This is a genomic window from Mesorhizobium sp. M0778 (genome assembly GCF_040320105.1).
Classification (GTDB): Bacteria; Pseudomonadota; Alphaproteobacteria; order Rhizobiales; family Rhizobiaceae; genus Mesorhizobium.
On record NZ_JAMYPA010000034.1, the window covers coordinates 1 to 48576 of the forward strand.

The following is a 48576-nucleotide window of genomic DNA, read 5'->3' on the forward strand; positions in this document are numbered from 1 at the left end:
AAAATAATGCTGAGCAAATCCCATCCGCGAAAGCTGGATCCCGCGGATTTCAAGCAGTGCAGCCGCGTTCCTTCACATTATGGGCTGCTGCGGATAACTAAAGGTGCTGCGCGAGGACAACCGCGCGATCTTCCGTGCCGCCAGCCTTGCCTCAAAAGCCGCCGATTTCCTGCTTGGCTTTAAGGACGATGCCAAAAGCGAGGCGCAGGAAGGGATTGCGGCATGACGATGCTCGATCCGCAACTGACCGCGACCGAGCCGACGCCGCAAGGCGAGCAGATGCTCATTCCCGGCGTCCGGCCGATCACCACGCGCGATCGGCTCACCCTCCTGATGGACGCGCCGATGTGTCCGCGCGCGGCGCAAAAGCCGCTCGATATCGGCCTCTTCGATGAAGCCAGCAGAAATCAACTCGACCTGTTCTGACAAGGAGTCTTTCCATGATCCTGATCACCGATCCACTGCGCGCACGACTGCTCGCCAATGGCGCCGCCGACGCCGACATCGACCATTTTCCCGTTGTGAAACTGTTTAATCCGACAGGTGCCGCAACGTGGCTTTTGAGCGAACTCAACGCCGATGGCGACACGCTGTTCGGCCTTTGCGATCTCGGCTTCGGCTTCCCCGAACTCGGCAGCGTCAGCCTGGCCGAGCTTGCATCCGTAAAAGGTCCGCTTGGCCTCGGCATCGAGCGCGACCTGCATTTCCAGGCGCGCTTTACGCTCTCCGTCTATGCCGAAGCCGCCCGCATTTGCGGCCACATCACCGAGGCCGAGCGACTTCTGCGGCAGGCAGCAGACGCCCTGTCAAAGCCCCATTCCGAGCTTCTGCCCGACACGGCGGAACAGCAGCGCCGATAGGCGCAAAAACCGTCCCGCCGCGCCGGCCTTCGGCCTCTGCGGCGGGACAACCTCAACCAAAGCGAAGGAGAGTAACCATGCAGCTTGCCCACATCCCCTTGGCAGATCAATATTTCCGCGCTCAACATGCTCTATGGAAAACGCGCGCCCGACATATCCGACATCCTGCCGTCAGTGCGTGCGCGCGGCCTGCTGGTGCCTCTCCTTGTGCGGCCCAAACGGCCAGCCGGAAACCTTCGAGATCGTCGCCGGCAGGCGGCGCTATTTCGCCGCCAAATCGCTTGCCGACGAGCGCGGCGAAGGCGATCCCTTGCCCTGCGCCATCATGGAGGACGGTGATGACGCCGATGCGCTGGAAGCCTCGCTGATCGAAAACCTCGCCCGCCTTGATCCTGACGAAGTATCGCAATGGGAGACGTTTTCGCGGCTCGTCAGGCAAGGCCGCACCGTTCCAGACATGGCTGCGACCTTCGGCATCACTGACCTGAAGGTCAAACGCATTCTGGCGCTTGGCGACCTCTTGCCCAAAATCCGCGAAGCCTATCGCCGCGAGGAGATCGACGCCGAGACGGTGCGCCATCTCACCATGGCGTCCAAGGCGCAGCAGAAGGACTGGCTGGCACTCTGTGCCGATCCAGATCAATACGCGCCGCGTGGCTTTCAATTGAAGCAATGGCTGTTCGGCGGCCAGTCGATTCCCACCAAGGTGGCGCTGTTTGCCATCGAGGAGTATCCCGGCCTGATCACCTCGGACCTGTTCGGCGAGGACAGCTATTTCGCCGATGCCGACCTGTTCTGGCAAAAGCAGAACGAAACGATTGCCGCCAGACGCGACACCTATCTTAACGACGGCTGGAGCGAGGTGGTGCTGCTGGAGCCGGGCCAATATTTCCACGCATGGGACCACAAGAAGACCCCGAAGAAGAAGGGCGGCAAGGTCGTCATCACTGTCTCGCATCGCGGCGAGGTCGAGTGTCACGAGGGCTGGCTGTCACGCAAGGAAGCGCGCCGCGCCCGCGAGGGCGGCGACCAAGAAGAAACAGCCGCCAAGCCGCCGCGCCCCGAACTCACCGGCCCGATGCAGAACTATGTCGATCTGCATCGCCATGCTGCCGTGCGCGCGGCCATGCTCGACCATCCCGCCGTGGCGCTGCGACTCGTGGTGGCGCACGCCATCACCGGTTCCGGCTTGTGGCTGGTGCGCCGTGAGCCACAGCGCGCGGCCAACGAGACGGTGACTGCCAGCCTTGCCGGCTGCAAGGCTGAAGCTGCATTCGGCAAAAAACGGCGCGAAGTGTTGGCCCTGCTCGGATCACCGGATGAGGATGGCGTGGTCGCCGGCGGCGATGGCGACGCCTTTGCTATCGCCGGCGTGTTCGCGCGCCTCTTGGCGCTCTGCGACGACGATGTCATGCGCGTTCTCACCCTTGTCATGGCCGAGACGCTTGCAGCCGGCAGCGCCGTCATCGAGGCGCTCGGCAACCATCTGAACGTCGATATGGGCACATGGTGGCAACCGGACCATGCCTTCTTCGACCTCTTGCGCGATAAGGAAATCGCCAATTCGATGCTGGCCGACGTCGGCGGCAAGCTGGTCGCGGATGGCAATGTCGCCGAGAAGGTCCAGACGCAAAAGAAGATCATCCGCGACTTCCTGGCGGGCGAGAATGGCCGCCAGAAGGTCGAGACCTGGCTGCCGCGCTGGATGGAATTCCCGGCCGAAAGCTACACCAGCCGCGGCGGCTTCCGCACCGCCGATCAGTGGGCACAAATGCAGCCGCTGTTCGTGCGCGAATGAACCGATCAGCCTCAAGCGGCGGTTCTTTCGAGTGCCGCCGCTCAGGTCGCGCGCGCCGCTCCGGGCCGCACCGGTTGCCGATTGGTCGTCTTGTCGAGCCAGTGCCGCGCGCGAGAAATCCCGACGCCAACTCGCGCCGATCTCGGCAGCCCTGCACCACGCCGGGTTTGCTTGCCGAGGCGCCAGGCGCATGGGGCCAATTGTCCGATCCGGTTCCCGAGAGAGCCCGCGCAGCCAGCCCCCTGCATTGCCGCACGCTCTTGTGCCACCGATCGCGCCACCTGTCTCCATGTGTCTCAGGGACCATTCCCCTGCGGCTGGCTTGACGACCTATGGGCGGATCCGGCCCGCCCGAAACCCTCGCCAGCAGCTTTTTTCCCCGCCGCCTGCGGCGGCTTCCTCGCGCCGCTTCGCTTCAAAAAAGCTGCCCGCTCGGGTCCTCCGCTATCGCTGCGGCCGTCCCGGTTCCGGCGGTCCGGACGCGCCCATCACGGTTCGCCATCGCAGGGGAATGGTCCCCGGCGAGCACCAAAAGGAGACTGAAAATGACCGCGATCGGATACGTCACCAAACAGGAAAACGGCGGCTACAAGGGCCAGCTCAAGACGCTCAGCGTGCGCGCCGACATCGACATCGTGCCCAATCAGGCAAAGAGCGCCGACACCCATCCCGACTTCCGGGTGCTGACGCAAGGGGTCGAAGTAGGGGCCGGCTGGATCCGCACCGGCGAGACCTCCGGCAAGGACTATGTGAGCCTGTCGATTGCCGCCCCGGAGTTCGGCCCGCGCAAGCTCTACGCCAATCTCGGCCGCGCCGCCGGCCAGGATGACGACGACACATACGCCATCATCTGGAACCCCGTCGACTGAACCGCCAGCCTCGAGCCCCGCGCCGCAACCGGCGCGGGGCTCTTCTCAAAAAGGGGCGGCGAAAACTCGCCCCCCACTCTTCGCCCGTCCCCAAAACGATCTCGCTCGCCGATCCTCGCCTTCGCTTCTCCGTAGCGAAACGAGGATCATCATGGACGACGAAAACGAACGCGCGGCCCGTGCCAAGAAGGGCAGTCCGTTTCTCAACACCGCGCAGGCCGCCTTCTATATCGGGCTGTCCCAGCGCACGCTGGAGAAGATGCGGCTCAAAGGCGGTGGCCCGCAATTCCGCAAGCACGGCCGCTATGTTCGGTATCACATCGACGAGCTCGACGACTGGTCGAAAGGGCGCGCGCAGGAGACCAGGCCCGAGGATGGCGGCCACGATTCCGGCTCGGCCGGTGCGGGAGGCCGCTCATGAGCCGGCCTCCCACTATCCGTCTGATCGGCAGCCATCTGCGGCGCATTCGGGCGCGCAAGACGATCGCCCTGGCCACAATAGGCCTCGGCCTGATCGGCTTCGCCGCTTTCGACAACCCATCGCCCTGGCTGGTCTGGAACGCCTCGGCCAGTGCGCCGGTCGGCCTCTATCGCGTCGCGTCCGGATCACCGGCTCGTGGCGATCTGGTGCTCGTCCGCCCGCCAAAACCGGTCGCCGATCTCGCCGCCGAACGCTTCTATCTGCCCAGCAACGTGCCGCTGGTCAAGCGCCTTGCCGCGCTGCCTGGCGAGCATGTCTGCGCCTTCGGCGGCGCCATCATCATCGGCGGCGAGATCGTCGCGCGCCGGCTGGCAACCGACACGCAGCACCGTCCGCTGCCTTGGTGGAATGCCTGCCGCAAGCTCGCCGCCGACGAGGTTTTCCTGCTCGGCAACGATAGAAACCACTCCTTCGACAGCCGCTATTTCGGGCCGGTGCCGGCCGAAAATATTGTCGGGGGGCTGGTGCCGCTATGGACCGAGTAACCCTCCTGATGCTGGGCATGGTCGCCATAGCGCCATGCGCCTGTTCCGCCGCGACCGACGCTCAGCCGGCCGCCATCTCCCCTGGTCCGCAGCTGGCAAGATGGCAGCCCTTCGTAGCCGAAGCAAGCCGGCGTTTCAGCATTCCACAGCCCTGGATTTATGCCGTCATGGATGCCGAAAGCCGAGGGCAGACAATGCTGGACGGACGGCCGATCGCCTCACACGCCGGCGCCGTTGGCCTCATGCAGGTGATGCCCGGCACCTACGAGGAGATGCGCGCAGAGCTTGGCCTGGGGGCCGCTCCGCACGATCCTCGCGACAATATTCTGGCAGGCACAGCCTATCTGCGCGCCATGTATGACCGCTTCGGCTTTCCCGGCCTGTTTGCCGCCTATAACGCTGGGCCGGAGCGCTACGAACAGCATTTGCAGCGTGGGCGACCGCTGCCCAGCGAGACGGTTTCGTATCTGGAAGAGCTCAAGGCGGCGGGGATTTCGGCCGCCGACATGGACGCGTTCACCGGCAAATCCCGTTCCGGAAAAGCGCCGGAAATCCCGTCCGGGCAGTCGCTGTTTTTCCTGCGAAACGGTGTTTCCGCGACCGATCCGAATGGCCAAATCGTGGTGCCGCTCGGATCGGAGCGAGCAAGGTCAGGCCGGCCGGATCGCAGGTGAGGGCAGGGGTACCGTGGGTCGGGCGGGGCAGGGAGGCATGGAGGCAGGTCCGCGGAAGGCAAGATAAAGGCATCGCCTCCTGGAGGCGGCGAAGTCTTTGTCTGCACATCGTTTTTCACGGAGGCTGCCTTCAGCGTCAGGAGAGCTGCTGCCGACAAGCCTCTGATTTTGCTTAAGATTACTAGGAGGCTCAATGCAGGATGAAGAGTTCAAGCCGAGCCTGGGCAAAATCGGATCGCGCGGCTCGAAGGCAGGCAAGCGTTTCGCCGGCCAGATCCGCGCCGCGATCAACCGAGCCGGCGGCGGCAGCGGTCGCCTTGGCCGCTTCATCGGAAGCCGGGCGGGGCGCGGCGGGGCTGCTGCCGCCGTTCTCAGAGCGCGCGACCCCCACGCGGCGTTTCGGCAGCGGCGCGCCGTCGTCAAGGCGCGTATCGTCAAGCTGGCCGGCAAGGGTGTTGACGGGGCAAGTGCACACCTTCGCTACCTCCAGCGCGACGGCGTGACCCGCGAAGGCGAGCCTGGCGAGCTCTATAGCGCCGACAGCGACCGCGTCGATGGCAAGGCCTTCATCGATCGTGCCTATGGCGACCGGCATCAGTTCCGCTTCATCGTCGCACCTGAAGACGGCATCGAGTATGATGACCTGAAGCCGCTCACGCGGCGCCTCATGGCGCAGATGGAAGAAGACCTCGGCACCAGGCTCGACTGGGTGGCCGTCGATCATTTCAACACTGGTCATCCGCATATCCATATTATCGTCCGCGGCAGGGACGACCGCGGCGAAAACCTCGTCATCGCGCGGGACTACATCTCGTCTGGAATCCGTGAACGGGCGGCCGAGCTGGCCAGCCTCGACCTTGGCCCGAGAACGGACCGCGAGATCGAGCAACGCCTGCGCCAGGAAATGGAGCGGGAACGCTTCACCAGCATCGATCGGCAGCTGCTCCGCATGCGCGACCATGAGGGGCATGTCTCACCGGCCAGCCGAGACACGTTTCGCCAGACGCTGCACCAGGGCCGCCTGCGCAAGCTCGAGCGGATGGGTCTGGCTGAGGAAGTCGGCTCGGGCCGCTGGCGCCTTGATGGCGAGCTTGAAGCGACGCTGCGCCGCATCGGCGAGCGGGGCGACATCATCAAGACCATGCACCGCGAACTGACCGGCAAGGGGCTCGCCCGCAGTGCCGCCGACTATGTTGTCCATGATCGGTCTGCAGAGCAGCTGCAGCCTGTCGTCGGCCGCATCGTTGCGCGCGGCCTGGCCGACGAAATCACTGACCGCCATTACCTCGTCGTCGACGGCGTGGACGGCAAAAGCCACTATGTTGATATCGGCAAAGGCGAGGCCACCGAACCAACGCCAGAGGGCTGCATAGTGCGGGTCACGCCGAGAGACACCGGGCCAAGGCAAGTCGACCGCACAATTGCCGAGGTCGCCACGGCCCATGACGGGCGCTACAGCATCGATATCCATCTCAAGCATGACCCGTCGGCCACCGAACGCTTTGCCGAAACGCACGTGCGGCGACTGGAGGCGATCCGCCGGGCGACCGGTCGTGTCGAGCGCGAGCCGGACGGTACATGGACTATCGCGCCGGACCATCTCGACCGCGTCGCGGGCTACGAGCGTCAGCGAGCGAGGGCCGAGCCTGTTGTCGTCGACAAGCTCTCATCAATGCTGCTGGAGAGCCAAGTCAGCTTCGACGGCGCCACCTGGATCGACCAGGAGCTCGTATCAGCTCATCCTGAGCCCTTGCGCGACTCTGGCTTCGGTCGCGAAGTACGTCAGGTCCAGGCCCGTCGACAGCAGTGGCTGATCGCGCAAGGTCTCGCGCATGAAGCGCAGGATCGGGTCGTCTATCGCGCGAACATGCTTTCGATTCTGCGCCAACGCGAGTTGAACCGCGTGGCCGGTCAACTGTCTGACGAACTCGGTCTGCCCTATTCTGAAGCCCAGAGTGGAGATCGAATAGAAGGCACGCTCCGCCGCTCCGTCGAGCTCGCCGGCGGAAAATACGCTGTCATCGAGAAATCGCGCGAGTTCACGCTGGTACCATGGAGGCCAGTGCTTGATCGGCATATTGGCAAGGAGGTGTCTGGTGTCATAGGTGGGGAGGGGATTTCATGGACCATCGGCCGGCAGAGAAGCGGGCCAAGCATTTCGTGACATGGCTACACAACTTCTTTTGCCCGCGTTGAACGGGTACTCAGTCCGGACGGAGTTCGCCTGCTAATTGCCCGCGGCATTGATTTGGCGAGGGATAAATGGCTGGTCGTGCAAGACTTATCGTTCGCTCTACAACAAGCGCCGCGATCGTTCATCGTCTTCCATGATTCTGAGCCAAAACCCTCCTGCGCCACCACGGTACTCTTCCCGATGCCACGGAAGCCGCGCCGACGACGGCGGTGCCGGCCTGGTTGCGCAGGGCTGCCCCCGACCCAAACAGTTGCGGCGCATTGAGGACATTGCAATCACTGCCGGTGCGGCCACCGGCGCGCTCGATGAGATGGTCCCCAGCTAGAGAGGTGGGCTGGCGCCTGGTGACAGCGCCTACGGCTTTCGGCGGCCGCGGTACGGCGAAGCAGGCTCGCGGCGTCGAGGATGAAGCCGCACTTCGCGATGTTCTTTGCTCACACGACCGGGAGACAAGGTCGGCCCCGCGGGCCGGATGCTGTTGGCCGGGCGTGAACTGGCAGCCCATCCCGCTGAGGATCTTCTAACGGGAGAAACCTCGCTGCGGTGGGGAAGATTTCGGTCGTCGCCCGCGACGACGAGGCGGTCAGCGACCTGGCCAGACGAGCTTCGGCAGCTTTCGGCTGCGGCATGTTGACGTGCGCGATCATGGCCGCCGAATGAGATCGCTTCGAACGCACCGTCGGATGCTGGCTCGCCGACGCTTTACTGGCGCAGCGCCTGGGTGGGGCCATGCGGTGCCGCTACTGGGCACCGAGGCAGCTTTGGGCATGAGACCCGATCAATCGCGCCGGGCCGCGACGGTCATTGCGGCATCTGGAGTCGAGGCCGGGTCAGACCGGGGGAAAAAACTGCTCGTCGCGTAGGAGCCCCCGCGTTGCGCGCCGTCGATCTTTCCGCCCAACTCGGCGCCGCGCGGACCGGGGCTTGCCATTGCCCCGAAACTGAGGCCAAGGCGACGGACCCGCCCTGCGTATACCGACGCCCGCCGCGCCGCCGTCGGCGGAAACGAGCGAGCCGTGGGCCTCACACAATCTGAGGTGCTGGTGACGATGTGCATCGCCTACTTCCATCCGCACTCCTACCCACGAGCTCACCCGTGCGCCCGCGGTGCTGCGAACCCGCCGACGAATATTTGGCAGAAGCCGGAGTGGGCGCTCAGCCGCGACGATTTTTTTGGCCTTGACCGGGCCGGGCGGCGCGACCCGAGCGTCGGGACAAAAAGCCGGGAAGGGGAGGGCACCAGCCCGGTTGAAGCCAAGGGCATGATGATGTGAGGACGATCTGCTGGCAAGAATTTGCGGAGATCGATGCTGTCCTGGCGCGCTCGTCGAAGATTCTGAGCGGCGCCGACGTGGCTGCTCGAGGGAGAACAGTTCACTGCGTGACCGGCCGGACCTGATTGCGATCTCGATTGGAATAAAGAAGACGACGGGCCGAATGGCAGGATTGATCGCCAAGATGCGCGATCTGCCGGCTGTCCTGCGCGCGTGCGGGAGTCGCCACCATGAACTTTACGACAAAATTGCCGGCACAGGCCGATTTCAAGAAGGTGTTGCTCGATGCCATCAGGAGGCGATCGCACGCAGCGGATGCTGGCCAAGCTGACCGGCGCGTCGTGAGATGTTGCCCGTCGGATGGTGACGCTTTAGATCAGGCGGATCTCCACCCAGTCGCCGCGCAGGTCGAACCCAGCGATTTTGTGGCACGCGCTCGAAAGGTGCTGCGCCGCGGGAATTGCCGCCTCATCCATGCACTGCAAGAGTCGCGAAAGGACGGTGACCCCCGAAGCAAAGTCCTATCCGTGGGCAGTCACGTGCCTGATGCGCATGTATTCATCGTGCGCATGCTTTCCATAAACACAATCGATTTTACCGACCAAAGAGAATAGCGGATACCATCCGTTTTCTTGAGGAAGGCTTATTGACCGACCGGCGCCGCTTGACCATTCGAAACCAATCGAAGTTGGCCGGCGCGAGCCTGAGTTCCGGTTGATCCACATTCCAGGCGGCGGCACTGCCGCTATTTAGGCGATGAGGACGAAGTTCAATGGAAATATTGCGGCCTTCTAGCCCAGAACAGGCCTGTTCCGCTTGTGTCGTGCTGCGGCCCTCCATCCTCTCCATTACCGGCTGGATTGGGATGCGACAATCCAGAATGGGATCCGAAGATGCCCTGCGTGAACCACTCTAGAAGCAAAGTGGGAGCAGTAACGGCAGGATATCGGCTGGAGGTCTGATGCTTAATCACAAAACAGTCGGTTCGAAGGGGCGAGACTCGCGCCCAGAAGCGGCAAAGGCCCGAGACCTAAGCTTCGATTTCGCCAAAGGCGTACTCATTATCTTGGTGATAGTTGGGCATCTATTGCAATATGTTGTCTATCGAGGCACTGACGCCTTTTGGCTGTCGCCATATTTTAAGTCAATCTACATGTTTCATATGCCTCTCTTTATGGCGATAAGTGGATATCTTTCTTCGGGAGCGATTCTGCGCAAATCGTTCCATCAAGGCGTCAGTGATCGAGCAATGCAACTAGTATTGCCCATGCTTTTTCGGTGTGCGTTGATTTGGATATCGAAGGCCGCCGTAATGTCTTCGGCGAACAGTTTAACCAGTGGAATGTTGGATTTTTTTAGGGAGTTCATTGGCACATACTGGTTCATCTGGGCAGCTTTCGCGTCCTTCGTCCTTATTAAGTTGCTCACGACATTCAATGGCTCGTCGGTGTGGATCATAGGCGCATCTGCAATTGCGATCGCATTCGCGTCCGTCCCGTGGTCAATAACCCCGTTGGTACGATACACATACCCATTCTTTTGTTTGGGGTTCTTGTTTGCGCAGCCGATCGGATGGCAGCAGCTAGCATCAGGCGCTACAAGGCTATTTTTGTGGTGTTACTTTCTATGGCTGTGTTCATGTGCTTTCTTGCTTGGGGAAAGGAGACGTACGTCTACAACAATCTCGTTTTGATCTGCGATGCACAGTCGGCAAAACAAGTGTTGCTGATGTTCGCTGGCTCGGTAGCAACTTCTGCAGTGGCGATGCAGCTTATATTCCTATGCTGGAGAGTTGGCTATTCAACTCGCGTAGCTCGCTTTGTCGCGGTGGAGCTTGGTCAGAGCACACTGCTGCTTTACCTGCTTCAGGGTGCCGTGTTTCGCTTCATGGATCTAATACCGTTCGGAGAGCTTTGGGATCTCACGAGCAGAATCGAGTTCGCCACTTTGCTTGGTGCGGCGATTGTTGTCACAGCGATGACAATTCGCAGGATTGTGCGCCACCACCTTGGATATGTGTCGCGGAGCTATGCATAATTTATGATGTGACTGCCGACAGTTGGCATTGAAATCATTGGCGAGCCATGCCGGCGTGGCGTTCCCCTCACGGATCACTTGATCCGCCGCCCGAAGTAAGGCGTGCCTGTAGGCCGGGATCGGTCCCGAATGCTCGTAGGACGGCAATTCGCTCGGGAGCCCGATCAGATTTGAAGCTCCGCGACCGTCTGGCGCCGAGCGCAGCCAATAGAAGCGCTTCTGACCAATCGTCGCGTTCATCTCCAGGAAGCCCGCCTAGCAGGTTGTGACCACTGCTGTGGCAATGCAGCAGTCCTGGATGTTGCATCAAATAAGTCCAAGATGCCCCGGGTGCGCTTCCACCGCACCACCGGGACCTTCGCTGCAGCTAAACGCAGAAAATTCAGGCGCGTGCTGAAGCATCGTGAAAAATTCATGGATTATGTCAGCTGATAAAATGACCCGATCCAATTTCAGTCGATCAATCAGCGCCCTTCGTCGGGGCTGTCGGTCCGCATCGCGCCTGACGGCGGCGCTATGCTGGTGCCCCTACGGCCGCCCTGTTGAACCGCTTTCTCCAGCACCGAACCGCTCGCCGCGATGCAGGGGGACAGGCGACCTGAACCCCTGCCCAAGCCGATCTGATGGCAGAGGCGGTGGGGCTGGACATGGGCCCGTGGTGGACATACGTGCCACACAAATCCTCATGCTCGCCTAACCGGCCGCAACGTATGGCGATCCGGGCAGACCCGACGAAAGAAGGAGTAGGTCTCGGCCATTCCCGTGTCCGAACCCGAACCCAGAAAAGTTACTGGTTTCCTTACGGGCGCGATACAAAGGGGACAGGCTGGACTTGGCTGCCGGGGGCGGGGCTTGTCGACCGCTCGATCGAAAGTGAGAGACGAGGAGGAGAATCACCGACCTGCAGAGCGGCAAGGCGCTCGCCTACCTCCCTGTCAGTCACCGTTAGCCGATGGTTTAGACGAAGATAGTCCGTCCATGTCGGCGTGCGGAATGTCTCGGTCCAAAGAGTCGAGTTCTGAAGATCGCGCTGGAGGGTCCAGTCCCGCGCACCGGCACGGCTCTGTACGCGCCGCCTTTCGCGCATGCAGCTCAGAAATTCCTCGATATTCTCCTCGGGTATCGAGTACTCCACCTTGATCACGATCGGGCCGCTCCTGGGCTTCAAATCGAGGGCCAGTTCTGGTGGCCTGAAGTCGAAGGCCCCTTGATCCGATTCCTCCCATAGCCGTACCGGCAATAGCTTTCCCACAGCTGCAACCAGCAACAGCGCCGCTGCAGCACCTTCCAAAGCCCACGTCAGGGAATAGTACTGCGCGACAGCACCCCAGATCCAGCTGCCCGCTGCCATGCCGCCGTAGGTCAGGGCGTAATAGATCGACAGGGTGCGACCAACGACCCACCTTGGGCTTGCCAACTGCACACACACGTCGGTTCCGGTCCAGGTGACAACCCAGCCTGCGCCAGCGATTGCAAGCGCGATCGCTGCTACAGCCACCGATGATGTGAGAGCCAGTAAAAGGCAACACGTTGCGCAAGCAACGGACGCGAGCGTGATCAATCGATTTTGGGACGTGATGCGTCTCAAGTAGCTATTGCCAATGCCCGCGATGAAGGCGCCTGTGCCGAAGCCGGCCAACAGGACGCCGTAAACAATTGGCCCCCCCGCCAGTTGGTCGCGAACTAGGAGGGGGAGCAGAGCAAGGATCGAGATGCTTGACAGCCCGAACAGGGTTGCACGCACGATCGCCACTCTGATCTCCGAGGAGATTGCCGTGAAGCGCATGCCATCATGAATGGCCGTCGTCATCCGCTCGCGCGGAAGAGGCGAAGAGCGAACTTGCCACTTGGAGCGCAGCACAGCGCTCAACGGGACCAGGTCGGTCAGCGCAGCGAAGGCGAAAGCCGTAAGGGGGCCCAGCAAAGCCAAAATTACACCGCCCAGCGCCGGTCCTATGCTCCGAACCACGTTGTACCCCACCGACATCAGCGTCACTGCAGCGGGTATGTCGCGCTTTTCCAGGATGTCGCCGACCGAGGCGTGCCAGGCTGGATCATTCAAGGCAAAGCCGCATCCCGCCAAGAAACTCAGTCCCAAGATCAGCCATGGACTGACAAAGCCCAGTCCAACAGAGAGAGCCAGCGCCGTGGATGCCAGTGCGATCAGGCAATGTCCGGCAAGCATCACGCCGCGGCGGCTGAAGCTGTCTGCAATCGCTCCAGCAAGGATCGACAAGAAGAAGGCGGGCAGTGTCGATGCAGCCTGCACGAGCGCAACCATCAGATCGGAGGCTGAAATCGTTGCCATAAGCCAGCTTATAGCCACGCTCTGCACCAGCCAGCCAAGGCTGGATATCTGCGTGGCTGTCCAGATCGAACGAAAGACCGGATTCTGAAGAGGAATCAGTGTGTTTGCTGCAAAGGGCGGGGAATCTTGACGCCGCATGACTTCTCACCTCCACCACGTAGTTCTTTCGCTCACTCACTTGCTGACAGCGGTGCGCTTACGCACAGCTGCGTCACAACCAAGTTCCGATATCGCGCTCGCAACAAAGTAAACAAAGTAGATGTCGCATCCACGGTGCTGATGCGCGATGAGTGTGCCAGTTGGGCGTCAGCTGGTCTGGGTCGCGCAGCCCGATGGGGTGCGGTCTGCCCTGCGACTCTTGGCCTTGTACGGTGCTACCGCCCCGATGGCCGGGTTGTCAAACTGCCACGGTGCTAGCAGCGCCCATCCCATCCTGACAGGCATGAGCATACGACGCAGCGCATCGCTGGTATCGGAGGCGGGTGCAAGATCAAAGGTGGCATCGTCTTGACAAGCACGAGCTGGTGGACGCCTTTGCCCGACCTATCTCATCGGCGATTTATGGGGCCCTCGTTGGTCTATGCACAAAAAAACATAATACGCTTGAAAAGACGTTTCGGGCCGGTGCCGGGGCCGAGGAAGGGGCTGAAGCCTTCACCATCGTCATCCCGCCGCCGAACGTCACCGGCTCGCTGCATATGGGCCACGCGCTCAACAACACGCTGCAGGACATTCTGGTGCGCTTCGAGCGCATGCGCGGCAAGAACGTTCTTTGGCAACCAGGCATGGACCATGCCGGCATCGCCACGCAGATGGTGGTCGAGCGCCAGCTTATAGAAAAGCAGATTCACCGCCGCGACCTGACGCGCGATGAGTTCATCGACAACGTGTGGGAATGGAAGGCAGAATCCGGCGGCGCCATCCTCAACCAGCTGAAGCGGCTCGGGGCCTCGGCCGACTGGAGCGGAGAACGTTTCACCATGGACGAGGGCCTATCTAAGGCGGTGCTCGAAGTGTTCGTGACGCTCTACAAGGAAGGCCTGATCTACAAGGACAAGCGCTGTCAACTGGGACCCGAAGCTCTTGACCGCGATTTCCGACCTGGAGGTCGAACAGCAGGAGGTCAACGGCAACCTCTGGCATTTCCGCTACCCCGTCGAGGGCGAGGTTTTCGATCCGGAAAATCCTAAAACCTTCATCACCATGGCGACGACACGCCCCGAGACGATGCTGGGCGATACGGCGGTGGCGGTGCATCCCGACGACGAGCGTTTTCGGCATCTGGTCGGCAAGAACCTCATCCTGCCGATCGTCGGCCGCAAGATCCCGGTGGTGGCGGACGAGTATTCCGATCCCGAAAAAGGCAGCGGTGCGGTCAAGATCACGCCGGCGCATGACTTCAACGATTTCGAGGTCGGCAAGCGCCACCGGCTGCCGGCGGTCAACATCCTCACCGTCAATGCGGCGGTGAGCCTCAAGGACAATGAGGACTTTCTGGCCGGACTGGAGGTGACGCCGTAGCGCCATGCGGTCCGGGACGAGCTCGACGGTCTCGACCGTTTCGTCGCGCGCAAGAAGATCGCCGAGCTGATGCAGACCGGCGGTTTCCTCGAAAAGGTCGAGCCGCATCGCCAGACCTGAAGCGGCGGTTACGGCGATCCTGAACAAGGTGCGGTCTCTCCGCGCCAACGCATCCGACACGGAGATTTTCGATCGAAATCTAAGCATGGTCGAAGATGCTTTGCCTGATCTAGGCGCCCAACCGTAGCAGGCCGCATTGCTGCGCCAGCCGCCACGTAAAGCGCTGCCAGAGTTCTTGCACCCGCGTCATTCGGCTGCCGCTTTGAAGGTTCCGCCTAGGGCCTGCATCAGATCATCGACAATGTCCTGAGGATGCTCAAGTCCCACTGACATTCGCAGTAATCCGCCTGGCGCCTTGGACTTGGCACCCTCGACGGATGCGCGATGCTCAATCAGAGAGTGCGTCCCGCCAAGGCTTGTCGCCCGGGCAACAACCTCGAGGCGGCCGGCCACGGCCATCGCAGCATCGGCTCCGCCTTTGACGATAAAGGATAGCATCGCTCCGTAATGGCTCATTTGCCGCTTAGCGAGATCGTGTCCCGGATCATTTTGCAGGCCCGGAAAAAGTACTTTTTCGACACGCGGATGAGACGCCAAAGCCTCAGCAACCTTCTGCGCGCCTTCGCAATGCGCGCGCATGCGTACCGACAATGTCTGCAGGCCCCGCAATGCCAGCCAACAGTCGAATGGCGCTGCGACGCTGCCCTTGTGTCTCTGGACCATCCGCAGTGGGCGACCGAGGGGTGACGAGTGCGGGACAATGACGACGCCCGCCATCAAGTCCGAGTGGCCGCCGATGTACTTTGTCGCCGAGTGCATGACCGCGTCCGCCCCAACTTCGAGGGGCCGTTGAAGCACTGGAGTTGCCCACGTGTTGTCCACTACTGCCAAGGCGCCAGCCTCGTGCGCGATTTTGCAGATGGCCGAAATGTCGACAACGCGGATCATCGGGTTTGACGGCGTCTCAACCCAGACGAGGCCAGTCCGCTTCGATGTGACCGCGGCGCGCACGGCATCCAGATCGCGCATGTCGACGGCCGCAAAGTCGAAGCGAGACCCAATGTCGGTCTCGTCAATCAGCGAACGAATGCCGAAATACATGTCATCCGGCAGAACGATCCGACCCGTCGACGGATGGCTCTCAAAGACTGCAGCGATTGCAGCCATGCCCGACGCGAAGGCAATGCCATCTTCTCCGCCCTCGAGCGCGGCCATGGCCATTTCGAACGCGTTGCGTGTCGGATTTCCATCCCGGGTGTATTCGAATCCGGAAGGAAACGAGCCGTCGACGCTACGTTGGAACGTCGTGCTGGTGTTCAGCGGCAGGGACACCGCCCCCGTGGAAGCGTCGACAGCTCGGCCGCAATGGATCGCCTTTGTTTCAAAACGCATCGGTCATTTCCTCGCTAACGGGGCAGTTGCACAATTTCAGGCCGGTCATTATATTGACCGTAATAAGTGAGCCGAGGCACTAAGTCAATATAATGACCGATGTTACGACAGCGTTAGACCCCGAGCGGGTGCTTGGCCAAGCGATAGCGGTTCGGATCCGACAATTGAGGCGCGACCAAAACCTGACCCTGGATCGACTGGCAAAACTGAGCGGCTTATCCAAGGGAACCGTCGTCACGCTGGAGCAAGGCAAGGCGAACCCCAGCATCGGCATACTTTGCCGACTGGGGGCGGCGTTTTCGCTTTCGGTGGCCGATTTGTTGAATGACCATCCTTCCACAGTTCGCCTTCCTATTGAGCGGACAGAGACGAGGACGCTTTGGACAAGCGCTAAAGGAAGCTTTGCACAACTTCATTCATCGATCTCGGGACGAACGATGTTCGAACTGTGGAGCTGGGCCATTATGCCGGGCGACGTGTTTTCCGCAGATGCTCATAGTCCGGATACGCGCGAGCTGATCTCGGTGACTCAGGGGTCCCTAAGTGTCGTGGTGGGTACCCACGCAGTAATTTTGAGCCAAGGCGAGAGTGTGCGGCTTGTCACTGACCAACCGCACTCATACGCGGCGGCATCTGATCTGCCTGCCCACTTCTCGATGGCAGTCCTTGAGCGTGGTGGACAGCGAGATCCGGGGCCCTCTTCGCCGGCAACGAAGATGCCCGGGCCCGTTCCGCAAGACACCGCCGCTCGCTAACGACCGCCCATTCGCGACAGGAGATCCACCATTGTACGTTCCGCCCCATTTTGCCGTCCCCGATCGCAACACCCTGCTTGACCTAATCGAGAGACATCCGCTCGGTATCCTGGTCACCCACAGCAAAGGCACACTCGACGCGAACCACATTCCCTTCGAGCTTGACCGCTCGAAGGGAGACAAAGGCGTCCTCAATTGCCATGTTGCACGCAAAAATCGAGTCTGGGAGGAAGTTGCCAATGGCGATGAAGTCCTCGTTATCTTCCGTGCGGCCGACGCTTACATCTCGCCGAACTGGTATCCAAGCAAGCATGAATTCCATAAGCAGGTGCCGACATGGAACTATCTCGTCGTCCACGCCCACGGACGCATCACTGTCCGGGATGATGAGCGCCATGTGCGCCGCAACGTGGCGAAGCTCACTCACATGCATGAAGCCTCGCAGCCTGGCCCCGTGGAAGATGGGCGACGCGCCGAAGGACTTCATTGACACGATGGTTAAACGCGATCGTCGCCCTGGAAATCGAGATCACCGGCCTGGTTGGTAAATCAAAACTCAGCCAGAACAAAGAGGTGCGCGACATTCAGAACGCTGGTGAAATGCTGAATGCCCGAGGCGTCAATGGGATGGGAGAAGCGATGCTCGTGGCTGCGGCGGCCAAATCCCAATAGCATCTATCTTGTCCCGACAAGCCGCTGGTGCTGGATTTCCAAGGGGTGACCTTGAGAGACAAATGCTTCGGCTCGCCGGAAACGCGACCAGCACCTGACCACCCGCTATGCGGGCAGATGGACAAGAACTCAGGCCGCCATCGCCAGCCAGATCCGCAATGCCGCCGGATCAATGGAAGCTGCTTACCCCGCCAGCCTTTCCGGTCACGTCGCCTGCGTCGTCAATACCTCGAACAGCAGCCTGGCGCTTAAACCGAGTTGCGTGTTCGGTATGGCGGCATAGCGGTTTCGAGATCGGAGCCGACTGGCAGCGAACGCCACGCCCCACGGTGGCGATGCCTCGCAGCCAGGTTGGATGACCAAGCAGCCGGGATGTTCAGCAGGCTTGCACCCGCTTCAGATGCGAGACGGGTCCAGACGATCATCCTGCACAACGTCACGCGGCGGTGGGCCGGTTCCGAAAAGGGCCGGCCCCGGCCGTTCATACAAGTGGAGTTGGGGGCGCGGGGCCGGGTCAAGCCTATCGGGTCGGACCCGCCGGGACAGCGCGTACATCATCCTGGCAACGCCAGGCGCTCGTCCGGCGTCATGCGGGCTTCGGCTTGGCGCGCCGAATGTCTGGACCGGCATCGCGGAGCATGGCGCACCCCATGCTGCCCCTGGCCAGATCGCAAATGACGCACGGCTTGTTCGTAACCGTTCGGCCAAGGCCGCGGTGGCTATGATTTCGGGCGATGGTTTCTGCGGTAGGTTTGGGCGGTGCGTGGCCCGCAGCCCTGCGCTCGTCGACGATATGCCGAAGGTTGTTGATGCCGTCTTCGGTGAAGACGACGGTAGGTTCGCTTAATTCGGATGCGGGATAGTCGTCGTAGCGGCCTGGTGACGTCTCGTGGACGGATGGCCTCAGGACTTCTCGCGCATCGGTACTTCTCGGCTTCTCGCCCGCAATCGCCATTGCCGCAATCCAGAGCAAGGTGGCTTTGGTCAGCTCCGGCGGATCAATACGGCTTAGGACGCGCATGTGTTTTTTAGCGGCCGGATGAGCGGCTCCAGAAGCGAAGTCGCTGCCATGACTGTCGCCGGAAGCCCCGGCTATGCCGAACCCTGATGAACATCTGACGCGATGGCGACTTTCGAGCCGTCACGCCACAAAGGAGGAACGGCTATGGAGGCTGGGCGGCGGCACTTTCATTCTCAGGCGCCGCTCTATGCCACCTGCCGGCCAAGCGCAGTTTGCACAAATCTTGAACCTCTCTTTGCGCGGCGGCAGGAGCTGCAATCGCACGTTCGGCCTCACGCAATGAAAGACCGGTCACGATTGCCATGATGCACAGGCTTGCCATGCGCTTCCGCTGCATTTTGCGGGGCCGTGAATTGGACAAGCTCGACCACCTGGATCGACGATGCCGTCAACGCCGGGCTCGTCGCCATCACGCGTTTCGCTCGGGTCCTACGCCGTGACATTGACGCCGTTCGCAATGCCATTGAATTTCCGTGGAGCAACGGCCAGGCGGAAAGGCAGATCAACCGCCTGAAGACGATCAACGATCACCACACAAAGTGAGGAAGAACCTCGTTAAGTGCAAAGCGACATTGCCTCGACAGCGGGTCCCGGAAGGTTTATGCTGCCCAGTGTTACCGCAATCCGGAATGGCGATGAGTACCTTCACGAGTGAAGGGATTCCCGCGGTCTTAGAGATGAGTTGTCGAATGGCGCGAAGTCGCACAGAATCGTGTGTTTGATATCGATCAGGATCGCGAGCTATTTCAGGCGCAGAGAGGTCTTGCGCCCGATGCACAAGTTGCTCCCGGTCCAACGGAAGTGAATGGGGTGGAACTGCTTTGTCGGCCAAATTGTTGACGGAACGTCCGGCGCCCATTGTTGCTACATGTCTGGATTCTTGGGGCAATTTGGATGATGCAATCCACCATCTCACTCCAAAGGGGAGTGGAATCTGGAACAATGTCGCTTTTGTACGCACGACATCCTTCGCGCCCGATTGGCATATTGTCTTTAACTCTGCTTCTCTTTTTGGGCTCCCTGTTGATATCGAGGCGAGCCCAAACAGGATAATTTTTGCAATCGGCGAACCGCCGACGAAAGCTCATCGCGCATTTCATGAAGGGCAGGGGAAAAATACTATCATCCTGACGTCTGACGCAGAGCTGGCTGCTCGGCAGAATGCAGGGCGCCGATTCGTATTGTCTCCACCTATCACTCGGTCTTGGTCTGTAAACAAGACATATGACCAACTTCTGGTCAGCGAAGTCGTGGACAAGCCGCTTCGGCTCTCATGGATTACCAGTAACATCGCCCTGCTTAAAGGGCATCGATATCGGCTGGCGTTTCTGGAACGGCTGAGAGAGGAGCTCGATTTTGACCTGTTCGGCCGAGGTTTTCGGCTGATTGGAGATAAATGGAACGCACTCGCACCTTACCGTTACAGTATAGCTTTCGAGAATACTCGTGCTGATTACTATTTTACAGAGAAGCTTATGGACTGCTTCGTTGCTGAAACAATGCCGATCTATTACGGCAGCCCGGCAATCACGAGGTTCTTCCCTTCGGACTCAATGGTTCTGATTGACCCAGAGGACAAGAACGTAATCCAAAAAATTCAAGGAATCATCAACTCGGACCTGTGGAAGGAGCGTCGCGGCGCAATACTAGAGGCGAAGCGGTTGGTTCTCGAGAAATACAATACGTTTGCTTATCTCGCGGGCTTCATCGAAAGCGTTCAGGATAAACCGTTACCGCCGGAAGTTATACACATCGGTTCGCCTGCGGTCGATTTTGGGAGAGACGCATGAAGTACTCCAACGCTCGCTTCGCGTGCCCGGCGGTTGGTGGTCTGGCGAGATCGGTACGGAACGCTCGGCGGAGAATGCCTACCTGCGCAGACGGGCCGGCAGGGCGCACGAGGTCATGCGCCCCCGGCCGCCGCTGATCAGACGAACTGGGGAAGGCCAGGAACGGAATTGAGGACCTCGTCCACGAGTTCGTCGCCGGCATGTTCCTTGGCGAAGGCGATCGTCTCGTTGGCGAGGGCGGCGATGTTTAGAATGCTGAGACCCTCACTCATCAATTGCTGGCCGAGCCCAATGAGGCCGCCTCCGTCGTCTGGGTCGTCGCCATGATACTTCGCCACTAATTCCGAAGCTCCGGGAATGGCCTCGATCATGCGCGCAACGGGACCGTCGGCCGCGTGGCGTTGCAGGAAACCCAGCATTAACCCAACGGCCTTCTCTGCGAGAGCCGGGCCGATGCCGGCACCAGTGGCGATGCGCGATAAGAATTCTTCCATGGCAGGGTTCCTCTCTCTTTAATGAGGTTTACACGGGGCCGGTCCGGCGCCCAAAGCGCCGAGCTTGGATAGCGGCATCGCTATCACGCTGAGAGCCCGTTATGCTGGTCCAGCGTTTGATCGCAGTCTTGATCCATGCGAGCAGCTTGTGAGGGATGCAACCGAACGAGGCGCTGCTCCCACAGTCGTCGCAGGCCCTCCATCAAAGCGTCACGCTTAGCCTGATCCGGCGCAATTGTATTGAGGAGATCTCCCAACATGGCTTCGCCCTCAATCCGCATCAGCAGATTAAACAAGTCGTGTGAAATTCGCACACTGTCACTGCTGAAGTGGGTCGTGCTGATCTCGCAGTGAGTCTCCCGACGATCTGGCGCTTTGTAAGCGCGGGTTTGATGGAGGGACACATAGGGCGGCAACGAAACAGCAAGCGCAGTCCAATCCTGCAGCGTTGCAGCCCGCTTTTTTACCAGGAAGGGCCCGACCACAAGTCCATCCAGCTCTGTCGTCAGAAAGGTGGCAATCGCGTCTGCAACCGAATCCACGATCGGTTCGGCATTGTTGTTAAAGGAGGTATTGAGCAGAATTGGAGTGCCTGTGCGCTTCTTGAACGCATTGATGACCTCCCAGTACGCGGGATTGGCGTTGCGCGATACTGTTTGCAGGCGAGCGGTACCGTCGACGTGCGTGATGGCACCGAGCAAGGCGCGCTTTGAGTCACGCACGCGAACGACGAAATTCATGAATGGAAATTCGTGCCTACCGTCCGGGAGGTCGAAAAATTCGCTCGCATCCTCCTCCAGCACAGATGGCGCGAAGGGCCGATAGCCTTCGCGCTTCTTGACCATCGCATTGATCCGGTCCTTGTTTGCGGCGGGCCGAGGGTCGGCAAGAATGCTGCGGTTGCCCAGCGCACGTGGCCCAAACTCCGAACGACCCTGCACCCAGCCGATCACGGCGCCGTTGGCGATCCAGTCGGCTGCACTGCTTGCCACGTCATCAGAGCGTTCAACCTCGAGATGTCCGGCCCATGCATTCAGTTCCTGTTGCACGGCGCGCTCGCTCCCGAGATCAGGACCCCAATAGACCTCCTGCAGTCGCTCACACGGCGCGGGGCGGCCCATCTCGTTAGAGACTATCAGCGCAGCTCCCAATGCGCAGCCAGCGTCGTGAGACGCGGGTTGCACGAAGATGTCTTCGAAAAGCCCTGAATACAGCAGCTTACCGTTCATCGTGCAGTTGTGGGCCACCCCCCCCGCCAGGCACAACCGCTTCATGCCGGTGGCCTCACGGTGATGCCGGAGAATGTGGAACACGATCCGCTCAAGCGCTTCCTGCAGTGACGCACTCACATCTCGATGCTGCTGGGTGAAGGGCATTCCCTTTCGCCTGACCTCGATATTGCGGAGCAACGCCGGACCGATGCGGTCGAGGTGAACACGGTAGCCACCGCCGTTGGCGGAGAGCTCGTAGAACTGCTCGAAGAGCTCGCGATAGGGAGCGGGGTCGCCGTAGGGCGCGAGTCCCATTACCTTATACTCGTCGAACAAGCCGTAGCCGAGATAGCGGATCGTCTCGAGATAAAACAGCCCAAGAGAATTGTTCTCGGGAAAAGCCTCGAGTTGCGTAATTTCTGTGCCAGACCCTACCGCCACGAGGCCCGATAGGAAATCACCAGAGCCATCAATCGCTAGAATGAGACTTTGTTCGAAGCCCGACATTGCAAAGGCGCTCACGGCGTGCGCCTGATGATGACTTACGAATGAAATACGCGAACTGTCCAACTTAGTGCCGAACTCACGCGTTAACAGATCCTGCACCAACGTTTTAGCACCCAACGGAATGGAGAGAATGTCCGGGTGGGATGCGGACATACCTTCAAGCATGGCGTTGGCATAGGGCTCGCTGGCGTAGAGCGCGACACGATCAATGTCGTTGAGCTGAACCCCCGCCGCTGACAGACAGTATTGAATCGAACGAATTGGGAGCTTGTTGGAGTGTTTCATCCGATTGAGGCGTTCCTCTTCGACGGCTGCTATCACCCGTCCGTCTCGGACGAGCACCGCGGCGCCATCGTGCATAAAGGCGTTCCGAAGCTCGAATCGGTTTTCATGGACTTGGTCAAGTCCGCCGCTAATTCCTAGACACAGCATTTCTTTCTCCACATAGTGACGGGCAAGCCAAATTGGCCTGCCTCCGTTTCCAACTAAATAGGCCGCATTGTCGCTTGCAGCTGCAACCGCCTGTCAGGCATCACCGGCATCAAAGAACGCCTCATAAGGGGTCCGCCTGAATCAACATGAGATGCTTCGATCGTGGCGCCTGCCGTTCCATGACGCCGAGAGTTTGGCTGGATCCGAATCTTGAGCGGCTGCTGACTTGCATGCCGGCGATGCCGTTTTCATCTGCAGCACGAACGTGTGACGCGGAGTGCCTGTATCCTGCGAAGGGGGGCTGTTGACGAATAATACCGCGCCGTGAACTGGCCCGATTTCATTCCCCGAAAGACCGTCGCACAGGCGAGTGACACGTGCTGCACTGTCCGCCTGCTTCCCGGTCGCACATCCGATAACGCCTTCGCTTGTGCAGGAGGCCGCATCGCGTCATGCGTCGGCCAAACATGGCACCGACTGGAAGCACGGCAATACCGCGTAGATGTAAAGTGCGCTGATGTTGTATGGTAGCGCTGCCGGCCGGGTCTCCAATCCGCTGCCCAGACGAGCCGACCATCTGCCTGCGGCAATAAGCCTGTCACAAGCAGAAACGCGCTGGGCAGCTGGCTCCCTGCAAGACTTCGCAGCTCAGGAACATTGAGGGACGACTAGCGTCGAACCGCCGACATGGTCGGCCAGTTGCAACTCATTTCTCGGCACGACCTCCACTGCACGTCAGGGCGCATGGAAGATTTTCTCCTTTGGATGGGTGATCGGTGCGGGATGTGCTTCTGTCCATGCAAGATTTCCGAAGAGTTATGAAATCGTTTGTTTCGATCAAAGTCATCCACGCTATGAATAGCTGCCGGACATGCGCTTCGAAGGGCTTCAGGCTTCCCGGATGGCTACTCCGATTTGAAGCGCGTGGCATTCCATGCGCTCTGTCACAACATTTTTCAGCAAAGGGGTATGAGAGCAAACCCACACTTCTTGTTCGAAAGTCGCTTCGCGCATTCGGGATGTGGTGCTGGGCGATTCACGCATCCACGAATCGAAGAGCTCTATTCCGAAGCCTTCGAAATCCTTCGGATTACGCGTTACCAGAGTGAGCCCTGGGCAATGGCTGTGGCTGCGATCAATCCGTCCATTGACGTCAGCACGCGGCCGCGGCGCTTCGCAAGACCAATCAGATCGCGCAGGCCAGGGCAACCGGCTCGTCGACGGGGAGGACTCTCTGCTCTAAAACGCTAAGGCAGGTCTCGGGCAAGCCATTCGGCCAGCGCCTCACGCTTCCGACCTCGCCCATGAGAGCAACGCCGCGCCGGATTTCGGCGATCGAGACCACGCTGATGAACGAGCGATCCTCGTCGAGCTTGTCCAGCCATTCCAGAACGCGTGCGTCCGGCGCCGGCCTTGTCACCTCGGACAGGATATTCGTGTCCAGCAGTAGCCTCACAGCGGCAGATCACGCGGTTCATCGCGTTGAGGCTCAAGGTCGAGTTCCGCGCCGCGTAGTGGCGACTCCAGCAGAAACTCCTCAAGCGTACCCTTGCGCACCGTCTTGCGTTGCCATTCCTCGGCGGAGACGACAACGAGGCTTGGCCTACCGTTGCGCGTAATCGTTTGCGGCGCCGCCTGCGCACGCTCGATGACTTCCCACAGCCGCGCCTTGGCCCGAGCGACGGTCCAGTTGGCATCCTCTTTTGGAGCAGACTGCATTCTGGCCTCCGTGACCATTGTGACTATCGTGACTACATAAAAATGACTTAGTGACCGTGACAGGGGAGGGGGGACTTTTTTCTAGAGCCCGGACGCCTTAGTGAGATTGACGCGAAAGCGATCGCGCCGACGCTGGTATTTACGCGTCATTTCCGCTGAGGCATGGCCGAGCTGCTTTTGCACATAGCGCTCATCGACTTCGGCTGAGGAGGCCAGGCCTGCGCGCAACGAATGGCCCGCGAACTTTTGCTGTCGTTCGCCTTCCGACAAGTCGCCGCGGACGCCGGTGGCCAGCGCGGCACGCTTGACCAAGCGGGCCACCTCCTGATCGTTCAATCGCTCCGCGCCGACTGCTTTGCCCTGTCCTGTGACACGCCGAAACAGCGGCCCGTGGGCAATGCGGGCCAGCTTGAGCCAGGTCTGCAGCGCAACCACGGGGCAGGTGGCGTCGGCGGAGCCGCGGCCGATTTCGACCTCGCGCCAGCCCGTCTTGCCACGTAAGGTTACCAGAGCGCCTTTGTCGAGAATCTCGACCCAGCCACGGCCGTCATCCGTCTGATCCCTGCCGACGTCGAGGCCGACAATTTCGGAGCGACGCAGGCCGCCCGCAAAGCCGAGAAGCAGCATGGCGCGGTCGCGCAAGCCGCGCAGGGTGCCCCGGTCGAGCGTCTGCAGCATGGCGATCAGGTCTTCGGGAAGTATGGCCTCCTTCTGCACAGACGGTTTTGCGTGGCTCTTACGGATGCCGGCGAGCACGGTGGCGATATGGCGGTCCTTTCGATCGAGCGGCTCGCCACGCTGCGTATAATTCCAGGCCAGGGAGGAGAGACGGCGCTCGATCGTCGCCACAGAGTTTGGTTTCTTGTCTCCTGTGACCTTTCCGGATGCACAGGCGGTGATGTAGAGGCCGACGGTCTGCGGATCAGGTGGCAACACCTCGAGATGCTGCCGGCGCGCCCAGGCGCAAAAATGCTTCCAGTCGGATGCGTAGGCGCGCCGCGTGTTGGCCGAGCTCGCCGCGTCCACATAATCACGCGCGCGATCGGCAAGACGCTCCAAGTGGGCCGGCAGGCCGGGTGCGGGCCGAAGGGCATGGAAAGGCGCCTCGTCCGACGCTTCGCCGCGGCCCATCTCGGTGCTGATGATGTCGACGACGTCGACTATGTCAGGCATATCGTCGGTGTTAGGCACAGCAAGCCCAGTCGACGGCTGCGTGGACGAAACCTCCTCTTCCGGCCTCCTGCTGTGGGACGGTCCGGAGGCTCGCCGGGCGCGATTTTTCGGCTCCTGCTCGACGAAACGGTCATTCCTCTAGAAACAGCAAAACGAATGATAATGCATTATCGTTCGTTGTGGTAGCGCGACAGGTGCAGCGCTTTTTGTCCATTTCTGTTGCCATAAGCGCCGCCGTGATTCATCGTGTTTGCGATGATTCTGCGTCCCAAGCCCTCTCCGCGCCAATACCCCACGCTCGACGGTGCCCCTTCGACCGCGCCAATGGCAGCGGTGCCGGCCTGGCTGCGCCGGGACATCTCGGACGCGCAAAATCATGCGGGAAAAGAGATTGAAGACCTCGCGCATACCGCCGGCGCCACCATCGGCGCGCTCGACGCGGTGATCCGCCGGCAGGAGCGGTGGGCTGGCGCCTGGCGGCAGCGGCTGGCGCTTTCGGCGGCCGCTGTCACGGCAAAGCAAGCGGGCCGCGTCGAGGATGAAGCCGCCTTGCGCGATGCCGTGCTGCTCACACGCCCAGGCGTTTTTTTGTCCGTCGGCCCCGCCGGATCGATGCTGCTGGCTTGGCGACGGCTGGCCGGCACGCCTGCCGCGAAACTGCTGACCGAGGCGAGCATCGGCGCGGTGCTGGATGACCTCGGTCTCCGCCGCGACGACGAGAAGGTCAGCGACCTGGCGGACGATCTTCGACAGCTTTCCGCAGGTATCGGAATGGTCGGCATGCTGACCGGCGCTTTCGCGGCTGCCGAAAGATATGGTTTCGCACGAGCCTTCGGATGCTGGCTCGCCGACGCCCTGCTAGCGCAACGGCTGGGTTGGGCATACGCCATGCCGCTGCTGGGCGCCGAGGCAGGGTTGGGGACAGGCGCCCGCCCACATCGATCGGCAGGCAGCTCTGTGGCGACAGGCATCGAGCGTGCGAAAGCCCTGCTGGCAGCGCAGGCGCGCGCCGCGCTGCGCGCGATTGATCTTTCCGCCGAGCTCGAGCGCCGCGCGGACCGGCTGCTTGCCGTTGCGCCGAAACTCAGGGCCAAGGCGGCGGACATGGTCGTCGAAAGACTCCTATCCGACAACGCGATCGTCGCTTCGGAAAAGATCGCTGGCATGAGCGACCGCGGCCTGCGCCGGCTGTTCGACCGGCTGCTCGAACTCGGTGCAGTGCGCGAGCTTTCCGGTCGCGCCGCGTTCCGCATTTACGGGCTCTGAAGACGATGGCGGAGGCAGTGCGCAGGCGAGGGGGGAGCCGGTCAGATGAGCGCCGATCGGGCGAACGGCGATCAGCTGACCAGCTGTTTGACCGGGAGCTGGATCACCTGCCGCCGGAAGCGCGTTGGCGCGAATGGATGCATCGCGTCGAGGCAACGATTTTTGCGGCCAGCGAACCGGTCGACCGCGAAACGCTCGCCCGCATTGTTGGCAAAAGCTGCAGCATCGACCTGCTGATTGACGACATCCGCGAAGAACTGCGCGGTCGGCCCTATGACCTCGTCGCCGTCGCCGGCGGCTGGAAGCATCTGACGCGGCCGGCCTATGCCGATGCCATCCGTGCCGCGGTCGGCGGAAACGAGCGAGCCGTGGATCTGACACAATCTGAAGTGCTGGTGCTGATGTGTGTGGCGTACTTCCAGCCGATCACCCGCGCCGAGCTTTCTTCCTTCTTCGGCAAGGAGATCAGCCGCGATCTCATCGGTCATCTGCGCGGCGCCAAGCTGATTGCGTCCGGTCCGCGCAGCCCGACGCCCGGCGCGCCCTACACCTACGTCACGACCAAAGAATTCCTGCTGGAGTTCGGTCTCGACACGCTGCGCGACCTGCCGGATTTCGAAGCCCTCGAGGATGCCGGACTGCTGTCGAAGGAGAAGCTGCTGGCCGGCGATATTCCAGCCGGGCTGGCTAGCGGGGAGGGCTACGGCAAGGATGATGTCGTTGGGGACCAAGCGCCGTGACGGGGAGCGTCGTCGCCGCGTTGCGATCCCAGAGACAGTCGATTACTCACGGCCAGGATGACTGGTCGTGCGGCAGCCGGTGATCGGGATCATGGACCGTGACCCTATCGCCTTCGACAAGATTGGCCGGAAAGACCACCAGGTTGGTGCCGCCGGCGTGACGCAGCGACGGAAAGAGAATGCCGCGAGTCCGGCGGTGATGACCAGGTCCGCGAGCTTCCACGATGGCGGGATCTTCTTGTCGATGCGAGCGACCTGACGCCAGGCACAATCCCACTCCTTCCACGAGCCGTCCCAGATATCCGGGTCGAACCCCTGCGAAAGGTCGACTACCTCGGCGAGCGTGATCTTGTAGGCGGCAAGGGTGGCTGGCGGGGTGATGCTGGCGCCCTGCTTGTATTCCTCCAGCGCTGTCTGCGCCGAACGGGACAGGTAAAGCGCTTGATGCCGGGCCGGTTGAAACGACCGCCGTCCATCGCCGCGCCTGCACCGCTGGTGGGCAGGAAAGCCCCATTTCGGTGTCAGATAGCGATGGAAGATCTCGTCCGGGCCGACGCGGGTGACTTTCACCCGCGCGTGCCATTCTCGAGATCCCGGATGAAGGCGAGAACCGCTTCGACCTGACCGTCGGCGACGAGTTCGCCCGCCGTGCGATGGCTATAGTCAGCGATAGGTTCGTTGCGATACCAGTAGATCGCCTTGTCGACGTCGCCGGTGAGCTCCGTCGCGGCCGAGATCACCTTCACCATTTCGCGCATCCGACCCTGCAAGCGCTCCGATGACGGGTTACGAAGCGTGTTGCGGTGGACGCCGGTCAACTGGGCCAAATTGGCAACCTTCACGCCCAGCGCCTCCGACAGGCGCTTCGGCGAGATATAGGGTGTGCGCGGCTCCTGCAGGCTATCGACAAAGCCCGAGATCACCGTGGAATGTGCTAGCTGTGCGTGGGCCATGACAATTCTCCGACCTCTCATACGCACAATATATGCACATTTTAACGCATAGCAAGTGAACGGAGGCCTGACCCCCTTCAGCGCACTGCCCGTCCTTCCTCATTCTCGAAGCGGTTGCTAACGGCAGCGACGCGCCATCTCGGTCACTTTACTGGCGTTTTCCGCCTACCAGACGCGAACATGGCTGCTCAGCGAGCCAAGCCCTCGCCCCCATATGGCCGTGCGGTTTCCACACGAAATCGTTGCCGAAGAAGCGCTCCATGGTATCGCTGATCACTCTGCCTGCTTTCGAGCGCTGGCTCGAGAGCTACCCAATCGATGTCCTGCCGCGTGCAGATCGTAGGACCATTCCTTGCCAGTCCTAGATTGATCAATGGAAACAACGAAGGCCAGCGAACGACTTTTCATCGTGTCGTCTCTAGATCTCAGATGCAGACACTCATTGACAACTATCGGTAGAGATGACGTATTTCCCCGATCCGAATCGGGACAAATACATGGACTTTGTCAGGGCACGTCTACTCGAAGATCAGTTAAAGGATACGATGATCGGCGAGTGGACGGTCGTAAGATTGATCGATCACGGCAAGTCGGCAGCAGTATTCGAGGCCACTAATGCTGCGAAGCAAGCGGCTGTGAAGGTATTCGACAAAGAACTGATCGAGCGCTTTGGCGACAAGACACAGCTTGCCCGGATCAAGCGGGAGGTCTCCCTGAAGGGGCGAGGCCACCCAAGCATGGTTGAGATTCTTGATGGAGGATACGACGAGGGTACGAAGAACCACTTCATCGTGATGGCGTTTCTTCCGGGCAGCAATCTCAAGAAGCGGCTCAAGGACATTTCCATTGAGGCGATTGGAGGATTCATCGCCGACATTGCGGGCTGTGCGGAATATCTTGAAAGCCTGGACCTGGTCCATCGGGACATTAAGCCGGAGAATATCCAGGTCAGCGAGGATATGAAGAAAGTAACTTTACTCGACTTCGGGGTCCTGAAGCCCGTCAAAGAGCCCGGGATCACTGACATGGAGGGTGTTCACCCCTTCATAGGCACCCTTCAATATAGTTCGCCCGAGTTTCTACTACGCGAAGAGGACGGAACAATTGAGGGCTGGCGCGCCCTTACCTTCTATCAAATTGGAGCGGTGCTGCACGATCTCATAATGCGCGAGGCTCTCTTCAGCGAATATGCCGAACCGTTTGCCCGTTTGGTCAACGCAGTGCAGGAAGTCACTCCGAATATTCAGAATTCCTCAGTGCCTTCATACCTAGTGGACGTAGCGAAGATGTGCCTCTTGAAGGACCCCAAGGACCGGCTGCGGATGGTCTCGTGGGAATCCTTCAGGCGTCCGCAGGCCACTGCGAGCGGGATCGCTGGCCTCAAGGAAAGGGTAATCAAGCGAGTTCTCGTCGAACAGGCGGGATCAGGTGCGGCGACGGAAAAGAAGCCGGATTTCGGCAAGGCGCTTCTCGAGGAGATCATAACCTCCACGAAGGATTCGGTGCGCCGTGTAAGCTCGGAAAATGATCAATTCCCGCCTTATGCCACGATAGTTCGATACCCTCGCAAGGCTCCGTCAGTCAAGATGACCTTCGAGAAGTCAGAAGCGCACCTAATGCCCGAGCTATCGGTGGTATTCTGCATTGAGATCGTCGATGCGGAAGCAAAGGCACTTGCCGTAGACGTCTGTGTACACACCTCCGCGACACCACCTGAACCTTTTGAGCGCCGCATTCTCTTTTTCTCGGGGATATATGACCCCTCGCGGTTTCATACTTCGCTCGAGGACATCCTTTATAAGATCATAGACTTTGTTCAACGCCAGGGGCCTCAGAAGGATAGCTGGCTGACCCTTGAGTTCAAGTGAAGGCACGCGAATGAGCACCTGGTGGAAAAAAACAAGCGATCTCGACGATGACCAGAAGAAGGTGATCAGTCTACCGAAGGAGGGCGACCATCTCGTCCTTGGCCCCGCCGGGTGCGGAAAGACAAACCTCTTGCTTCTCCGTGCGACGTTCCTCGTAAAGGCAGGTGTTACGAATATCACCGTGCTCACGTTCGGTCGCGTCCTGAAGGAATTTCTGGTAGCAGGCTCTACGCACTATCCGTTCTCATCTGACAAGATCCAGACATACCTGCAGTGGGGTGCTTCGCTCGTGGCATCGAATGGAATTGCGTTCGATGACTTCGGCGAATTCGCGGAGGTTCGCGCACGTCTTCTGAAAGGGCTAAAGGAAGTCGCGGCGCTGAAGAAGAGCATAAACGTACTGGACTGCATTCTTCTGGACGAGGCTCAGGATTATTCCGCCGACGAGATCGAAGTGATTTCCTGTTTCGCCGACCAGATCTACGCTGTTGGCGATGACAGACAGCGAGTGACAAGCGCCATAGGTGGCTTGGATGCTCTGGAAGCGAAATGTGGCGAGCCCGTTGTCCTCAAGAAGCACTACCGGAATGGCATCAAGATATGCCGCGTCGCCGACGGCATCCGCAACGAAATCGACTCCGAGGAGGGGATGGAGGCGACGTCGAAGTACAACGAGCAGGATTTTGAGTCGTCTGTGATACCGTATTCGGGTCTTTCGCTCGCGGATCAGGTCGCGACCGCAATCCCGGAAATCGAAACGCAGCTCTTCGCCTATCCGGATGAGACTATAGGCGTCCTTTGCCCTAAGCAGGAAGATGCCACCGCGGTCGCCGCCCTTCTTCTGTCCTCCAAAGTCAAGCATCACGTGCAGATGCAGAACTTCGCGGGTGGGTACAGCGCCTTCGAACCGAATAAGCGTGTGATCGTGACCACTATCATCAGCGCGAAGGGACTCGAGTTCCGGGCAGTCCACCTTCTCGGTATGGAAAAAATCAGTCGATTCCGGAACTTGCAGAAGAATCTCGCCTTTACGGGCGTGACCCGCGCAAAGACCTCGCTGCGCATCTATTATGAGAAGTCTATTCCGGGATATCTGGAAAAAGGTATCCTCGCGCTCGATGAAGCCTCGACGAGTGATCCGACACTCGATGATCTGTTTGCTTAGGTAGGGAAAATGCTGAACATTGCTGTACTGGACACCGAGGAGTTCTTGGCCTGGGTAGGCCAGAAGTCGCCTCTGAAGCCCAGCAACCTCGGCGTCGCCGCTGTCCGCAAGCAGCTTTCATCCAAGTTCTGCGCTGTCGCTGTTCCGGACCCGCAAAGGAATGATCCCGACGAGCGTGCCGTGGTTGTGGTGGATGAGCGAAAGGGGCGCGATTTCTTTGCCTTCGTTTCCACCTACGTCACCGACTACGCTCCCTTCACTGCATTCTTCCGGGTTGTGACGACGGACCAGCTCGATCTGCTGGCTGAAGAGCCTAGCTTGACCGCGGGTAGCACAACATCAGTGGTCGAAAAGCTTGTAGGAACGGCGATCGTCGAGGCGGCGCTCTATCTTAGATCGCCGAGGTCAAATGAAGCCGGGCGGCCCATCACTCTTGCTGCGGCGGGCGCCACCTACTCCGCAGCGGCATTTCAGGGGCTCGCACTCGGTCCCCAAGCTGATGTTCTGGCCATTGGCCGGGCGTGGCAATCCCTGCGATCAACGCTTGGCGGCGAGCAGCTACCTCTCGATATCGATGAGCTCGGAAGCTTTTGGCAAGTGATTCGGCTGGCAGTGCATGGCGGTGGTCCCTCCGACCGTCCCGACAGTGAATCGGTGATGATCAGATCGATGCGGCAGGTAATCGAGAGTGGCCGGGTCGATGATTCAGTTTTGGAAGACCTACTCTCTTCACTTCCCGAATTGAGGGGTGACCTTTCCCGTTTCCGCGGAACCCGGGAAGGGCGTGCTCGGGCCATCCAGGAAGCAATCTCGCTGCTGAGCAATTCCACGGGCACCGGAGGGCAGTTGAGAGACTGCGCCGCAGGGTGCCTTCTGAGCCTTCTTGGCGGTGGTTCCTTTCGATTCATTCCCGCAGCGCTGTCGACCGGATTGAGCCTGCGGATGGCACCTCTTTGGTTCGCGGTGTGGTCCGGTCTGCAGGCAAGCAGCGATATCATGACTGAGTTCAATTGTATGGGCAGACGCATGGCTCGGGATTTGTGCGCACGGCCAGGTCTTTATAGCCTTCCTACCGACGACATCTCGGTCCTTGAGCTTGCAGGCATGGGAGCGGATGTTGACCAACTGCCACGAGGGCAGACCGGTTCGATTTCGGTCGAGATCTACCCCGGGGTTTCGTCCAGGCAAAGCATTGCCAGGGTCGGTGCCCCCTCATTGAACTCGCGAGCGGAGTACCAGCGAGACATCAAAGAACTGAAAATTTTGATGGCGCAGTCATCCGCGATCATTTCAAGGATGGACAGCAGTTCCACGTCAGAATCCGTTCCAAAGTATGAACGACCGTCAGGACGTAACGCGTATTCCCGCCGGAAATCTTAGAAGCCAATCACCTGCGCTTCGGCAAACGAAGGCTTCATTCATCATTCATCTACAAGGTTACGGGCAATCTCCTTGCGATTCAGATCCTGCTCGACCACACCAAGATCGAGAACACAGTGCGGTATCTCGGTGTCGATGTAGAAGATGCCTTGGATCTAGCCGAGGCAACGGAAGCCGGAACATCGTGGCGGCTTTTCGTCACTGACTGGGAAGCCGCCATAGGTGTGAATCGGCGTGCAAAATTGACCCCATAAGCCGGGGAATCGGCGTCCAATTTTGACCCCCCTGATGCTTTGATTTGCGACCATCAGCTCGTCGTGGCGAGCGGATGGTGTGGGGATGAAGTCGGTGCATACGATTGCCCGGGTTCGGCGCGCATTCCATGTGCAGGGATGGTCGCTCAAGCGGATTTGCCGCGAACTGCATGTGTCGCGGAACACCGTCCGCAAGATTCTCAGATCCAATGAGACATCGTTCTCCTACGAACGAGAGCGGCAGCCCAAGCCGAAGATCGGTCCGTGGCAGGATCAGCTTGACGGGTTTTTGAATGGCAACCGTGGCAAGGCGGCGCGCGAACAACTGACACTGATCCGGATTTACGAAGAGCTTTGCAGTTTCGGCTACGAGGGTGGCTATGACGCCGTCCGCCGCTACGCGAAGAGTTGGGCGAAGGCGCAGGGGTCGGCGACGGCGGACGCCTATGTGCCGCTGTTCTTCGCGCCGGGCGAGGCCTACCAGTTCGACTGGAGCCACGAGATCGTCCTGATCAACGGCGTGACGGTGACCGTGAAGGTCGCCCATGTCCGGCTCTGCCACAGCCGCATGATGTTCGTCAGGGCCTATCCGCGCGAGACGCAGGAGATGGTGTTCGACGCCCATGACAGGGCCTTTGCCTTCTTCGGCGGCGCCTGCACGCGCGGCATCTACGACAACATGAAGACGGCGGTGGAAACGATCTTTGTTGGCAAGGACCGCCAATACAATCGCCGCCTCCTGCAGATGTGTAGCCATTATCTGGTGCAGCCGGTCGCCTGCACGCCAGCGTCGGGCTGGGAGAAGGGTCAGGTCGAGAACCAGGTCGGGCTGGTGCGTGAGCGCTTCTTCACGCCCAGGCTGCGCTTCAAGACCTATGAGGAGCTGAACGCCTGGCTGCAGGACAAGTGCGTCGCCTACGCCAAGGCGCACCGTCACGTCGAGCAACCGGAACGAACGATCTGGAACGTGTTCGAGGAAGAGCGCGGCAAACTGGTCGAGTATCGCGGCCCCTTCGACGGATTCCACACGGTGCCGGCCTCGGTGTCGAAGACCTGCACGGTTCGCTTCGACAACAACAAATACTCGGTGCTCTCGACCGCTGTCGGCCGCCCGGTCGAGGTCCAGGCCTATGCCGGCAAGATTGTCATCCGCCAGGACGGCGTGGTCGTCGCCGAGCATGCCCGCTCCTTCGGGCGCGGCGAGACGATCTATGATCCTTGGCATTACATGCCGGTCCTTGCCCGCAAGCCCGGTGCACTGCGCAACGGTGCGCCCTTCCAGGGCTGGGTTCTGCCCTCGGCGATGGAGCGTATCCGACGCAAATTGAAGGTGGCGCATGACGGCGATCGGCAGATGGTGTCGATCCTGGCCACGGTGTTGACCGACGGCATTGATGCCGTGGAAGCCGCCTGCCAGGAGGCGCTCGATCAGAACGTCTGCTCCTGCGCCGTCATCATCAACATTCTGGCGCGGCGGCGCGACCCAGCGCCGGCCGTCACCATCCTCACCCCGGACGCGCTTCGCCTGCAGCATGAGCCGCAGGCCGACTGCGCCCGCTACGACAGCCTCAGGAGGGCAAGCTGATGGAACGTACGCAGGTTCTGGAACTAATGGGGACGCTGAAGCTCTACGGGATGCGGGGCGCCTATGACGAGGTCATGGCGACAGGCATCAAGCGCCAGCACGAGCCGCCGAGGATCGTCGGCGATCTGCTGTCGGCCGAGATCGCCGAGAAGCAAGCCCGCTCCATCAAATACCAGCTCACCGTCGCCAAGCTGCCGATCGCCAAGGACATCGATGAGTTCGACTTCGACGGCACGCCGGTCAATGAGGTGCTGGTCCGAGACTGCGCATTTCGCAAAAGCCGGACAAGGGTTACGCTAATTCCCGGACATTGGTTTCGCTAATGTCGGGACAGTTTGGCGGCGTTGGTCCTCGGGTGCCTTGTTGCGTTCATGGATGATTGATTTCGCCGTTTTCGGTGCCGGTCAAGAGGGGCGCTGCTTTTTGCTTTCGCATGCTATCGCCCTGGAGCACGATGCGGTGGGCGTTGTGAACGATCCTGTCGAGAATGGCGTCGGCGACGGTAGGGTCTGCGATCAGGTCATGCCATCTGGCCACTGGGACTTGGGCGGTGATCAGGGTGGATTTGCGGCGATAGCGTTCCTCGACGATTTCGAACAGATGGAAGCGCTGTTGATCGGTGAGGGAGTGGGTTCCGAAGTCATCGAGGATGAGCAGTTGTGCGCGGGTGAGTTTGTCGATGAGGCGTGGAAAGCGGCCATCGAGACGGGCGAGCGCCAAATCCTCGAACAGGCGCGGCACGCGCACATAGAGCGCCGGAATGATCGAGCCGTGCCGCTTGCCGGCCGAAGGCGCAGGCCAGCCACGACTTGCCGGTTCCGGTCTGGCCGGTGACGATCAGGTTCTCATGCGCCTTCAGCCATTCACCCTGCGCGAGCGCCATGGTGCTGCGCCGGTCGAGCCCGCGCGGCGCGGCAAAGTCGATGTCCTCGATGCAGGCTTCGGGAAAGCGCAGCCTGGCTGAGGCGAGCCGGTTCCGGACGCGCTTGTCGGCCCGTATGGCGACCTCGCGGTCGAGCATCAGGCCGAGCCACTCGTCACGGCTGAGCTCGTTGGCGTTGTTCCGTTCGGCCAGTTCGCGCCAGGCGGCAGCCATGCCGGCCAGACCGAGGGCCTGCATCTGGTCGAGGGTGGGGTTCATGAGCATTCTTTCTTCCTTTCCTTCACTGGTAATAGGTGGAGCCGCGGATGTTGGCGTGCTGGGGTGTCGGCTTTGCCGGTTCTGCGGAGCTGGCTCGGTCGAGGCCGGCTTTGAGGATGGCGGTGACGGAGGAGTAGGCGATCGCGTTGATCAGCAGCGCCCGCTCGCAGGCGGCATCGAGACGCTCCGGCCCATAGCGCGACGCCAGCGACAGAATGCCCATGGCCGAGCGGTATCCCTGCTCCGGATGTGGCCGGTCGCGCATCATGCGCTCGACCAGAATGGCGACGTTGGGGCCGATCCTTGCCGCCCGGCTGATCAGGCTGGCCGGTGTGGTGTTGGCGTAGCGCTGGTGCGCCTTGGGCATGTGTTCGTTGACGGTGACATGGCCGGAACGCTGCGAGCGACGCACATGGCTGGCGACACGCTGGTGATCGTGGAAGATCTCGACCACTCGGTGCGTGAGCCGCACCTCGACGGTGCGCCCGATCAGCCGGTGCGGCACCGAGTAGAACGTCTTGTCGACCTCGACATGGTAGTCAGGATGGACCTTCGCCGACTTCCACTCGGCGTATTCGAACGGTGCCGCCGGCAGCGGCTTCAAGGCAGCCCGCTCGATCTCCTCGAACAGTTCGCGGCGGCTTTGGCCGACATGGCGCATCGGCCGGTTGTTCAACTCCTCGAGCAGTTCGGCGATCGCCGCGTTGAGCTCGGCGAGCGAGAAGAAGGACCGGTTCCTCAGCCGTGCCAGGATCCAGCGCTCGATGATCAGCACCGCGCCCTCGACCTTGCCTTTGTCGCGCGGCTTGCGGCTGCGGGTCGGCAGGATGGTGGTGTCATAATGCTCGGCCATCGCGGCAAAGGTCGCGTTCAGCGTCGGCTCGAACCACAGCGCCTTGACGACACCGGCCTTCAGGTTGTCGCACACGATCGCTCTGGTGACGCCGCCGAAGAAGGCGAGCGCTCGCACCTGGCCCTCGATCCAGTCCGGCAGCTTTTGGCTGGAGCTGGCAAAGGCGAAGGTCAGATTGGAGGCGCCCAGCACCGCGACAAAAATCTGCGCCGGGTAAATGGCGCCGGTCGCCGGATCGATCACCGGCACCGTCTGCCCGGCATAGTCCGTCTGCATCACCGCGCCCGCTGCATGCCGATTGCGGAATGTCGCGCTCGTCCGGCGCTCGAAAGCGGCGAAGTGCTCGCAGAACCAGGTGTAGCCGTAGCCGTCGGGATGGGCGGCGCGATACTCCTGCCACAACAGCGTCAGCGTCACCCCCTTGCGCTTCAACTCCCGGGCGATCAGCGCAAAGTCCGGTTCGCTCAGATCTTGCGGCGGACGACCGGCACGGCCGAACAGTAGCTGCCCAAGCGTCGCGTCGTCATGGCCCGGCGGCAGCGGCCAGCATGACAGCCCGGCCTCCCGCGCCCGCAGCAAATAGGTCGATACTGTGGTCTTACTGATCTTGAGCCGTTCCGACACCTCACGCACCGAAAGACCCTGCTCATGGGCCAGGCGCAAGATCGCTTGGATATCCCTCACGCTCGTTCGTCTCGCTTGCTTCCGTCTCGGCATGGCCCCTCTCAACATCATCGTGAGAGGCCAAACTGCCAGAACGGCGCAGCCAAGAACCGACCGCTAAATCCGCTCCCGAAAACTGTCCGGGATTTAGCGGAATCGCTGTCCGCGAATTACTGAAATCACTGTCCGGGATTTAGCGAAAAGGGTGTCCGGGAATAACCGAAACACGCACCGAGACCTTGCCAACGGCACCTTCGTCGCCGACCAGCGCAACGCCGTGCTCATCGGCGGCACCGGAACCGGCAAGTCGCATCTGGCAATCGCTATTGCCCGCGCCCTGATCCGCAACGGTTCACGTGGCCGCTTCTTCAACGTCGTCGATCTCGTCAACCGGCTCGAGACCGAGCACCGCGGCGGCAAGCAGGGCCGTATCGCTGATTACCTCACCCGGCTCGACTTCGTCGTGCTCGATGAACTCGGCTATCTTCCGTTCGCGCAAGCCGGCGGGCAATTGCTCTTCCACCTGATCAGCAGGCTCTATGAACGGACCTCGATCATCGTCACCACCAACCTGGCGTTCGGCGAATGGCCCGCCGTCTTCGGCGACGCCAAGATGACGACAGCGCTGCTCGACCGTCTCACCCATCATTGCGAGATCATCGAGACCGGAAACGAATCCTGGCGCTTCAAGAACCGCGCCTGATCACCTGCCAAGCGCCATCCGCGCTCGCCCGGGCTGCGCAACCCTGACCAGCTCCGCCCGGGCGAACGCTGAACGCCGCGCATTACATAAGGGGGTCAAAATTGGACGCCGATCGAGGGTCAGTTTTGGAAGCCGTTTGACAGCCATAGGCCCGCCGACCTGGTCTTTACGCGCGGCAAATCGGTCGCTGATGGGTAGGCAGCCCCATCCTAAGGCGGATTGGCATGTCGGCTCCCAAGCCTCGGGCGGATCCCGTCTGGCTCGCACCTTACCTATCAAATAGACGGGAGAAGAAACCACGCTTCGCTGGTTTTTGTGTGATATGGCGCGATTGGATCTGACTACTTTGCTTAACGGGCTCTTGCCAATCGACCGGTTGCGCGACAACAGTCTTGGCCAACGCTTGCGCCGCGGGCCTTGATGAGATTGCCGCCGCTCGCGCTGGCTCACCTTTGCCACCCATAATGGGTATCTCGATCGCCTCCTTGGCGCGTGTAACGGCGACGTAGAACAGCCTTAGTTCCGCTGCGTCCTCCCGCTCTTGTTCGGCCTTTTCCGCAGGAGCGCGTGCTTCGCGGATCTTCATGAAGTCGTCCATCAGTCGAACATTTTTCCATTCCCGCCCCTTGGCCTTGTGTGCTGTCGAGATGACGATCTCGGCCTCCTCCTCGCTGACGGATCGGTTGATTGCCCACAGGAGGCGTTTCTCGCCCTTGCTCTGCACCAGATTGACGAACATCGTCAGGTGCTCCCCCTCGGTGGTTTTGGCGAAGTCGACCACGGACTCCCAACTGGTGAAACCGAAGAAGTCGGCGACGTCGGTTGGACGCCCGTCCTTCAAGTCCCGCACTCCCCACAGCAGCTCCTTGAGGTCTTTGTTGTCGCCAACGAGATGCGGCTTGCGACCCACGTCTAGGCACTGGATCAGCGCCGTCATGACGTTCGCATTGGTCCTCGCAAGAATGGCGTCGGGATTGCAGGTGCCGACCCGACTCCGCATGGCAGGATTGCCGATCAGCGGTACGCTCTCACCCAGCCGCCGCAGGATGCGAGACGCTTCGCTGGCGATCTCGGGGCCGAACCGGAACGACTGGGTCAGGCTAACGGTGGCGTCGGTCTCGATTGCTTCCATCGCATTAACCGCGCCACGCCATTCGTATATCTGCTGGTAGCGGTCACCAACGTAGACAAGCTGGGCGCTTTGCCGCCGTAGCACGTCGAGCACGACAGGATTGGTGTCCTGCGCCTCATCGAGGAGGATGTAGTCGGCTGCAATCTGTGGCTTAGATAGTCCCCAGAGCTTAAGAAAACCGTCAAAACCCAGCGGGATCGCGTCCCTTGGGTCGCACATGCGTTGCCATACGTGCTTGGCATTGTTGCACGCAAAATCGTTCACTGCCTTCAGAGTATCTTCGCTGGCAGTAAGCAGCGATCCATGACGAGGCACGTGTGCGTCAGAAATTTCTTCGTCGCCGCTGTGAGCGAACCGCCTAACTGTCTGCTCGACTAAATGGGCTTGAGACACCGCCTGTAGCGAATGATCACGGTCGACCCGCCAGGTCTTCTTGAATCCAAGTATCTCTGCGAGCTGCTTCGTGCTGACCTTCCCAGCAAACTTGTCTTTTGTTTTTTTGTAGTCAGAGTGCAGCGACTTCAGCGCTAGGCTGTGAGTCGTCGAGCAATCTACTGTCGAAGGAAACTTCTCACGGGCGTCCCCGACAATCGCCTTATTGAAGGCTATGTATTGGCCTCGGCCGCGAGTCCTATGGGCAAGGAACTGGAGCGCCGAGGTCTTGCCTGTGCCCGCATAGGCATTGATTCGGAGCGAGCCGCCGGACAGGAAAGCGTCAATTGCCTGTTGCTGCTCCTCGGTGGGTTTGCGAGCCTCCGAACTCGCCGCTAGCTTCCTTTGCACTATGGTGGGCCGCTTCCTGGAAGTCTGGGGGCTTCGGTCGAAGAGGTCCGCCTGCTTGACATCCAACGCGGATTTGGCTCGGACCAGAAGCCTCCCGGCCCGAGCTGTGGTTCTGACTCCGGCTTCACCCACTACAGCTTTGATGGCTTTGGTATCACCACTTGCGGAGGCCTTATCCAGTATCGCCTCAAGCTGATCGATACTCAATGGACTAAAGGGTCGCCTCATTCCAAATCCCCCAGTTCGATTTGGCGCCTATAAGCTGACCGGAGTCAAGCGCAAGCGTGCCGTTCAGCGGCGTACCTCAGATCAGCCGAAGAAGCAGTCGTGGCCTCTTCCCACAATCGGACGACAGAAAGTGGCTCTGCCGATGCTTGGTTAGGGCGCAGATGGCACGCCTCGAAGGACGCCCGTTCACAACCGGCCGTCCGTCTTGAGCCGAGTCCCTGATGCTTCTCGATTTTCTGTCCAAGCATCGAGGATCCCGTTCGGCAGCGGATCCGCATCCATCTTAGATTCGCTTTGTCGAGAGGGAAACGCAAAGCGCGTACGGCCGGCCTCCCTGAGGCCTTGGCTCGCCCGCATACACGTGTCGCCCATCAAGAAGACCTTCCTGGGCACCTGAGCAGCTGGCCCAGTTATCGGTCGTATGAAGACACGCTCATAACGCCATGGCAGTCCCCCGCAGCCGCGCCAAACATGCTGGCATGTGAAAATAACGATCCATATCGCGCGGCGCTTGTGGGTGTGATATTTGTGCGAATGCTTCCCGATCAACAGAAGGCAAATAGCTTCGAAACATTCTTCCCCAACGGTTCCGCCTGGGTCCGGGTAGACTTCCATCTGCACACCAAGGCCGACAAGGAATTCGTCTACAATGGGCAAGACAACGATTTCGTCAGCGCATACATCGCTGGCCTGAAAGCCTCAGGCATTCGGCTTGGCGTGATCACCAACCACAACAAGTTCGACCTCCAGGAATTCAGAGCTCTCAGAAGAGCTGCGAGGCAAGAAGGCATCGGCCTGCTCCCGGGTGTCGAACTCTCTGTCAACGACGGAGCAAATGGTGTCCATGCCCTCGTTGTGTTTTCCGACGAGTGGCTCGAAAAAGGCCACGACTTCATCAACGCGTTTCTCGGAAACACCTTCAGTGGCCGCACGCCAGCGCAGTACGAAAACGAGAATGCCCGCTCGAACGAAGACATCGTTTCAACTCTAAAGACCCTTGAGCAGTTCAACCGCGATTTCCTCGTTGTCTTCGCTCATGTTGAGGCATCCAGCGGGCTCTGGAACGAAGTCAAAGGCGGGCGCATGCAGGAGCTGGCCGCCAATCCGCTCGTGCAGAAATACTGCCTCGGCTTCCAGAAGGTCCGCACGCACGATGTGCCGGATCGCGTCGGCCGGACGAAGGTCAAACAATGGTGGCCGCAATACCCGGCGGAAGTCGAAGGTAGCGACCCGAAGAGCATCGAGCAGATTGGTAAAAGCGAGCATACCTTTCTTAAGCTCGGTGACCTCACCTTCGAGGCCGTGAAGTTCGCTCTGCGCGATTTCGAGTTCCGCGCAGCGGGCGCTGCACTCAAACTGACACACGGCTATATAGAGGCCGTACGCTTTGAAGGCGGGCTGCTGGATGGTGTCCGCATTCCGCTCTCGCCGCACCTCAACTGTCTGATTGGCATCCAAGGCAGTGGTAAGTCATCCGCCCTCGAATGCCTTCGATGGGCGCTCGACATTCCATTCGGCGATAGACCCCAAGATCGAAAGTACAAAGAAGACCTAGTCCCGTTCGTACTGAAGAGTGGCGGTCGCGTTATCGTCGAGGCGGTTGATCACCTCGGATCAAAATATGAGGTTCGCAGGATCTTAGGACACGACCCGGAAGTCTATCTGAACGGCGTCCTACGCAGAGGAGTCGCCGTCAGACAAAGTGTGATCCGAAACCCGCTCTACTTCGGGCAAAAAGACCTCTCGGCTGCTGGCCAGGATTTTGGAAAGGACCTGGTGGAGAAGCTAGTCGGTGAATCTCTGCGGTCTATCCGTGAGTCGATTGCGACCAAGGGTGGTGAGCTTAAGTCAGCGGTTACGCTACTGCAGGCGATCCAAACCGACACCGAAAAACTTACCGGTTTTCGCCAGGAGCTTGCTGCTCTCGAATACCAGATCGAACAGTTTGACAAGCATGGTGTGAAGGACAAGCTGGAAAAGCAGCTTGCCTATAATCAAGACGCCTCGTTCGTGACCTCGGTCGGTCAGAAGGCGGAAAGTTGGAGTGAAGCTGTCGGTGATTTAGCCGACGAAGGCATCGAGCTGCTCGATGCTCTCGATGTCCCGGGCTCAAAGTACAACGCCGCTTTCTTCGCCGACTACGCGGTAGCTCTCGCCGAACTGAAAGCTTCTGTAGCCTCGATCAAGGCAGTTCAAACAGCCATCGACACCGTCCGCGACAAGCTTGGCGAAAAGCACGCCGCTCTGAACGGCACGATCAGTGGTCTCAAGGAAGAATTTGCCTCCGTTGAGCGCGAGCTTCTCGAAGCGCTCGCCGACAAAGGTGTTACCGCGCTTCAGCCCGATGACTATCTCAAGAGCACTGACCGAAAAACGCTGATCGAAGGGAAGATCGCTGAGCTCGTGACCGCAACTTCTAAGGCTGCGGACCGTAGAGTACTCGCCGCCAACACGAGCAGTGCGCTCAATGAAAAGTGGCTCGAAGAGTATCGGGTGACGGCCGCCGCCCTCGACAAGATCAATAATGTCCAATCTGAGCTAAAGATCACCCCGACGTTCAAGGGCGACAAGAAAGCCTTCACGATCCGGCTTGAGGCCGCCCTCAAGGGTAGCAGTGTACGAAGCGAAAGCATCGAAGCCATCTGTGGAAAGTACGTGGATTTCGCGGCTATCTACGCCAACCTCGACGAGGCAGCAGCCCTGGCGAAAGGACGTGCAGATGCGTTTCGTGAATACTTCCTGAGAGCGCTGCCCACGCTCCTGACCTTCCAGGTGCCCAACACTTACGAAATCAACTATCACGGACGCCCTCTACGTTCGCATTCCCTCGGTCAGCGTGCCTCCGCGATGATGCTCTTTTTGCTGAGCCAGCAGGAACACGACCTCGTTCTGATCGACCAGCCTGAAGACGACCTCGACAGCCAAACGGTTTACGAAGAAGTTGTGAAGCGCATCCGCAAGATCAAATCCAACAGGCAGTTCATCTTCGCGACCCACAACGCGAATTTCCCGGTACTGGGAGACTCGGAGTCTGTCTCCGCGTTCAGCGCATCCGATGACAGGATTGCCGTTTCCTCTGCCAGCATCGACGCCGCCGACACCCAGAAGCTAATCATCAGGATCATGGAAGGCGGCCCCGAGGCGTTTGCCCGCCGCAAAACAATCTACGAACATTGGAAGGCAGGGCTATAACGATGGAGCGGACACACGCTTCCCAGATTGCCGAGCTGCTCAATGCGCAGAACCAGCTTGCGATAAAGTACGACGCCCAGCGTGTTCTTGATCATGCGAACGAGTATGTAGTCGACCTCTCGGAAGACGGTCGCGTCGTGTGCTGTGCTCAACTCAAGCGCGTGCAGTGGTATCAGGCCGAAATTTCCCACGTGACCACACATTTGGATTTTGTTCGCCAGGGACGAGGCGCACGATTGATAGAGGCGGCAGAGCAACGCGCGCGTAAAGATGGGGCGCGTTTGCTTCAATGCACGGTGCGAACTGGAAACGCCCCAAGCCAGGGCATGTTCGCGAAGGCCGGTTTCCAACGTGGCCCGACATTTGGAAATCCTCAGACCGGAAACAATGTGACGGTCTGGAGCAAAGCGCTCAACCATCCTCAAAACAACCTGAGTCGCGACGGCTAAGGCAAAGCGGGGAAATGACGATGCTCAGGACCCGTCGATGGCGATTTCGCCAAATTGGTTGTGGAAGCGGCCAGTCCGCTTCCGGCGCTCACCAGGCAATGCGATTTGGCTTGGCGGCAAGTGTTTTCGAGAAGCAAGCCTTAGGCGGCTCGGAAAAAGCTTCTTCCTTTATCGTAGCTTTCCGCTTGGCCAAGCCGGACCAAGGATTGAAGCACGTCGCGTACATCGGCGACGGTCTCGTCCGGTGACGTGAACGCGACCGCGATTTCTTCTGCCGACAGGGGCGCTTTCGCACGCGTCATGAGATCGAGCACAACCCGCGCCTGGTCCAGTCGCGCGGCCGGGAACGGGGTCTTCTTCGCCCTGACTTTGGTCGCCAAGATCAATTGCACGCGGTCGCCGCGATGGGCCAGCGGACCGATTTTGTCGATCTGATACTCGGGGCGCAGCCATTTGATGAAGCCCCGGCGCTCTTCGGCGGCCCGGACTTCGTTCAACCGGACAAGGCCGTCAAGGATTTGCTCGACGTTAATATCCGCGTGCCACCCGTAGGATTTCAAGACGGCGGCGTCCAGCCGATCATGAAGCTCTCGTAGGATCACAATACGGCCACGGCTTCGGATGTCCTGATCCTTGCGCGAGACTGCGCTGCCCTTTCGGACGGCTTCAAGAACATTGTAGAGCGCCGTCAGGGACAGGTCGGAATGCTCGGCAAGGACCCGTTTGCGCGTGTCATCGAGTTCTTCGGCGATGGCACCTATTTCAGCACGAGCCGACGCACCTGCATCGGGATGCGGGAAGGGATCAAAGCACAAGGACTTCGAATACCTTGGATCGTTGCCAACGCCCTGACGGCCTCCGGTGCGCAAAGCCCAAGCCACATGCACCTTCGAAGACAGCACGCCGAGATGGAAGGGATCATCCGATGCAATCGCGACCAGCATGTTGTCTGGAAGCACCTCGGCCTCCATGAACTGGAAGATGCGGTGCTTCATGGTTTCGACGGTGGCGATGTAGCGGGACAAGCCCTCCAATGCTGGCCGGAGTTCCCTTCGTGGCTCACCGAACCACCACCATTTCTCTCGATATGAGGGCCGATTGTTTCGGTCTCGCTCCGGCTTCACCGTATCCAGCAAGTGTTGATAGACCTCGGGGAATTCTCGTCGGACCTCATCAGCGGCGGTGCCGAACAGGTCGATAACCATCACACCACGCGGCCGGGATGTCAGATCCTTGCCGTTTCGGTATTCGCGGATGAGCCAATCGAGGCCCGGCCGCTTTCCAAGGCCGAGCTCAATGGCCCTTTCACGCGTGATGATAAAGCCATTTCCATGCAGCTTCACGCCCGGTGAGCAGATCGCGTCGTTAGCCACCAGTGCCTTCGATTTGGTGACATCTACGCCAATCGTGAGATCGGGATTGATCTTCCCTTCACGTTCAGCGAACTCGATCTTGGGCTCATCGGTATCAAGGTCTGCCTCTCTCGTCACGATGCGCACAACCCCATCCCGTTCGCCAGCTTCAGCAACGGTCATGGCAATCCTGACCGCAGCGGCATCTTTTGACGCCTTAGTCCATGGATGGTCCGGAATGGCGAACACGAGGGAAACTGGCCAGGGGCCCGCCAGATGTCTCTCAAGGACTCGCCGCTGGAATTTCTGCGTTATCGAGTTCGTGGTGACGAAACCGAAGCGGCGCAGCCGGGTTTCCTTCCTTATAAGCAGATCGGCTGACCGATCCCACCAGTACATCACGAAATCCGCTGCAGGATTCATCTGCGGGTTGGCGCTCCACAAGGCTTCGGCGTAGCCCGCGCCCAGTCGCGCGCGAATATCCTTCCCGCCAATGAACGGGGGGTTGCCGACAATGAAGTCGGCCTCCGGCCAGTCGGCGCAAATCGCGTTAGGATAGAAGTAGGTTTCGTTGCCTTGGCCGTCGGACACGGGCTTGCCGAGCGCATCGCGCTTGAGATGCGGATGGGGATAGCCCGACCAGGTGAGCAGCGCATCCTTCGCGTGAACATGGTCGCTGCTGCCCAACACCGGTTCTGAAGGCACGGTGGACCGAGTCCGCATGTGCCACTGGATGTATCCGATCCAGAGCACCAACTCGGCAATCTCAACCGCCCGCCTGTTGATTTCCATGCCGAAGAACTGCTCCGGCTTCACCGAGATGTTAGCGACGTGTGCGACCGCTTCGTCGCCGCCGATGTCCTGCAATTGCTTGAGCGCTTCGCCTTCCAACTGCTTCATCCGGCGGAGGGCAACGTACAGGAAATTCCCCGTGCCACATGCCGGATCGAGTACCCGTACGGACGCTAGGTGCCTGAGGAAGTCTTCAACCTCGTGAATGGCGGCCGCCTTTGAGCCATTGCGAATCGCACGCTCGGCCGCCGATTGATGGCCGATCCAGTCTTTGGTGAGGGGTTCGACGATCGTGGCATCCACAACCCGTTCGACATAGGCACGGGGCGTGTAGTGTGCACCGAGACGTCTGCGCTCGATCGGGTCCAGTGCCTGTTCGAAAAGAGTGCCGAATATTGCAGGCTCCAGATCGCGCCAATCGGCATCCGAGGCATCGCGGAGAAGGCGCATTTCGTCCTTAGTCAGCGGAAGTGACGCGGCATTCTTGAAGAGTTTGCCATTGAACCGAAGCAGTCTCTCACCGATGCCGGGCGAGTAGTCGCCGCGATCCATATGCCGCCAGAGGTCGTCGATTTCGAAGGTAAACCGCGTCGGGTCGTCGAGACACTTCGTCAGAAGCTCCGTGAAACCCTTCTTGCGGAGCAGCCCCACGTCCTAGACGAACATCGTGAAGAGGCACCGCATGAGGAAAACTGCTACGCTGCCGGGCTCGAAGCCTCGCCCTTCGAGGGCCTTCGAGATTTCTGCCAGCTGCCCGGCAATCTCTCTCGTAACCTTGGCCGTCTTTTGTGCTGGATCAAGGGATTGAGGTTGTTCCCATACCGTACGCAACAGTTCTCGGGTATCCGAACTGGCTAGCTGACTGAGTTCGATGCGAAACTGCCGCGCATCTGGAAACTGGGCGTAGTGGCGTCCGTGACCGGAAAAATCGGCGTAGAGCTCGACAGCTCGCCCCAGGTCGCAGGCTATGATGAAGGGCGGATACGGATGGTCGGAGGGCAACGACGCTGCATATCGCTCGGCCTGCCGGCGGGCCTGGACCATAACGTGATCGAGACCAGGCAATGCCGTGCCGGCGGGTCCACCCTCCGCCGTCACGAATAGATCTACCTGGCCTTCTGGCACCGCTTTCTTGCCGCCACGGAGGCGGCTCTGCTTTGCCTCTAGGATAAAGCACCCTCGCTTGTAGAGATCGATGCGCCCAGCTTCGGTCGTCCCGTCCGGACGTTTTCTTTCAACGCGCCGTTCGAACACGTAGTCGTTGAAGTCATGGGCGGCCAACGCAGGATCGGGTCGCCTGACTCCAATCACATCACAAAGCTCTGCCAAGAAAAGAGAATAATTTGCTCTCTCTTGACCGCCGTCGAGATTTGCCCATCGCCTAATGAAGTTGGCGACCGTTAATAATTTGTCAATATCTTCGCCGTGTCCCACGCAGCAAAGTGACATTGCTTAGTTACTAAATCCATAAAGTGGACGCACGCCGTGCGCTGCGGGCGATCTGGTATCTATATCGGCTTGATGGCGCAGTCTATCCGGAAGAACGGATAGGTACGGAGGACTATTCTACGCAGCTCAATCGACGCCCGCGAGACCATTACTCGGCCGCTTTCTGATAAGTTCGCCTTAAAGCGGACTGTCAGCTCACGAGCCCGCTCCAGCCATTGCTAATGCTTGCCAGAACTGCGGAATGGGCAGGGCCGTTGACAGCGCACTCTGAATGTTCGCCTTTTGTGCTTCGAAAGTCGCATAAAAGGCAAACTGAAACCGGGTGGAGAATGAGCGACAAGCCGCCGCGCGTCCGGCGCGTTACCCTTCCGGAGATGGCTCTTGAAAATACTTTCCAGGAGAGGCACCGAAGGCCGCGCGAAACACCGCGATGAAGGCGATGTCGCCGACGCTTCGGCCGGCGGCGAGCCACTCCACCGCTTTGAGGAGTTTCGCCTGCTGCCGCCAGGCGCGAAAACTCATGCCAGTCTCCGACTGGAAGTGACGCTGGAGGCTGCGCGGGGACATGGCGGCGCATGACGCAATCTCATCGAGCGGCCAGTCTGCACCCGGGTCGTTCCGGATGTCTTCGGCGAGGGAAGAGACAACGGCGCGACCGGGCTCGCCCGGAGCTGGTCGAGAATGACAGCGACCAGTCGTTCGGCGCGGGCGCTGCCGGCCTCCGCACGGGTACTTCGAGAAACGCCAGGATGAGTTCGCGCAGCAGCGGCGTCGTCCCGATCACGGAGGCATCCGAGGGGGCGTTGGTGCATCGGTCCGGACTTGAGCGGATGTCGATCTTTGAAGCGGCAGACTATGCCGTGGCCGCCTTGCGGCGGGCGGATTTCGGGCGTGCGCAGGC

The 48576-nt window shown here is 60.1% G+C and carries 35 protein-coding genes and 11 pseudogenes; 29 read left to right on the forward strand and 17 right to left on the reverse strand.

The window, feature by feature from the left end; genetic code table 11:
- Positions 1-97: 97 nt before the first annotated feature.
- The 12 genes and pseudogenes from NKI22_RS29450 to NKI22_RS29505 all read left to right on the forward strand — a co-directional run.
- Positions 98-226: pseudogene (locus tag NKI22_RS29450) on the forward strand (antirestriction protein ArdC); the annotation flags it as partial.
- Entirely contained in the window at positions 223-426 is a 204-nt protein-coding gene (locus NKI22_RS29455) for a hypothetical protein (RefSeq protein WP_352959423.1), read from the forward strand. The pseudogene NKI22_RS29450 and the gene NKI22_RS29455, both read left to right, overlap by 4 nt.
- Before the next feature lie 14 nt (positions 427-440).
- The gene (locus tag NKI22_RS29460; protein ID WP_352959426.1) at positions 441-860 is read left to right on the forward strand and encodes a DUF2958 domain-containing protein; all 420 of its coding nucleotides are present in this window, start codon (positions 441-443) and stop codon (positions 858-860) included.
- A gap of 205 nt (positions 861-1065) precedes the next feature.
- Positions 1066-2658 carry a ParB/RepB/Spo0J family partition protein gene (locus tag NKI22_RS29465; RefSeq protein ID WP_352959429.1) on the forward strand — a complete coding sequence of 531 codons (1593 nt, stop codon included), beginning with the start codon at positions 1066-1068 and terminating at the stop codon, positions 2656-2658.
- A 545-nt stretch (positions 2659-3203) separates the two neighbouring features.
- Positions 3204-3527, forward strand: coding sequence for a DUF736 domain-containing protein (locus tag NKI22_RS29470; protein WP_023672372.1), 324 nt, complete (start codon positions 3204-3206; stop codon positions 3525-3527).
- 151 nt (positions 3528-3678) lie between these two features.
- Entirely contained in the window at positions 3679-3948 is a 270-nt protein-coding gene (locus NKI22_RS29475; protein ID WP_352468501.1) for a helix-turn-helix transcriptional regulator, read from the forward strand.
- Positions 3945-4493, forward strand: a complete 549-nt coding sequence (gene lepB / locus NKI22_RS29480) for a signal peptidase I (protein ID WP_352959432.1) — start codon at positions 3945-3947, stop codon at positions 4491-4493. The genes NKI22_RS29475 and lepB overlap by 4 nt, the downstream gene beginning before the upstream one ends.
- Positions 4481-5167, forward strand: a complete 687-nt coding sequence (locus NKI22_RS29485) for a lytic transglycosylase domain-containing protein (protein ID WP_352764694.1) — start codon at positions 4481-4483, stop codon at positions 5165-5167. Before lepB ends, NKI22_RS29485 begins: the two co-directional genes overlap by 13 nt.
- 193 nt (positions 5168-5360) lie before the next feature.
- A complete protein-coding gene (gene rlxS / locus NKI22_RS29490) occupies positions 5361-7331 on the forward strand; it encodes a relaxase/mobilization nuclease RlxS (protein ID WP_352959436.1) in 1971 nt (656 codons plus the stop codon).
- 1046 nt (positions 7332-8377) lie between these two features.
- Positions 8378-8635 carry a hypothetical protein gene (locus NKI22_RS31540; RefSeq protein ID WP_031194954.1) on the forward strand — a complete coding sequence of 86 codons (258 nt, stop codon included), beginning with the start codon at positions 8378-8380 and terminating at the stop codon, positions 8633-8635.
- A gap of 230 nt (positions 8636-8865) precedes the next feature.
- The gene (locus tag NKI22_RS29500; RefSeq protein WP_352959439.1) at positions 8866-9249 is read left to right on the forward strand and encodes a hypothetical protein; all 384 of its coding nucleotides are present in this window, start codon (positions 8866-8868) and stop codon (positions 9247-9249) included.
- Positions 9250-9596: 347 nt separating this feature from the next.
- Entirely contained in the window at positions 9597-10328 is a 732-nt protein-coding gene (locus NKI22_RS29505) for an acyltransferase family protein (protein ID WP_352959442.1), read from the forward strand.
- Positions 10329-10681: 353 nt separating this feature from the next.
- Here NKI22_RS29505 and NKI22_RS29510 read toward each other — a convergent pair.
- Both NKI22_RS29510 and NKI22_RS29515 read right to left on the reverse strand, forming a co-directional pair.
- Positions 10682-10918 (reverse strand): annotated as a pseudogene (locus tag NKI22_RS29510) (hypothetical protein); the annotation flags it as partial.
- Between the two features lie 553 nt (positions 10919-11471).
- Positions 11472-13118 (reverse strand): MFS transporter, encoded by a 1647-nt coding sequence (locus NKI22_RS29515; RefSeq protein WP_031194952.1) that lies wholly within the window; start codon positions 13116-13118, stop codon positions 11472-11474.
- A gap of 470 nt (positions 13119-13588) precedes the next feature.
- On the opposite strand from NKI22_RS29515, the pseudogene NKI22_RS29520 reads away from it, so the two are divergent.
- Positions 13589-14609: pseudogene (locus tag NKI22_RS29520) on the forward strand (class I tRNA ligase family protein); the annotation flags it as partial.
- A 198-nt stretch (positions 14610-14807) separates the two neighbouring features.
- Here the strand turns inward: NKI22_RS29520 and NKI22_RS29525 are convergent.
- Positions 14808-15953, reverse strand: a complete 1146-nt coding sequence (locus NKI22_RS29525) for a trans-sulfuration enzyme family protein (protein WP_352717950.1) — start codon at positions 15951-15953, stop codon at positions 14808-14810.
- Positions 15954-16045: 92 nt separating this feature from the next.
- Between NKI22_RS29525 and NKI22_RS29530 the strand changes: the two genes are divergently transcribed.
- The 3 genes from NKI22_RS29530 to NKI22_RS29540 are packed head-to-tail and all read left to right on the forward strand — an operon-like array spanning position 16046 to position 17380.
- Positions 16046-16708, forward strand: coding sequence for a helix-turn-helix domain-containing protein (locus NKI22_RS29530; protein ID WP_352959445.1), 663 nt, complete (start codon positions 16046-16048; stop codon positions 16706-16708).
- 31 nt (positions 16709-16739) lie between these two features.
- On the forward strand, positions 16740-17198 hold the full coding sequence (locus NKI22_RS29535) for an FMN-binding negative transcriptional regulator (protein ID WP_352717952.1): 459 nt from the start codon (positions 16740-16742) through the stop codon (positions 17196-17198).
- Positions 17195-17380 (forward strand): hypothetical protein, encoded by a 186-nt coding sequence (locus tag NKI22_RS29540; protein ID WP_023722005.1) that lies wholly within the window; start codon positions 17195-17197, stop codon positions 17378-17380. Before NKI22_RS29535 ends, NKI22_RS29540 begins: the two co-directional genes overlap by 4 nt.
- 586 nt (positions 17381-17966) lie before the next feature.
- Here the strand turns inward: NKI22_RS29540 and NKI22_RS29545 are convergent.
- On the reverse strand, positions 17967-18401 hold the full coding sequence (locus NKI22_RS29545) for a hypothetical protein (protein WP_023722004.1): 435 nt from the start codon (positions 18399-18401) through the stop codon (positions 17967-17969).
- A gap of 305 nt (positions 18402-18706) precedes the next feature.
- Here NKI22_RS29545 and NKI22_RS29550 point away from each other — a divergent pair.
- Both NKI22_RS29550 and NKI22_RS29555 read left to right on the forward strand, forming a co-directional pair.
- Positions 18707-18923: pseudogene (locus NKI22_RS29550) on the forward strand (transposase); the annotation flags it as partial.
- Positions 18924-19222: 299 nt separating this feature from the next.
- Positions 19223-20191, forward strand: a complete 969-nt coding sequence (locus NKI22_RS29555; protein WP_198030557.1) for a glycosyltransferase family 10 domain-containing protein — start codon at positions 19223-19225, stop codon at positions 20189-20191.
- A 137-nt stretch (positions 20192-20328) separates the two neighbouring features.
- Here NKI22_RS29555 and NKI22_RS29560 read toward each other — a convergent pair whose 3' ends face one another.
- The 5 genes and pseudogenes from NKI22_RS29560 to NKI22_RS29580 form a co-directional block, all read right to left on the reverse strand.
- Positions 20329-20685 carry a hypothetical protein gene (locus tag NKI22_RS29560; RefSeq protein ID WP_023722001.1) on the reverse strand — a complete coding sequence of 119 codons (357 nt, stop codon included), beginning with the start codon at positions 20683-20685 and terminating at the stop codon, positions 20329-20331.
- Positions 20686-20768: 83 nt separating this feature from the next.
- Positions 20769-22835: a carbamoyltransferase family protein gene (locus NKI22_RS29565; RefSeq protein WP_352680931.1), complete on the reverse strand. Its 2067-nt coding sequence runs from the start codon at positions 22833-22835 to the stop codon at positions 20769-20771.
- A 1044-nt stretch (positions 22836-23879) separates the two neighbouring features.
- Positions 23880-24291, reverse strand: a pseudogene (locus NKI22_RS29570) (type II toxin-antitoxin system VapC family toxin); the annotation flags it as partial.
- Positions 24288-24572 (reverse strand): type II toxin-antitoxin system prevent-host-death family antitoxin, encoded by a 285-nt coding sequence (locus NKI22_RS29575; RefSeq protein WP_023721998.1) that lies wholly within the window; start codon positions 24570-24572, stop codon positions 24288-24290. The gene NKI22_RS29575 and the pseudogene NKI22_RS29570, both read right to left, overlap by 4 nt.
- A gap of 63 nt (positions 24573-24635) precedes the next feature.
- Positions 24636-25685 carry a site-specific integrase gene (locus NKI22_RS29580; protein WP_245278725.1) on the reverse strand — a complete coding sequence of 350 codons (1050 nt, stop codon included), beginning with the start codon at positions 25683-25685 and terminating at the stop codon, positions 24636-24638.
- A 366-nt stretch (positions 25686-26051) separates the two neighbouring features.
- On the opposite strand from NKI22_RS29580, the gene NKI22_RS29585 reads away from it, so the two are divergent.
- Positions 26052-26993 carry a DUF1403 family protein gene (locus NKI22_RS29585; RefSeq protein WP_352959449.1) on the forward strand — a complete coding sequence of 314 codons (942 nt, stop codon included), beginning with the start codon at positions 26052-26054 and terminating at the stop codon, positions 26991-26993.
- Positions 26994-26998: 5 nt separating this feature from the next.
- Positions 26999-27733, forward strand: a complete 735-nt coding sequence (gene scpB / locus NKI22_RS29590; protein ID WP_352959452.1) for an SMC-Scp complex subunit ScpB — start codon at positions 26999-27001, stop codon at positions 27731-27733.
- Between the two features lie 42 nt (positions 27734-27775).
- Here the strand turns inward: scpB and NKI22_RS29595 are convergent, their stop codons facing one another.
- Complete coding sequence (locus NKI22_RS29595) at positions 27776-28303, reverse strand: RES domain-containing protein (protein WP_352959455.1); 528 nt, start codon at positions 28301-28303, stop codon at positions 27776-27778.
- Positions 28300-28686 (reverse strand): hypothetical protein, encoded by a 387-nt coding sequence (locus NKI22_RS29600; RefSeq protein ID WP_352959458.1) that lies wholly within the window; start codon positions 28684-28686, stop codon positions 28300-28302. The genes NKI22_RS29595 and NKI22_RS29600 overlap by 4 nt, the downstream gene beginning before the upstream one ends.
- A gap of 497 nt (positions 28687-29183) precedes the next feature.
- Between NKI22_RS29600 and NKI22_RS29605 the strand changes: the two genes are divergently transcribed.
- The 6 genes and pseudogenes from NKI22_RS29605 to NKI22_RS29630 form a co-directional block, all read left to right on the forward strand.
- Positions 29184-30554 carry a serine/threonine protein kinase gene (locus NKI22_RS29605; RefSeq protein ID WP_352959461.1) on the forward strand — a complete coding sequence of 457 codons (1371 nt, stop codon included), beginning with the start codon at positions 29184-29186 and terminating at the stop codon, positions 30552-30554.
- Positions 30555-30564: 10 nt separating this feature from the next.
- On the forward strand, positions 30565-31719 hold the full coding sequence (locus tag NKI22_RS29610) for an ATP-binding domain-containing protein (RefSeq protein WP_352959464.1): 1155 nt from the start codon (positions 30565-30567) through the stop codon (positions 31717-31719).
- A gap of 9 nt (positions 31720-31728) precedes the next feature.
- The gene (locus NKI22_RS29615; RefSeq protein ID WP_352959467.1) at positions 31729-33099 is read left to right on the forward strand and encodes a hypothetical protein; all 1371 of its coding nucleotides are present in this window, start codon (positions 31729-31731) and stop codon (positions 33097-33099) included.
- A 41-nt stretch (positions 33100-33140) separates the two neighbouring features.
- Positions 33141-33272 (forward strand): annotated as a pseudogene (locus tag NKI22_RS29620) (integrase); the annotation flags it as partial.
- A 166-nt stretch (positions 33273-33438) separates the two neighbouring features.
- Positions 33439-35005, forward strand: a pseudogene (gene istA, locus NKI22_RS29625) (IS21 family transposase).
- Positions 34938-35246, forward strand: a pseudogene (locus NKI22_RS29630) (ATP-binding protein); the annotation flags it as partial. The pseudogenes istA (NKI22_RS29625) and NKI22_RS29630, both read left to right, overlap by 68 nt.
- Positions 35247-35307: 61 nt before the next feature.
- On the opposite strand, the pseudogene istB (NKI22_RS29635) reads toward NKI22_RS29630, so the two are convergent.
- A pseudogene (istB, locus tag NKI22_RS29635) lies at positions 35308-36085 on the reverse strand (IS21-like element helper ATPase IstB).
- 16 nt (positions 36086-36101) lie between these two features.
- Entirely contained in the window at positions 36102-37649 is a 1548-nt protein-coding gene (gene istA / locus NKI22_RS29640; RefSeq protein ID WP_352959470.1) for an IS21 family transposase, read from the reverse strand.
- A gap of 178 nt (positions 37650-37827) precedes the next feature.
- Here istA (NKI22_RS29640) and istB (NKI22_RS29645) point away from each other — a divergent pair.
- Positions 37828-38298 (forward strand): annotated as a pseudogene (istB, locus tag NKI22_RS29645) (IS21-like element helper ATPase IstB); the annotation flags it as partial.
- 268 nt (positions 38299-38566) lie between these two features.
- Here istB (NKI22_RS29645) and NKI22_RS29650 read toward each other — a convergent pair.
- The gene (locus tag NKI22_RS29650) at positions 38567-40420 is read right to left on the reverse strand and encodes a UvrD-helicase domain-containing protein (RefSeq protein ID WP_352959473.1); all 1854 of its coding nucleotides are present in this window, start codon (positions 40418-40420) and stop codon (positions 38567-38569) included.
- Between the two features lie 555 nt (positions 40421-40975).
- On the opposite strand from NKI22_RS29650, the gene NKI22_RS29655 reads away from it, so the two are divergent.
- Both NKI22_RS29655 and NKI22_RS29660 read left to right on the forward strand, forming a co-directional pair.
- Positions 40976-43633 (forward strand): TrlF family AAA-like ATPase, encoded by a 2658-nt coding sequence (locus NKI22_RS29655; RefSeq protein ID WP_352959476.1) that lies wholly within the window; start codon positions 40976-40978, stop codon positions 43631-43633.
- Between the two features lie 2 nt (positions 43634-43635).
- The gene (locus tag NKI22_RS29660; protein ID WP_352959479.1) at positions 43636-44082 is read left to right on the forward strand and encodes a GNAT family N-acetyltransferase; all 447 of its coding nucleotides are present in this window, start codon (positions 43636-43638) and stop codon (positions 44080-44082) included.
- Between the two features lie 140 nt (positions 44083-44222).
- Here NKI22_RS29660 and NKI22_RS29665 read toward each other — a convergent pair whose 3' ends face one another.
- The 3 genes and pseudogenes from NKI22_RS29665 to NKI22_RS29675 all read right to left on the reverse strand — a co-directional run.
- Complete coding sequence (locus NKI22_RS29665) at positions 44223-46877, reverse strand: class I SAM-dependent DNA methyltransferase (protein ID WP_352959482.1); 2655 nt, start codon at positions 46875-46877, stop codon at positions 44223-44225.
- A 3-nt stretch (positions 46878-46880) separates the two neighbouring features.
- A complete protein-coding gene (locus NKI22_RS29670; RefSeq protein WP_352959486.1) occupies positions 46881-47675 on the reverse strand; it encodes a type IIL restriction-modification enzyme MmeI in 795 nt (264 codons plus the stop codon).
- Between the two features lie 360 nt (positions 47676-48035).
- Positions 48036-48468, reverse strand: a pseudogene (locus tag NKI22_RS29675) (helix-turn-helix transcriptional regulator); the annotation flags it as partial.
- Positions 48469-48576: the final 108 nt, after the last annotated feature.

Excerpts from the sequence above, each read along its gene's own strand:
- NKI22_RS29455 (WP_352959423.1), top strand. The coding sequence starts at position 223 with ATGACGATGCTCGATCCGCAACTGACCGCGACCGAGCCGACGCCGCAA.
- NKI22_RS29460 (WP_352959426.1), top strand. The coding sequence starts at position 441 with ATGATCCTGATCACCGATCCACTGCGCGCACGACTGCTCGCCAATGGC.
- NKI22_RS29470 (WP_023672372.1), top strand. The coding sequence starts at position 3,204 with ATGACCGCGATCGGATACGTCACCAAACAGGAAAACGGCGGCTACAAG.
- NKI22_RS29475 (WP_352468501.1), top strand. The coding sequence starts at position 3,679 with ATGGACGACGAAAACGAACGCGCGGCCCGTGCCAAGAAGGGCAGTCCG.
- lepB (WP_352959432.1), top strand. The coding sequence starts at position 3,945 with ATGAGCCGGCCTCCCACTATCCGTCTGATCGGCAGCCATCTGCGGCGC.
- NKI22_RS29485 (WP_352764694.1), top strand. The coding sequence starts at position 4,481 with ATGGACCGAGTAACCCTCCTGATGCTGGGCATGGTCGCCATAGCGCCA.
- rlxS (WP_352959436.1), top strand. The coding sequence starts at position 5,361 with ATGCAGGATGAAGAGTTCAAGCCGAGCCTGGGCAAAATCGGATCGCGC.
- NKI22_RS29500 (WP_352959439.1), top strand. The coding sequence starts at position 8,866 with ATGAACTTTACGACAAAATTGCCGGCACAGGCCGATTTCAAGAAGGTG.
- NKI22_RS29505 (WP_352959442.1), top strand. The coding sequence starts at position 9,597 with ATGCTTAATCACAAAACAGTCGGTTCGAAGGGGCGAGACTCGCGCCCA.
- NKI22_RS29515 (WP_031194952.1), bottom strand. The coding sequence starts at position 13,118 with ATGCGGCGTCAAGATTCCCCGCCCTTTGCAGCAAACACACTGATTCCT.
- NKI22_RS29525 (WP_352717950.1), bottom strand. The coding sequence starts at position 15,953 with ATGCGTTTTGAAACAAAGGCGATCCATTGCGGCCGAGCTGTCGACGCT.
- NKI22_RS29530 (WP_352959445.1), top strand. The coding sequence starts at position 16,046 with ATGACCGATGTTACGACAGCGTTAGACCCCGAGCGGGTGCTTGGCCAA.
- NKI22_RS29545 (WP_023722004.1), bottom strand. The coding sequence starts at position 18,401 with ATGCGCGTCCTAAGCCGTATTGATCCGCCGGAGCTGACCAAAGCCACC.
- NKI22_RS29560 (WP_023722001.1), bottom strand. The coding sequence starts at position 20,685 with ATGGAAGAATTCTTATCGCGCATCGCCACTGGTGCCGGCATCGGCCCG.
- NKI22_RS29565 (WP_352680931.1), bottom strand. The coding sequence starts at position 22,835 with ATGCTGTGTCTAGGAATTAGCGGCGGACTTGACCAAGTCCATGAAAAC.
- NKI22_RS29575 (WP_023721998.1), bottom strand. The coding sequence starts at position 24,572 with ATGGTCACGGAGGCCAGAATGCAGTCTGCTCCAAAAGAGGATGCCAAC.
- NKI22_RS29580 (WP_245278725.1), bottom strand. The coding sequence starts at position 25,685 with ATGGGCCGCGGCGAAGCGTCGGACGAGGCGCCTTTCCATGCCCTTCGG.
- NKI22_RS29585 (WP_352959449.1), top strand. The coding sequence starts at position 26,052 with ATGGCAGCGGTGCCGGCCTGGCTGCGCCGGGACATCTCGGACGCGCAA.
- scpB (WP_352959452.1), top strand. The coding sequence starts at position 26,999 with ATGGCGGAGGCAGTGCGCAGGCGAGGGGGGAGCCGGTCAGATGAGCGC.
- NKI22_RS29600 (WP_352959458.1), bottom strand. The coding sequence starts at position 28,686 with ATGGCCCACGCACAGCTAGCACATTCCACGGTGATCTCGGGCTTTGTC.
- NKI22_RS29605 (WP_352959461.1), top strand. The coding sequence starts at position 29,184 with ATGGACTTTGTCAGGGCACGTCTACTCGAAGATCAGTTAAAGGATACG.
- NKI22_RS29610 (WP_352959464.1), top strand. The coding sequence starts at position 30,565 with ATGAGCACCTGGTGGAAAAAAACAAGCGATCTCGACGATGACCAGAAG.
- NKI22_RS29615 (WP_352959467.1), top strand. The coding sequence starts at position 31,729 with ATGCTGAACATTGCTGTACTGGACACCGAGGAGTTCTTGGCCTGGGTA.
- istA (WP_352959470.1), bottom strand. The coding sequence starts at position 37,649 with ATGCCGAGACGGAAGCAAGCGAGACGAACGAGCGTGAGGGATATCCAA.
- NKI22_RS29655 (WP_352959476.1), top strand. The coding sequence starts at position 40,976 with ATGCTTCCCGATCAACAGAAGGCAAATAGCTTCGAAACATTCTTCCCC.
- NKI22_RS29660 (WP_352959479.1), top strand. The coding sequence starts at position 43,636 with ATGGAGCGGACACACGCTTCCCAGATTGCCGAGCTGCTCAATGCGCAG.
- NKI22_RS29670 (WP_352959486.1), bottom strand. The coding sequence starts at position 47,675 with ATGTCACTTTGCTGCGTGGGACACGGCGAAGATATTGACAAATTATTA.